30 protein-coding genes and 4 tRNA genes (1 of these 34 cut by a window edge) are annotated in these 40902 nt (G+C 56.9%); 15 read left to right on the top strand and 19 right to left on the bottom strand.

Going from position 1 to position 40902, the window contains the following annotated elements; genetic code table 11:
• Positions 1–45: 45 nt before the first annotated feature.
• From sbmC to DD597_RS15865, 3 genes are all read left to right on the top strand, one after another.
• Entirely contained in the window at positions 46–519 is a 474-nt protein-coding gene (gene sbmC, locus DD597_RS15875) for a DNA gyrase inhibitor SbmC (RefSeq protein ID WP_023314443.1), read from the top strand.
• 91 nt (positions 520–610) lie between these two features.
• Complete coding sequence (locus tag DD597_RS15870) at positions 611–1669, top strand: FUSC family protein (protein ID WP_003859506.1); 1059 nt, start codon at positions 611–613, stop codon at positions 1667–1669.
• A gap of 147 nt (positions 1670–1816) precedes the next feature.
• Positions 1817–2152, top strand: a complete 336-nt coding sequence (locus DD597_RS15865) for a DUF496 family protein (protein WP_000450410.1) — start codon at positions 1817–1819, stop codon at positions 2150–2152.
• Positions 2153–2299: 147 nt separating this feature from the next.
• On the opposite strand, the gene DD597_RS15860 is transcribed toward DD597_RS15865, so the two are convergent.
• Positions 2300–2375 (bottom strand) — tRNA-Asn (locus DD597_RS15860).
• A gap of 226 nt (positions 2376–2601) precedes the next feature.
• Here DD597_RS15860 and emmdR point away from each other — a divergent pair.
• Both emmdR and DD597_RS15850 read left to right on the top strand, forming a co-directional pair.
• Entirely contained in the window at positions 2602–4020 is a 1419-nt protein-coding gene (emmdR, locus tag DD597_RS15855) for a multidrug efflux MATE transporter EmmdR (protein WP_023314442.1), read from the top strand.
• A 103-nt stretch (positions 4021–4123) separates the two neighbouring features.
• A tRNA-Asn gene (locus tag DD597_RS15850) sits at positions 4124–4199 on the top strand.
• A gap of 133 nt (positions 4200–4332) precedes the next feature.
• Here DD597_RS15850 and DD597_RS15845 read toward each other — a convergent pair.
• Together DD597_RS15845 and shiA are read right to left on the bottom strand one after the other, a co-directional pair.
• Entirely contained in the window at positions 4333–5787 is a 1455-nt protein-coding gene (locus DD597_RS15845; RefSeq protein ID WP_023324933.1) for an AMP nucleosidase, read from the bottom strand.
• A gap of 76 nt (positions 5788–5863) precedes the next feature.
• Entirely contained in the window at positions 5864–7180 is a 1317-nt protein-coding gene (shiA, locus tag DD597_RS15840; protein ID WP_032648852.1) for a shikimate transporter, read from the bottom strand.
• A 256-nt stretch (positions 7181–7436) separates the two neighbouring features.
• Between shiA and pagP the strand changes: the two genes are divergently transcribed.
• Complete coding sequence (pagP, locus tag DD597_RS15835; protein ID WP_003859516.1) at positions 7437–8012, top strand: lipid IV(A) palmitoyltransferase PagP; 576 nt, start codon at positions 7437–7439, stop codon at positions 8010–8012.
• Here the strand turns inward: pagP and DD597_RS15830 are convergent.
• Genes DD597_RS15830 through DD597_RS15820 form a run of 3 tightly spaced genes read right to left on the bottom strand, consistent with a single transcriptional unit; the run spans position 8009 to position 13118 of the window.
• Positions 8009–8932 carry an acyltransferase gene (locus DD597_RS15830; RefSeq protein ID WP_162184622.1) on the bottom strand — a complete coding sequence of 308 codons (924 nt, stop codon included), beginning with the start codon at positions 8930–8932 and terminating at the stop codon, positions 8009–8011. The genes pagP and DD597_RS15830 overlap by 4 nt on opposite strands.
• Positions 8933–8970: 38 nt before the next feature.
• Entirely contained in the window at positions 8971–12033 is a 3063-nt protein-coding gene (locus DD597_RS15825) for an efflux RND transporter permease subunit (RefSeq protein ID WP_129256390.1), read from the bottom strand.
• Positions 12033–13118 (bottom strand): efflux RND transporter periplasmic adaptor subunit, encoded by a 1086-nt coding sequence (locus DD597_RS15820; protein WP_045350294.1) that lies wholly within the window; start codon positions 13116–13118, stop codon positions 12033–12035. Before DD597_RS15820 ends, DD597_RS15825 begins: the two co-directional genes overlap by 1 nt.
• A 472-nt stretch (positions 13119–13590) precedes the next feature.
• Between DD597_RS15820 and DD597_RS15815 the strand changes: the two genes are divergently transcribed.
• The 3 genes from DD597_RS15815 to ldtA all read left to right on the top strand — a co-directional run bounded on the left by DD597_RS15815 (position 13591) and on the right by ldtA (position 17749).
• Positions 13591–14022, top strand: a complete 432-nt coding sequence (locus DD597_RS15815) for a universal stress protein (protein WP_003859525.1) — start codon at positions 13591–13593, stop codon at positions 14020–14022.
• 47 nt (positions 14023–14069) lie between these two features.
• Positions 14070–16763, top strand: coding sequence for a cation-transporting P-type ATPase (locus tag DD597_RS15810; RefSeq protein ID WP_129256389.1), 2694 nt, complete (start codon positions 14070–14072; stop codon positions 16761–16763).
• Positions 16764–16825: 62 nt separating this feature from the next.
• Positions 16826–17749, top strand: a complete 924-nt coding sequence (gene ldtA, locus DD597_RS15805; protein ID WP_032659287.1) for a L,D-transpeptidase — start codon at positions 16826–16828, stop codon at positions 17747–17749.
• A 92-nt stretch (positions 17750–17841) separates the two neighbouring features.
• On the opposite strand, the gene DD597_RS15800 is transcribed toward ldtA, so the two are convergent.
• Positions 17842–17917 (bottom strand) — tRNA-Asn (locus DD597_RS15800).
• Between the two features lie 320 nt (positions 17918–18237).
• On the opposite strand from DD597_RS15800, the gene nac reads away from it, so the two are divergent.
• Complete coding sequence (gene nac / locus DD597_RS15795; RefSeq protein ID WP_003859531.1) at positions 18238–19155, top strand: nitrogen assimilation transcriptional regulator NAC; 918 nt, start codon at positions 18238–18240, stop codon at positions 19153–19155.
• A 96-nt stretch (positions 19156–19251) separates the two neighbouring features.
• The gene (gene cbl / locus DD597_RS15790; RefSeq protein WP_003859532.1) at positions 19252–20202 is read left to right on the top strand and encodes an HTH-type transcriptional regulator Cbl; all 951 of its coding nucleotides are present in this window, start codon (positions 19252–19254) and stop codon (positions 20200–20202) included.
• 99 nt (positions 20203–20301) lie between these two features.
• Here the strand turns inward: cbl and DD597_RS15785 are convergent.
• From DD597_RS15785 to DD597_RS15760, 6 genes are all read right to left on the bottom strand, one after another.
• Positions 20302–20377: transfer RNA gene (locus tag DD597_RS15785), tRNA-Asn, on the bottom strand.
• 167 nt (positions 20378–20544) lie between these two features.
• Complete coding sequence (locus tag DD597_RS15780) at positions 20545–22734, bottom strand: TonB-dependent siderophore receptor (RefSeq protein ID WP_023324924.1); 2190 nt, start codon at positions 22732–22734, stop codon at positions 20545–20547.
• A 26-nt stretch (positions 22735–22760) separates the two neighbouring features.
• Positions 22761–24086, bottom strand: a complete 1326-nt coding sequence (locus tag DD597_RS15775) for a lysine N(6)-hydroxylase/L-ornithine N(5)-oxygenase family protein (RefSeq protein ID WP_129256388.1) — start codon at positions 24084–24086, stop codon at positions 22761–22763.
• A complete protein-coding gene (iucC, locus tag DD597_RS15770) occupies positions 24083–25825 on the bottom strand; it encodes an IucA/IucC family siderophore biosynthesis protein (RefSeq protein ID WP_129256387.1) in 1743 nt (580 codons plus the stop codon). Before iucC ends, DD597_RS15775 begins: the two co-directional genes overlap by 4 nt.
• Positions 25822–26769: a GNAT family N-acetyltransferase gene (locus DD597_RS15765; RefSeq protein ID WP_129256386.1), complete on the bottom strand. Its 948-nt coding sequence runs from the start codon at positions 26767–26769 to the stop codon at positions 25822–25824. The genes iucC and DD597_RS15765 overlap by 4 nt, the downstream gene beginning before the upstream one ends.
• A complete protein-coding gene (locus DD597_RS15760) occupies positions 26769–28511 on the bottom strand; it encodes an IucA/IucC family siderophore biosynthesis protein (RefSeq protein ID WP_045350298.1) in 1743 nt (580 codons plus the stop codon). Before DD597_RS15760 ends, DD597_RS15765 begins: the two co-directional genes overlap by 1 nt.
• Positions 28512–28649: 138 nt before the next feature.
• Between DD597_RS15760 and DD597_RS15755 the strand changes: the two genes are divergently transcribed.
• The gene (locus tag DD597_RS15755; RefSeq protein ID WP_045350299.1) at positions 28650–29849 is read left to right on the top strand and encodes an MFS transporter; all 1200 of its coding nucleotides are present in this window, start codon (positions 28650–28652) and stop codon (positions 29847–29849) included.
• Between the two features lie 3 nt (positions 29850–29852).
• Here the strand turns inward: DD597_RS15755 and mtfA are convergent, their stop codons facing one another.
• Entirely contained in the window at positions 29853–30650 is a 798-nt protein-coding gene (mtfA, locus tag DD597_RS15750; RefSeq protein WP_003859539.1) for a DgsA anti-repressor MtfA, read from the bottom strand.
• Between the two features lie 266 nt (positions 30651–30916).
• Between mtfA and DD597_RS15745 the strand changes: the two genes are divergently transcribed.
• Positions 30917–31819, top strand: a complete 903-nt coding sequence (locus DD597_RS15745) for a LysR family transcriptional regulator (RefSeq protein WP_003859540.1) — start codon at positions 30917–30919, stop codon at positions 31817–31819.
• Here DD597_RS15745 and DD597_RS15740 read toward each other — a convergent pair.
• The 3 genes from DD597_RS15740 to DD597_RS15730 all read right to left on the bottom strand — a co-directional run bounded on the left by DD597_RS15740 (position 31791) and on the right by DD597_RS15730 (position 35443).
• Positions 31791–32579, bottom strand: a complete 789-nt coding sequence (locus DD597_RS15740; RefSeq protein ID WP_023324918.1) for a substrate-binding domain-containing protein — start codon at positions 32577–32579, stop codon at positions 31791–31793. The two genes, DD597_RS15745 and DD597_RS15740, sit on opposite strands and share 29 nt — an antisense overlap.
• 6 nt (positions 32580–32585) lie before the next feature.
• Positions 32586–33887, bottom strand: coding sequence for an MFS transporter (locus tag DD597_RS15735; protein WP_003859542.1), 1302 nt, complete (start codon positions 33885–33887; stop codon positions 32586–32588).
• 260 nt (positions 33888–34147) lie between these two features.
• Positions 34148–35443 (bottom strand): serine hydrolase, encoded by a 1296-nt coding sequence (locus DD597_RS15730; RefSeq protein WP_129256385.1) that lies wholly within the window; start codon positions 35441–35443, stop codon positions 34148–34150.
• A 95-nt stretch (positions 35444–35538) separates the two neighbouring features.
• On the opposite strand from DD597_RS15730, the gene DD597_RS15725 reads away from it, so the two are divergent.
• On the top strand, positions 35539–36444 hold the full coding sequence (locus DD597_RS15725; RefSeq protein ID WP_032609605.1) for a LysR family transcriptional regulator: 906 nt from the start codon (positions 35539–35541) through the stop codon (positions 36442–36444).
• Here the strand turns inward: DD597_RS15725 and fumA are convergent.
• Together fumA and DD597_RS15715 are read right to left on the bottom strand one after the other, a co-directional pair.
• Entirely contained in the window at positions 36433–38082 is a 1650-nt protein-coding gene (fumA, locus tag DD597_RS15720; protein WP_045896109.1) for a class I fumarate hydratase FumA, read from the bottom strand. The genes DD597_RS15725 and fumA overlap by 12 nt on opposite strands.
• 52 nt (positions 38083–38134) lie before the next feature.
• Positions 38135–39643: an anion permease gene (locus DD597_RS15715; RefSeq protein WP_003859551.1), complete on the bottom strand. Its 1509-nt coding sequence runs from the start codon at positions 39641–39643 to the stop codon at positions 38135–38137.
• Positions 39644–40252: 609 nt separating this feature from the next.
• Between DD597_RS15715 and DD597_RS15710 the strand changes: the two genes are divergently transcribed.
• Positions 40253–40902 carry the 5' end (the start) of a flavocytochrome c gene (locus DD597_RS15710; RefSeq protein WP_129256384.1) on the top strand. 2131 nt of this gene lie beyond the right edge of the window, so the window shows 650 of its 2781 coding nt (coding positions 1–650); its start codon is at positions 40253–40255; its stop codon lies beyond the right edge, outside the window.

The following is a 40902-nucleotide window of genomic DNA, read 5'->3' as shown; positions in this document are numbered from 1 at the left end:
TGATCGGGGAAGACCCATATATATACAGTAATAAACGGAGGCAGCATGGACTACAGCATCAGGCAGCAACAGAAACGTACGATTGCAGGCTTTCATCTCGTGGGGCCGTGGGAAAAGACGGTCAAGCAGGGATTTGAACAGCTGGTCATGTGGGTAGATGGTCGTCATATTCAGCCGCAGGAGTGGGTGGCCGTTTATTATGACAATCCGGATGACGTGCCGGCAGAAAAGCTCCGCTGCGTTACCGCCGTAACGGTAGTAGACGATTTCACTATTCCTGAAAACAGCGAAGGGGTGATGATGACCGAAATTGCTGCCGGAGAGTATGCTATTGCCGCCGCGCGCGTTGAAAATCATGATTTCGCTACTCCATGGTATCAGTTCTTCAACTCCCTGCTGGAAGACAGCAAATTCCAGATTGCAGCAAAACCCTGCTTCGAACGCTATCTGAACGATGGCAATGCTGACGGCTACTGGGATATTGAGATGTTTGTACCGGTAGAGCACAAAGTGGGATAATCCTGCGAAACGCAGGGTTTTTCAGCCGGGCGCGATCCACCCGGCTGAAAACACAGTACAATTGTGGTTTGCCGTAGAGCTGGAGACGGGTGTGCGCCCCGACAAGTCATTAACCCCTTTTGAAATTCGGTTATACAAACATTATCGCGTGGTGCACGGTTGCCGCATTGCGCTGGCGTTTGTGTTGACCTTCGTACTGGTTCGTTTGCTGGATATCCCGGAAGGGACGTGGCCGCTGATCACGCTGGTGGTGGTGATGGGGCCGATCTCATTCTGGGGGAACGTGGTCCCGCGCGCTTTCGAACGTATAGGCGGTACCGTTTTAGGCTCAGCGCTTGGGCTTATCGCCCTGAAGCTGGAGCTGATTTCATTTCCGTTCATGTTGCTGTGGTGCGCGGTGGCGATGTTTCTTTGCGGATGGCTGGCCCTCGGCAAGAAACCGTATCAGGCGCTGCTGATTGGCATTACGCTCGCGGTTGTGGTCGGCGCACCTGCGGGCGATATGACCACCGCATTGTGGCGAAGCGGGGACGTGATCCTCGGCTCGTTGCTCGCCATGCTGTTTACCGGCATCTGGCCGCAGCGCGCCTTCCTGCACTGGCGCATTCAGATGGCAAACTACGTCACGGCATTTAACCGGGTCTACCAGGCCGGGTTTTCGCCGAATCTGATTGAGCGTCCGCGGCTGGAAAAGCATCTGCAAAAAATCCTCAATGATGTGGTCAAAATGCGCGGGTTAATTACGCCAGCAAGCAAAGAAACCCATATCCAGAAAGCCATCTTTGAAGCTATTCAGACGGTCAGCCGTAATCTGGTCTGTATGCTTGAACTGCAAATCAATGCCCACTGGGCCTCACGCCCCAGCCATCTTCTGATGCTCAACGCGCATACGCTGAAAGAGACGCAGCAGATGACGCAACAAACCCTGCTGACCATCGCTCATGCGCTCTATGAAGGTAACCCGCAGCCAATACGGGCGAACAGCGAGCGGCTGAACGAAATCGTCGCCGAGCTCAAACAGCTGATGAATGAGCGCCAGGGCGACAATGTGGCGGAAACGCCCATCCATGGTTATGTCTGGCTGAGTATGGAGCTGGCGCGGCAGCTGGAGTTGTTATCGCAGCTGATTTGCCGGGCTCTGCGCAAATAAAAAGCGTATGTGATGCCTGCTGCTTCGATTCAGCAACAATTAGGGTTATGATGGTTTTAAACGATATACTCATTGTCATTCGCAGCCGCTGTCTGTTAAAACGGTTGCTTTAACGAATCCGAATCTCACATTATCAGGGGTGTAAAAATGGAAACTACCAAGCCTTCGTTCCAGGATGTTCTGGAGTTCGTCCGCCTGTTCCGCCGCAAAAACAAGCTACAGCGCGAAATCCAGGACGTAGAGAAGAAGATCCGTGACAACCAGAAACGTGTCCTGCTGCTGGACAACCTGAGCGACTACATCAAGCCAGGTATGAGCGTTGAAGCTATTCAGGGCATCATCGCCAGCATGAAGAGCGATTATGAAGATCGCGTTGATGACTACATCATCAAAAACGCTGAGCTGTCCAAAGAGCGTCGCGACATCTCCAAGAAGCTGAAAGTGATGGGCGAAATCAAAAACGTCGACGCGAAAGGCGAGTAATCGCACACTCTGTTGCCCGGTGGCGCTGCGCTTACCGGGCCTACAGGACTGTTATCACGTAGGTCGGGTAAGGCGAAGCCGCCACCCGACAATTTTACCGAACGCAAAAAAGCAAAAAGCCTGCTCTAAAAGCAGGCTTTTTAAATTTGGCTCCTCTGACTGGACTCGAACCAGTGACATACGGATTAACAGTCCGCCGTTCTACCGACTGAACTACAGAGGAATCGTTGTGGAGGCTTATCTTAGCGGCGAAAAAACTTTTGTCAAACCTGATCTCAGGCAAAAGCGTTTGTTTGATGATTCTGTCGTCATTTTGTTGTAAATCCAAACATAATTTTATGGAAAATACTTTGCAGGATACGCATTTCTGCCCCATCATTTGAAATGGAGTTTCAACTTTCTCGCTAAGGTCCATTTTGAACGTCACCGCACCCCTACGCCAGGCGATTATGCGCACGCCCTGGTATGCAAAACGTAAAAGTTATCGAGTTCTCTTCTGGCGTGAAATCACCCCCCTTGCTGTGCCTATTTTCCTGGAGAATACCTGCGTCCTGTTGATGGGCGTGCTGAGCACATTCCTGGTGAGCTGGCTCGGTAAAGAAGCTATGGCCGGGGTAGGGCTGGCGGACAGTTTCAATATGGTGGTGATGTCCTTCTTTGCCGCTATCGATCTCGGTACGACGGTGGTGGTGGCGTTTAGCCTGGGTAAGCTCGATCCGAAGCGTGCCCGCGAAGCGGCCAGACAGTCGCTGATGATCATGACCCTCTTTTCGATCATCCTTGCGGCGGTTATCCATTATTACGGCAAAGAAATTATCGACTTTGTCGCGGGAGAAGCGACCAGTGAGGTGAAGGATCTGGCTCTCACCTACCTGGAAATGACGGTGCTGAGTTATCCGGCGGCTGCCATCGCGCTGATTGGTAGCGGTGCGCTTCGTGGAGCAGGGAATACCAAAATTCCGCTGCTGATCAATGGCGGCATGAACATCCTGAACATCATTATCAGCAGCGTTTTGATTTATGGCGTCTTTTCCTGGGAGGGGCTGGGCTTTGTCGGCGCGGGTTTAGGGCTGACCATTTCCCGTTATATTGGTGCGGCAGCGATAATTGGCGTACTGATGGCGGGAATTACGCCATCGCTGCGCCTGACGCTGAAAAGTTATTTCCGTCCGCTTAACTTCGCCATTATCTGGGAAGTGATGGGGATCGGGATTCCGGCCAGCATCGAATCCGTGTTGTTTAACGGCGGGAAACTGCTGACGCAGATGTTTGTTGCCGGGATGGGAACAGACGTCATCGCCGGCAACTTTATTGCCTTCTCCATTGCCTCACTCATTAACCTGCCGGGAAACGCGCTGGGGTCGGCGTCGACGATCATCACCGGCAGACGTCTCGGAAAGGGGCAGATAGGGCAGGCGGAACGGCAGCTTCGGCATGTCTTCTGGCTTTCAACCATTGGGCTGACGGCGATTGCGTGGGGAACTGCGCCTTTTGCCGGGCTGATGGCCTCGTTCTATACGCATGAAAATGACGTGAAAGAGGTCGTGAAGGTGCTCATTTGGCTCAACGCGGCGTTTATGCCAATCTGGGCCGCGTCCTGGGTACTTCCTGCCGGGCTGAAAGGGGCGCGCGATGCCCGGTTTGCGATGTGGGTCTCCATGCTCGGCATGTGGGGCTGTCGCGTCGTGGCGGGCTACACGCTGGGGGTGATGTTAGGTATGGGCGTTGTCGGCGTCTGGCTGGGGATGTTCCTTGACTGGGCCGTGCGCGGCGCGCTGTTCTACTGGCGCATGGTGAGCGGGCGCTGGCTGTGGAAATATCCGCGAAAAAAACCGGAGCAGGAGGTTTCGGAAACGACAAGTGCCTGACAAATGTGCGAAGTGGAGAATAAATCGGCAAACGATTGAAAATCTGCATTCACCCTTTGACATCCTCAGGGCGCATCGATAATATGCGCCCCGTTCACACGATTCCTCTGTAGTTCAGTCGGTAGAACGGCGGACTGTTAATCCGTATGTCACTGGTTCGAGTCCAGTCAGAGGAGCCAAATTTAAAAAAGCCTGCTTTTAAAGCAGGCTTTTTGCTTTTCTGCGTTCGGTAAGTTTGTCGGATAGCGCTCCGCTTACCCGACCTACGAAATCCCAGGCCGGGTGAGTGGTGTGCGTGATGTGTCCTTGTTATCAGCGGAACGGTGGCTCATTGAAGGTGCGCAGCTTGCGGGAATGCAGTTTGTCGCCCTCTGCACGCAGTAAATCGATGGCGCGAATACCAATCTGAAGGTGCTCTGAGATCGCCCCTTCGTAAAAACGGTTCGCCTGGCCCGGCAGTTTGATCTCGCCGTGCAGCGGTTTATCGGACACGCACAGTAGCGTGCCGTAAGGGACGCGGAAGCGGTAGCCCTGCGCGGCAATGGTGGCGCTTTCCATATCGATTGCGACCGCACGGCTAAGATTGAAACGCAGGGCGGAGGCGGAATAGCGCAGCTCCCAGTTACGATCGTCGGTGGTGACGACCGTACCGGTACGCAGGCGCTGCTTCACCTCTTCACCCGGCATGCCGCTCACCTCTTTGGTGGCGTCGTACAGGGCGCGCTGCACTTCCGCGATACTCGGGATAGGAATATCCGGCGGCAGAACCGCGTCAAGAACATGGTCGTCACGCAGATAAGCGTGGGCGAGGACGTAATCGCCAATCAGCTGGCTTTCACGCAGGCCGCCGCAGTGGCCGATCATCAGCCAGACGTCCGGGCGCAATACCGCCAGATGGTCGCAGATGGTTTTCGCATTCGACGGGCCAACGCCGATGTTAATCAGCGTAATGCCCTGACCGTCGGCGGTGATCAGGTGCCAGGCTGGCATCTGGTGCTTTTTCCACGCCAGGTCGGAGATGGCCTCTTCCGGTGCTTCGGTTTCGGCGGTGATCCAGATCCCGCCCGCGCAGGAGAGGGCGACGTAAGGGCTGTCCGGGTCGAGGATCTGGCTACAGCCCCAGCGGACAAATTCGTCTACATAGCGGGTGTAGTTGGTAAACAGCACGAACGGCTGGAAATGTTCGGCTGGCGTGCCGGTGTAGTGGCGCAGGCGTGCCAGCGAGAAATCGACACGGCGGGCATCAAAGTGCGACAGCGGTGAAAACTCTGCCGGGTGATAGATCCCGTCCGCCGTCTCATCGCCAATCTGCGACAGCTCAGTGGTCGGGAAATGACGGGTCAGCCCTGCGCTCATGGAGCGATCCAGCGTCAGCGCTGAGCCGTCTATCACGTACGGGTAAGGGATCTCGTGCAGGGACGGCTCAACGCTGATATGCGCGCCGTAATCCTGATACAGCAGGGTAAGCTGCTCTTCCAGGTACGGGCGGAACAGCGCAGGTCGCGTGATGGTTGTGCTGTAACAGCCGGAGTGGGTGAAACGCGCATAGGCGCGGGTTTTCGGATTACTGCTGGCGCTGCCGTCCCAGGTGACAGAGAGCGATGGATAAACAAAAAGGCCCTGGGTTCTGGCCTTTTCATCGGGAAGTTTCCCTGTTTCGATATAGTCACTGATGGCGCTGCGCAGTGCATTGACGGACTGTTCATACAGCGCGTCGAGTTTTTCCAGCGCCTGAGCCGGGGTCAGGCTGGAGCCCTTATTATTCATGTCTGTCTCCTTGTTCCACAGGTGTGCGGCTATACCCGATAGTATGTCACACGCCTGTGAAACAAAAGTGAGGAGATCAGCTGTGCGCGGTTTCCTTCATCAACAGGGCGGTGGCAGCAGAAAGCAGGCAACCCGCCAGCAGATAAATCGCCACGCTATGCCAGTTACCGCCGGAGAACGTCACCAGCGCGGCGGCGATAAACGGCGTAAACCCGCCGCCGACCACGCTCGCCACCTGATATCCCACGCCCGCGCCGCTGTAGCGGTAGCTTGCGCCAAACAGCTCGGTAAACATCGGCTGCTGCACGCAGACCACCATATCGTGAGCGATGTTCGCAAGCATGATCGCGAAGAAGACAATCCAGAAGACCGACTGTGCCTCCAGCGCCATAAAGAACGGCCAGGCGCTGAGTGTGCCGATAAGCGCCCCGGTGATATACACCCGTCGACGGCCAAAGCGATCCGCCAGCCAGGCGAAGCAGGGGATGGTCAGGCAGCTGATCCCGCCCACCACCAGGCCAATATTCAGGAACAATTCCCGCGGAAGGCCGAGGTTTTGCGTGGAATAGTTGAGGGCAAAGGCGGTGACGATATACATCGTCAGCAGTTCGCACAGGCGCAGGGCGATAATTTTCAGAAAAGCGCCAGGGTGCTGCACCAGCGCTTCCATCACCGGCAGCCGTTTTTTGGCGACCGGTTTTTCGCGCTGCTGCCGCTCAAACTCAGCCGACTCTTCCATGCCGTTACGGATCCACAGGGCCACCACGACCAGCACAATGCTGAAGATAAACGGAATACGCCAGCCCCAGCTCAGGAACTGCTCGTCTGTCGTGAGCTGGCTTATTAGCGACACCAGACCCGTGGAGAGCAGCAGACCCACGCCATAACCTACCTGCACGCCGCTGCTGTAGAACGCTTTCTTGTTCTTCGGCGCGCTTTCCACGGACAGCAATGCCGCGCCGCCCCATTCGCCGCCAACGGCAAAGCCCTGAATGGCGCGCAGCGTCACCAGCAACACCGGGGCCCACCAGCCAATCGATGCAAAGGAGGGCAAAATACCGATTAGCGCGGTGGCAATACCCATCATCCACACGGTGAGCATCAGCATACGTTTCCGGCCAAGGCGATCGCCGAAGTGGCCGAAAATTACCCCGCCCAGCGGACGAAACAGAAAACCGACGCCGAAGGTGGCAAACGCAGCAAGCGTACCCATGGCGGGGCTGATCTGGGGAAAGAATTCACGGTTAAAGACCAGCGCAGCGGTAATACCGTAGAGCAGAAAGTCATACCAGTCGACGACGGCGCCTGCGAAGCTACCTAAAGCGGCGCGGCGGGCGCGGTTAAGCGAAGGTGTCTCCTCGTTGCGGCGAGCGGAGATAAGGGTGGAGTCCATAGTTGTCCTGTCTGTACTGATTTTTAATTATTGGTATAAGAAAAGGTCACTCACATCACGGCCGTCATATTGGCGGAACGTATGAGACTACCGCGACACGCGGCCTGAGAAAACGTTTTTATCTTTCCTGAAAGCGCAGAATAAATAAATTTCATCTTATCGGGCGACAACATAAATCAGCCTGTTTGGCTCCGGTTAGGGCTGAATGGTTTACAGTAATAATGATCGCTGTATGACGTAAGCTGAGGGAATAACGATGCAACGCCTCTTTCCTGCACTGTGGGTAGTCCTGTTTTTAGTCGTATCTCCGCTGCATGCGGAGCCGAAAGTCTATGGCGAACAGCGTATTCATCGCTGGTGGGATGCAGTAACGGACGATATTGCGCAAACCTGGGAACAGCCGGATCGTTACGATCTCTACCTTCCGTTTTTGAGCTGGCATGCACGCTTCATGTATGACAAAGAGAAAACGGATAATTACAACGAAATGCCGTGGGGCGGGGGGCTGGGCGTGTCTCGCTACAACGACGAGGGCAACTGGAGCGCGCTGTTTGCCATGATGTTTAAAGATTCCCACAACGAGTGGCAGCCCGCGATGGGTTACGGCTGGGAGAAGGGGTGGTATCTGGATAACGCAAAAGATTTCCGTCTGGGGCTCGGGGCCGCCGCGGGGATCACCGCGCGCGACGACTTTGCCAACTATGTCCCGCTGCCTTTTATCTTCCCGCTTTTCTCTGCCGGATATAAGCGCGTCACCGTCCAGTTCACCTATATTCCCGGGACCTACAACAACGGCAACGTGCTGTTTGCCTGGCTGCGCCTGGGCTTTTAGAGGGTGATCACTTTTTTGGCCACTGTGTTGGACAGGATCAGCAGCGAAAACAGGACCGACGTAACAAACGTAAGCACAATCAGAGCAAGTTTGGTGCTCAGGGACGTCACCGGAATGAGCGCGGTCAGCAGGTGAAACACCGAGTAGTGCATGATATAGACCCCGGTCATCGTTTTGCTAATGGTGGCCAGCACGGACTCTTTAAACTCCGCATTGCGGCGAAACCGTACGCCATTTGCCGCAATCACCAGGGCAATAATCAGAATGTAAATTTGCGATCCGGTGAGGATAAAGGCGTTTCTGTCTGCTTTAAATAGCGCAAAAAAGAAGTGCCGTTCGTAAAACCATGTGAAGAGATAGATAAACGGTATCGCAATCACCGCGGCCCTGACCACGTTTTTGCGGCCGATCCACGCCGCGATCTGCGGATCGCAAAAGAGCTGGCCTGTCAGATAAAACAGCAGCCACGTCCACAGGCGATACTGCGGCGACAATGAAAGGACGTGGGCATCAGGATAGAGGGCCGACAGCAAATCGTACCCGTAAGAGAAAAGCAGCAGGGCGGTAATCACCCCGCAAAAGAGCATTCGTCGCTGGCTGAGCCGCTCCACCACCGGGTGAAACGTGTAAATCACGATAAACGCGAACACGAACCAGGGCTGGATCAGATATCCGCGCTGATAGGGTTCCCACAGGTAGTAAATCGTTACCCAGAACAGAAAGACGATCACCAGGCGTTTGATCTTATCCAGCTGCCAGCGCGTGCCGTGTCGGGATTGCCCGTCCAGATACCCTGCAACCACAAAAAACAACGGCGTGGCGATGGTCGAAATGAAGGTTAAAAAACCGAGGATCCAGTGATAGTCATAATCGTAATGATCCCAGGTGTTGTAGATGGTGAAAAAGGTAACCGCCGTCATACAGCCCAGCGTCTTGATGATATTCAGCCCTGTCGCATTCATTGTTGTTCAGCTTTGTCCTTACGATGGAAACACGCGTAAATTACGGGGAGTACCAGCAGCGTCAGGATTGTAGCAAACCCAAGCCCAAACATAATCACAACGGCCATGCTCTGGAAGAACACATCCAGCAGCAGAGGGGCGAGGCCTAGTACGGTCGTAAAGGCGGTGAGGAGGATGGGACGCAGGCGCGACGTGGCGGCGTAAACGATCGCACTGTGCTGATCCTGCTGCGCTTTCTGCTGTTCTATCTCTTCCACCAGCACAATGCCGTTGCGGATCAGCATCCCGCTCAGGCTCAGCAGGCCAATCAACGCCATAAAGCCAAAGGGGATGCCGGTAATTAAAAACCCCGGCGTCACGCCGATCAGCGCCAGCGGCACGGTCAGCCAGATAGCGACGGCGTTTTTCACCGAACTGAACATCAGCACCGTGATCACAAACATCACCAGATACCCGATCGGCAGCGTGGTAAATAGCCCCTGCTGCGCTTCGCTGGAATTCTCCGCGTCCCCGCCCCATTCAATGCTGTAGCCGTGAGGCAGGGGCAGGGCATCTATTTGCGGCTTCACGCGGGCGAGAATATCGCCGGACGTTTGCTGGCTTAGCGGGTCAGGGTCGGTCTGCACGGTCAGCACGCGCGAGCGGTCGCGACGCAGGATCAGCGGATCTTCCCACTCCAGCGCGAAGCCGCTGACGACGTTGCTCAGCGGAATATACTGCTGCCGGGTCTGGCTCCAGACCAGGACGTTGTTCAGGTGGTTGGCGTCCAGCCGCTCGCTTTCCGGCGGGCGCACCACCACGGGTAACAGATCGCTTCCTTCTCTGTACAGGCCTGCCCGGCTGCCGGAGAAATTCATCTCCAGTGCGTTATCGACGTCCTGCTTATCCACGCCAAGCTCACGTCCGAGCGCGGTGACGTACTGCGGGCGGATCACTTTGCTGCGGTTTTGCCAGTCGTTCCTGACGCTGTCCGTCGCCGGATCGCGCGTAAGAATGTTGTCTACCTGGCTGGCGATCAGACGCAGCCTGTCGGGATCGGGGCCTTTAATACGCACTTCAATAGCGCTGTCGCCGGAGGGGCCAAACATCACCCGCTTCGTGCTGGCGTTAACCTGCGGATAGTTCCGGGCGATGTACTCATCAACGTGGCGGGTCAGGGCGGGGATGTTACGCTGGTCGTCCATTCTCACCATGATTTGCGCATAGTTGCTGTACTGCCGCTGTCCGCTGTAGGTCAAAATAAATCGCATACTTCCCTGACCAATCGTCGAGACCGTGGTTTCCACGCCAGGCTGGCCGTTAATGGTTTTCTCGATATCACTGGTCATCTTCTCGGTCCATTTAATGTCGGTACCGTAAGGGAGCCAGAGGTCGACAAAGAAAATCGGCGTGCTGGAGGAGGGGAAGAAGTTCTGCCGCACCGAGCCAAAGCCCCAGATGGCGGCTGCCAGCAGTGCGGCCATCACCACCAGCGTTGGCGCTTTACGCCGTAACAGCGCGTTGAGCACCGCCTGATAGATCCGATAGATGCGTTTGTCATAGGGATCCGTTTCGTCAGCCTCTGGCGGCGCAGCGTCCCGTTTAAACAGCCACCATTTGATCAGCACCGGTGTAATGGTGAGGGCAGAGAACCAGCTCAGCATGAGCGAAATCAGCAGAACCTGAAACAGCGACTTACAGTATTCGCCGGTAGAGTCCTGCGACAGCCCGACGGGCGCAAAGGCCAGGATGGCGATCACCGTCGCACCCAGCAGCGGCAGCGCAGAACGGCGAATAATGTTGCTAATGGCGTTCATCAGGGACGAGCCCTGCTGCCGGGCTATCAGTACCCCTTCGACAATAACAATGGCATTGTCGACCAGCATGCTGAGGGCGATGATCAGCGCGCCCAGTGAAATGCGCTGTAGTTCAATACCCCAGAGATACATGATCAGCAGCGTACCCAGCACATTAAGCGCGAGGGAAAAGGCGATAATGATCCCGCTGCGTAAGCCCATAAAGATCAGCAACACACCGACGACAATCGCCAGCGCCATCAGGAAATTAATGATAAATCCGTTGACGGAATGCCCGACCTCCGCCGCCTGATCGTAAAACAGGTCGATGTGGATACCTGCCGGTTTCTCGGCTGACATCTGCTCAAGCTTCGCCTCCAGGGCATCTCCCACGTCGATCACGTTAACGCCGGGGATAAAGGAGACGCCCATGGTGACGGCTTTTCTGCCGTTGGCATGGTAGATGCTGGCAGGGGAGGCATCCAGCCCGCGTGACAGGGTGGCAATATCCCGTAAGCGGGTAGCCGCCCCAACGCCCGGCGGGGTCACGATGAGATCGGCCAGCTCGTCAATACTTTCGAATTCACCGGTAGGATGCAGACGAATTGACTCAGTACCGGAGGGGATCTCTCCCGCGCTGGAGACCACGTTCAGCCTGCTGAGCTGGGCAGAAAGCTGGTTCAGCGTTATCCCGCGCGCGGCCATTTTGCTCAGAGAAATATCCACGTTAATCTGCTGGGTGAGGGCTCCGCCGATGGCCACTTTGCCCACGCCTGGCACGAGGACCAACTCCCGGCGCAGCTGCTCGGCATACCGGACCAGTTCCGGATTGCTGAATTCATCGCCGGAAATGGCAAAGAAAAAGCCGAACACATCGCCAAAATCGTCATTCACAAACGGGGTCACTACGCCGGGTGGAAACTGTCGGGCGGCATCTCCCACCCGGCGACGCAGTTCATCCCAGATTTGCGGCAGCGCATTTGAGTGGTAGCGCGAGGCTATATTGACCGTGATCTGCGACAGGCCGCTGGAGGAGATGGAGCTGACGTTATCCAGGTAAGGTAATTGCTGAAGCGCGTTTTCCAGCGGCAGGGTGACCTCTTCCTCAACCTGCTGCGCCGACGCGCCCGGATAATGGGTGATCACCACCGCCGTTTTGATGGTAAACGCCGGATCTTCCAGTCTGCCGATGTTCAACAGGGCAATAATGCCACCTACGCCCAGCAGCAAAATCGTCAGCCAGACGCGAACCGGGTTGCTGATAAACTGACGAGAGATATCCATTATAGTCCCCGTTCACGCGTCCAGATACGTACCGGCTGGTTGGGATGTAACTCCCCAACGCCTGCGGCCACCACGCGTTCACCCGCCTTAAGCCCACCGACGATGATGACCCCCTCAGCGCTGACTTGTCCCACGCTGACCTTACGATCTTCAAGGTGCAACGTATCGCCTTCGCCCGTCACCACCCAGACGTGTGGCTCATTGCGCGGGCGGTTATCCGGGTTAAAGACCGCTTCAACCGGCACCACCAGCGCCTCACTGCCGACGCCCGCCGGTAGGTTGGTTAAATTGATGGTGACCGTTCCGCTGACGCCGCCCACGACGGGAAAATCATCCGGGCGGGGCATGGTTAAAATTACCTGCCAGGTCAAAGTGTTGCTGTCACTACTGCCTGAGTGCTCTTTGTACACAGCGGTAAACTCGCGACCGGGCAGGGCGTTGATCTTCACTACCGGTTTGTACTGCGCATTGCGAATATCGAAGGTGTTAAACAGGTTCTCTGGAAGGCTGAACACCACGTCCAGTAGATCGGTACGGGTCAATGTGACGACGGGCTGGCCGGCTGAGACGACCTGATGGTTTCGCACATGTACGCTGGCCGCTGTCCCGCTAAAGGGGGCGACGAGCGTCATCTGACTCAATTCTTCGCGTGCAATCTGAAGCGCGGCGTTTGCAGAATCGCGGTTTGCGCGCTGGACATCCATCTCGGCCTTCGACACGGCCTGGCGTCCTGCCAGGGTCTGGAAGCGGTCGAATTGCCGCTGAGCCAGGGTCGCCGCCGTTTGCCTGTCGTTCAGACGCTGCCGGGCTTCGCGATCGTTAAGACTGGCGAGCCGTTGCCCCTGTTTGACAACGACACCCTGGCGAATGTCCAGGGTCTCAATCTGCCCGGCACGTTTGAACGCAAGATCCGTGGCGTCGCCGGATTCGATACGGGCGGGAAAGACGCGCTGCTGCGCGTTGCCAGCCTTCACCACCTCTGCGACTTTTACCATTTTCGGCAGGGGCGCGGCGCGGTCGGATTTCGGATCGCACGCCGTCAGCAGCAATAAAACAGCAGGCAGAAGAGAGAGGTAGCGCTTCACAGTATTCCCCTGATAATAATTGTTTTATTTATTTCGTCATCAATGCTGGGGTGGCGCTATTCTGCCAGGGCCGAGACGACCACATAGGTAAATAAACCGATTGCTGTGCTGGCGATAATGGCGAGCGCAATAAACAAACCAAGGCGAATCAGGCTTAAACCGTACATGCATTCCTCCATGAGGTTGAAGGTGGCGCGGGATAAAGAGAATGAACGTGTTGCATGCCTGACTATGAGCATAGTCGGTGAATAAATAAATGTTAAATAACCATTATTAGTGGCGTGACATACTCAGGCGAAACAAGCGTTACAATAGCGTATCCCCTTTGAATAACATCCTGATATTCCTGTGCTACGTTTAATAGCATCCATTCCTTTTTTCCGTAAAAGGCATTCACGCCTGTACCCATGGGGTTGATGCGATCTCTCCTGATTCACTCACTGTTGTGTTGGTTATAAAAAGGATGCTTGATATGTATAAAACGATTCTGGTGCCGGTGGATGTATACGAAACAGCGTTGTCTGATAAAGCGCTACAGCATGCCCAATTCCTGGCGCAAAGCGCATCGGGTAATGTCCATCTGCTGTACGTTATGCCAAAGTTCTCCGCGGAACTGACCCGCGGTTTTATTGCAGACGCGAGAAAGATGGATGAATATATGATTAATAATGCTAAAGAAAAACTGGCTGCGCTGGTAAAAAAAATCAACCTGCCGGAAGCAAATGTCCATCTGCATGTTCGCAGCGGGAATATACGTGATGAGGTAATCAAACTGGCGGATGAACTTAACGTCGGTGCGATTATTGTGGGATCGCGTAATCCCAATATTCAAACCCATTTATTAGGGTCAGAGGCGGCGAGTATCGTTCGTTATGCGCATGTTCCTGTTTTCGTTATTCGATAATGACATGAAAGCAAGGTGATTTCTGAAAAGAACCCGAGGAAGGAACGATGATAACAGAAAAGCCTCACCGCCCGTATTATCAACAGACCGTTGATGAAACTCTGACAAATATCCAATCCAGCCTCGACGGACTCAGCAGTACAGAAGCGACCGCCAGGCTGGAAAAATACGGCGAAAACGCCTTACCGCAAAAACCGGGTAAACCCGGCTGGCTGCGCTTTCTGGCCCATTTCAACGATGTCCTTATTTACGTCCTTCTGGCGGCGGCGCTGCTGAAGCTGATAATGGGACACTGGGTGGATATGTTTGTCATTCTTGGGGTAGCTATCATTAACGCCCTGATTGGCCATATTCAGGAGAGCAATGCGGAGAAATCGCTGCAAAGCATTCGTAATATGCTCTCCAGCGAGGCTGTGGTCATCCGGCAGGGCAACCATGAAACTATCCCGACGACAGCGCTGGTGCCCGGAGATATCGTGGTGATACGCGCCGGGGATCGCATTCCTGCCGATCTTCGCGTGATAGAGGCGCACAACCTGCGGGTGGAAGAAGCTATTCTCACCGGCGAATCCACGGTAGTGGAGAAAAGCAGCGATGTGCTCAGCGGCGAACTCCCGTTAGGTGACCGTTACAATCTGCTGTATTCGGGCACCACCGTCAGCTCCGGCGGGGGAAAAGGGCTGGTGGTGGCAACCGGTGGGGAGACCGAACTCGGCCATATCAACCAGATGATGTCAGACATTGAAAAACACCGTACCCCGTTGATGGTGCAAATGGACAAGCTCGGTAAGACCATTTTTATCACCATTCTGGTGATGATGCTGGCGCTGTTCGTTTTCAGCCTCATCTTCCGCGATATGCCCGTTTCAGAGCTGGTGCTGTCGCTGATTAGCCTTGCGGTGGCGGCGGTGCCGGAAGGATTACCGGCCATTATCTCGATCATCCTCTCGCTGGGCGTGCAGGCGATGGCGCGTCGCAAGGCGATTATTCGCAAGCTGCCTACCGTGGAAACGCTGGGGGCGATGACGGTTATCTGCTCGGATAAAACCGGCACCCTGACCATGAATGAGATGACGGTAAAAGCGGTGATTACCGCGGACACCACCTACCGCGTCGAGGGAGACAGTTACGAACCGGTGGGCGCTATTCACCCTGTTGACGATCCAACACCGGTCACCGTGACCCAGGGGTCTGTGCTTGAGCGCTATCTGCGCACCGTCGATCTCTGTAATGACAGCCAGCTGATCAAAGATGAGCAGGGGCTGTGGAAAATCACCGGCGGGCCAACCGAAGGCGCGCTGAAGGTGCTGGCCGCCAAAATCCCGCTTCCGACAATTGACGCCGAATTGCGCAGTAAAATCCCATTCGATTCGCAATATAAATACATGTCCACCCTTTATCGCCTGGGCGACGAAGAGGTGATGTTAATCACCGGTGCGCCGGACGTCCTTTTCCGTCTTTGCCAGCACCAGCAGACCCAAAACGGGCTGGAGCCGTTCAACCTGCACTATTGGGAAGAGAAGATTGAAGAGTATGCGCGCGAGGGATTGCGCATGGTGGCTGCGGCCTGGAAACCGGCCGCCAGCGGGCAGCGCGAGCTGACGCATGCGGATCTGCAAGAGGGGGTCATACTGCTCGGCATTGCGGGCATGATGGATCCCCCGCGCCCGGAAGCCATTTCGGCCATTGCCGACTGCTTGCAGGCGGGCATTCGCGTGAAAATGATTACCGGGGATCATCCACAAACGGCGATGAGCATTGGACAGATGCTGGGTATTGGCAACGCGGCGAGCGCCATTACCGGGCGCGAGCTGGAAGCGATGGACGACCACCAGCTGAGCGAGGCGGCGCAAAAATACGATATCTTTGCCCGAACCAGCCCGGAAGATAAATTCCGCCTGGTGCGGGCGCTGCAAAGTAAGCAGGAAGTGGTCGGAATGACCGGGGACGGGGTGAACGATGCGCCTGCGCTGAAGCGGGCGGATGTCGGCATCGCGATGGGGATCAAAGGTACTGAAGTCACCAAAGAAGCCGCCGATATGGTGTTAACGGATGATAACTTTGCCACCATTGCCCGGGCGGTCCATGAAGGGCGTCGGGTCTACGACAACCTGAAAAAGACCATTTTGTTCGTTATCCCGAGCAACATCGCCCAGGCCCTGCTGATCATTATTGCCCTGCTGGCGGGGAACCTGATCCCGTTAACACCGGTACTGATCCTGTGGATGAACATGGCAACCTCGGCAACGCTGTCGTTTGGCCTGGCGTTTGAAGCGGGTGAGAAGGACATCATGAACCGGCCTCCGCGTAAGTCTAACCTGCATGTGATGGACGGTTATGCCATCTGGCGAGTGGTGTTTGTCGGCCTGATGATTGCCATCAGCGCCTTTGTGCTGGAGGCCTGGCTGCAACCTCGCGGCTACTCGCCGGAGTTCATCCGCACCGTGTTGCTGCAAACGCTGGTCACCGCCCAGTGGTTTTACATGCTCAACTGCCGCGTCACCGACGGTTTCTCCCTGAGTAAAGGTCTGCTGGCTAATAAGGGGATATGGATCGTGAGCGGCGTACTTCTGGCCCTTCAGCTTCTGATCATCTATGCGCCGTTCATGCAAATGCTGTTCGGTACCGAAGCGCTACCGTTCCGCTACTGGATCATTACCTTCCTGATTGGGTTTGCGATGTTCATGATTGTTGAAGCAGAAAAAGTCCTTACCCGGAGATGGCGCACGACGAAAAGATGACTGAATGAGCAGGCTAAGCCTGCCCACCGGCAGGCTTTCTCTTTGACTGAGTACAGAACACTATGATTCGATTTGCCTCGTTCGTTTTTACGCTTGGTATTCTGGTTCCCGCTGCATCTGCTGTAACCTACCCCCTCCCTCCGGAGGGCAGCCGCCTGGTGGGGGCGCCGATCACCATCACCGTGCCTGAGGGCAATACTCTGCCGCTCGAAGCGTTTGCAGCACAGCACGGACAGGGGTTGAGCAATATGCTGGAAGCCAACCCGGGGGTGGATCCGTTTTTACCGCGAGCCGGAACACAGCTTGCGGTGCCGCAGCAGCTTATTCTGCCGCCAACGGTGCGCGAGGGAATTGTGGTGAACGTCGCGGAAATGCGACTTTACTATTATCCACCCGGCAGCAACACGGTTGAGGTGCTGCCTATTGGCATCGGTCAGGCCGGGCGCGAAACGCCGCGTAACTGGGTAACCGCCGTTGAGCGCAAACAGGAAGGCCCAACTTGGTCACCCACGCCAAATACGCGACGCGCTTACGCGAAGGAAGGGAAAACGTTGCCCGCGTTCGTTCCCGCCGGGCCGGATAACCCGATGGGGCTGTATGCCCTTTATATCGGCAGGCTGTACGCGATCCACGGTACCAACTCAAATTTCGGCATTGGTCTGCGCGTCAGCCAGGGCTGCATTCGCCTGCGTAATAACGATATCAAATACCTGTTCGATAACGTTTCGGTGGGGACGCGGGTACAGCTTATCGATCAGCCCGTAAAAGTGACCACGGAGCCGGACGGTAGCCGTTGGGTAGAGGTTCACGAGCCGCTTTCACGCAATCGCGCGGAATTTGAATCGACAAATAAGGTGCCGCTGCCCATTTCAGCCGCACAAAGGACGCAGCTGATAAGTGAAGGGGCGGGCGCTGAACTGGAACGGCGGTCGGGGATGCCGGTGAAGCTTGCTATGACTGGTAGCGCTTCGCTTGCCGGGCCTTGAGTACCGTAGGTCGGGTAAGCGGAGCGCCACCCGACAAACTTACCGAACGCAGAAAAGCAAAAAGCCTGCTTTAAAAGCAGGCTTTTCAAATTTGGCTCCTCTGACTGGACTCGAACCAGTGACATACGGATTAACAGTCCGCCGTTCTACCGACTGAACTACAGAGGAATCGTGTGAACGGGGCGCATATTATCGACCTCCGTACGCCTTGTCAAAGGATGTATCGCCCACTTCAGACTGTTTGCTGACAAAACCAGCAAAGTGACGTTTTTGCCAACGGAATGCACCATTATTGTGCAGATATACCCCGAATGGGGCAGATCGGAAACCGTTGTCCCCGTCTCAAAAAAGGCATCAGTGATTGGCTTTCCTTATTTTCAGCCGCTTAGCAGAGACATACACCCGCTGCAAAAAACTGGCATCCATATTGCAAAACCTGTTTAACAACACAGCCGTTACCGGCACGCTATTTTCGAACAGGGGGCAACATGAACTTAAGACGACTGAAATACTTCGTAAAAATCGTCGATATCGGCAGCCTGACCCAGGCGGCTGAAGTGCTGCATATCGCGCAGCCTGCGCTGAGCCAGCAGGTCGCGACTCTGGAAGGCGAAATGGACCAGCAACTGTTGATCCGCACCAAGCGCGGCGTAACGCCTACCGAAGCGGGAAAAATTTTATATACCCATGCCCGCACGATCCTGCGTCAGTGTGAACAGGCGCAGCTGGCCGTGCACAATGTGGGTCAGACCCTGAGTGGCCATGTCTCCATCGGGCTGGCGCCGGGAACGGCCGCATCGTCGGTAACCATGCCGCTGCTTCAGGCGGTGCGCGCAGAGCTACCGGAAGTGCTGGTTTATCTGCATGAGAACAGTGGTTCCGTGCTCAATGACAAACTGCTCAACGGTCAGCTGGATATGGCGGTGCTGTACGATCGCTCCCCGGTTGCCGGGATCACCAGCCAGCCGCTGCTGAAGGAAGATCTTTATCTGGTCGGTACCCGTGATTGCCCTGGCCAGAGCATTGATTTAACCGCTGTGGCAGAGATGAACCTGTTTCTGCCGCGCGACTACAGTGCCGTGCGCGTGCGCGTTGACGAAGCGTTCTCGCTGCGCCGTCTGACGGCGAAGATCATCGGCGAGATCGACTCCATCTCCACGCTGACTGCCGCCATTGCCAGCGGCATGGGTGTAACGGTTCTGCCCGAGTCTGCCGCACGTTCACTGTGCAGCGCGGCAAACGGCTGGATGGCCCGTATCACCACGCCATCCATGAGCTTACCGCTGTCGTTAAATATGTCCGCGCGCGGCTCCCTGTCACCGCAGGCGCAGGCGGTGAAAGAGATCCTGATGTCTCTGGTCAGTAAGCCGTCGCTGGAAAATCGCGAGCTGCAACTGGTCAGCTGATATTCCAAATAAGCATAAGATGCTGGTTTTTATTATTTGTTCTCCAGCCCGGCTGACTCTAACAATAGCCTTATGTCAGATGCGCCGGAGTGAATTGTGAATTTCCAGCAACTTAAAATTATTCGTGAGGCGGCCAGGCGGGATTACAACCTGACCGAAGTCGCCAATATGCTTTACACCTCTCAGTCGGGCGTCAGCCGGCATATCCGCGAGCTGGAGGAGGAGTTAGGCATTGAGATTTTTATCCGTCGCGGCAAGCGCCTGCTGGGTATGACCGAGCCAGGCAAGGCATTACTGACCATCGCTGAGCGCATTCTCAACGAGGCCAGCAACGTTCGCCGGCTGGCGGATCTCTTTACCAACGACGCTTCCGGTGTGCTGACTATCGCCACCACCCATACACAGGCGCGCTACAGTCTTCCGACGGTTATCAAAGCATTTCGTGAGATCTTCCCGGACGTACGTCTCGAACTGATCCAGGGCACGCCGCAGGAAATCGAAGTGCTGCTGCATAACGGCGGAGCCGATATCGGTATCGCCAGTGAACGGCTGAGCAACGACCCGCTGCTGGTGGCGTTCCCGTGGTTCCGCTGGCACCACAGCCTGCTGTTACCCGCCGATCACCCGCTGAATCAGGTTTCGCCGTTGACGCTGGAAGAGATCGTCAAATGGCCGCTGATTACCTACCGGCAGGGCATTACCGGGCGCTCGCGCATTGATGAAGCGTTCAAGCGTAAAGGGCTCACGCCGGACGTGGTGCTGAGCGCGCAGGATTCCGACGTGATCAAAACCTACGTCGAGTTAGGGCTGGGGATTGGCCTGGTGGCCGAGCAGTCTGGCGGAGAATATGAGGCCGGAAATCTGGTGCGTCTGGATACGCGTCACCTGTTCGATGCGAATACCGTCTGGCTGGGGCTAAAGCGCGGGCAGCTTCAGCGTAACTACGTGTGGCGTTTTATTGAGCTATGCAATGCGGGGCTGTCGGTGGATGAGATCAAACGCCAGGTGATGGAGCCGGAAGAGGTGGCGATTGATTATCAGATTTAGTCGCTAATCAGTAGGCCGGGTAAGGCGCAGCCGCCACCCGGCAAATTTACCGAACCCACAAAAGCAAAAAGCCTGCTTTAAAAGCAGGCTTTTCAAATTTGGCTCCTCTGACTGGACTCGAACCAGTGACATACGGATTAACAGTCCGCCGTTCTACCGACTGAACTACAGAGGAATCGTGTGAACGAGGCGCATATTATCGACCTGCGTGCGCCTTGTCAAAGGGGAAAACACCGTTTTTGTTCGTTTGTCGACAATTTCAGCAAACCGATGATTTAATAGCAAATTTGCTTTCAAATTGCACAGCAAATCGCGCCGCCCGCAGACAGGCGGCGCGCAGGATCAGAACAGAACGGAGTAGTTCAGACCAAACGTACGTCCACGGCCTTTATAAGTATAAAGACCCGGTGCGCCGTAGGTTGGGCTATACAGCCCCGGTGCGCGCTGGCCCCAGGCGGTGGTGTAGTCTTTGTCCAGCAGGTTCTCCACGCTGAAGCTGACTTTGCCCACCGGCAGGGCGTAGCTACCCAGGAAATCAACGGTGTTATAGCCATCAATCTTCTTACCGTCGGCGTCAGACACGTCAAAGGTTTGTGTGCTCTGCACGCGTAGCGTCCAGTCGCCCGGCGCCCAGTTGACCCATGCGCTGGCTTTAGACGGGCTGGCGCTGTCGACCGTCAGCTTCTCCCATTTCCCGTTTTCACGCGTTTCGGACTTGATGGCGTTAAAGTTCGCCCCGGTGCTCCAGTCGCTGTCGGTGAAGAAATAGTCCACCTGGCCTTCAACCCCATAGATACGACGTTTGTCGTCCTCCAGGTTGATGGTCATGTCGCTCTTGTTGATGGTGATGGTTTTATCCGAGAGCGAGTAGTATGCCGCCACCTGGGTACGCAGGTTATCGCCGGTGAAGCGCCAGCCGAGCTCGTAAGCATTGACCTTAATCCCGTCCAGCGTTGAGTCGTTCACATTGACGCTGTTTTGCAGACGATAGTGACCATCGACCAGCTGATAGGTGCCGGAGCCGTAGTACTTCGCCAGGTCCGGGATCTCGAAGCCCTGGGAGAAGTTAAACCACAGCTGTTGCTGTTCGGTCAGACGTCCAAGGATCCCGGCGTTAAACAGGAAGTTGTTGTAGTCGGTTTTCCCGCCCGGCACCGCGTCAGCGGAGGTGGCTTTGCCCGTGGCGATTGCCTGCTGCTGGGCGTAACCGACAAAATCGTCCACCTTGTTTTCGGTGTACTGATAACGCACGCCGCCGCTCAGGGTGATGGCGTCAATGTCATAGCTGGCTTGCAGGAACGGCGCGAGGTTGGTAATGCTGTAACCCGGATAACGGCCCACGTTGTAGGCATTGTCCAGCTCCATGCCGCCGCTCGCCGCCGCTTTGCTTAAGTCGAAGAACTGCTGGTTGGCATCGAACGTTTCATGGTCGGCATCCACGCCCCAGGTGAGGGTCAGGTCGTCCATCGGCTTGCTGTTCAGCGTCAGCTTGCCGCCGTAAAAATCGGTTTTCTGCTGGGACGCGCCAATGCTGGTCACCGCGCCTTTGCTCAGCGTCGGGAACGGGTAGTAGGTCAGACTCTCATCACGGTAGTAAATCTGCGCAACCAGATCCTGACCCCAGAAATCGGTGTTCGAGTATTGCAGGTTGATCAGGTGACGCTCTGTGCCCGGGATACGGTCAGAGTTCAGGTTGTCTTTGTTATAGGCTTTGGCATCGCCCGTGACCGCAGCGAAATTCTCCCCAAGGAACAGGCCGTGCTTGCCGTCAGATTCGCTCTTGTAGTACTGCGTGGTTAACTGGAGCTGCTGATGATCGTCGATGTTGATGGTGCCTGTCCCCATCACGTCGATACGGTCGGAATACTGCAAGCCGGTCTGGGTGTTATCGATAATCACCTCGTCGCCGTTGCCGTCATACCAGCCGCCGTAGCGCTGATAGGAGACCGACAGACGACCAGAGGCGTTGTCATTGCCGCCGCTCACGGCTGCGGAGACGTTCTCATCATGGTCGTTATGGCTGTTAAACCCGCTTTTTGCCCCGGTCTGGAACTCCACTTCGGTCTCCGGCTGGCCTTTTTTGGTGACGATGTTCACCAGCCCGCCGGTACTGCCGCCGCCGTACAGCGAGGTGGCGCCGGAGATCACTTCGATGCGGTCAATGTTGAACGGATCGATAGAGTCGAGCTGGCGGCTGTCGCTGCGGGACGAGTTCAGACGTACGCCGTCCACCATCACCATCATGGAGCGACCGCGCAGGTTCATGCCGTAGTTGGTACGTCCCTGGCTGCTGACGTCCATGCCGGGGATCAGCTGGGCCAGAACGTCTTTAATCTCTTTCCCGCCCTGAACCTGCTGCTCAATTTCCGCCCGCTCAATAACCCAGGTGGTTTGCGCCATCTCTGCCACGCTGCGATGTGCCCGGCTGGCGGAGACCACAATATCTTCTTCCTTTTGTTCTTCCGCCCACGCAGAGGTAGAAAGCATGGCAAGCAAGCACGGATTTAAAACCCAAAGATGAGAACGTTTCATTGTTATGTTGATCCTGAATGTGTGTGTCAGTACTCGGTGGTCTTTATTAATGATTTAATAACCTGGCTGCTCTCCGGGCTGGTGGTGCTCCGCCAGTGGATCACGCCGGGGGTGGTTGCCAGCTCAAACGGCTCGTCATCGTGAGCGCGATTCAAAATTCGCGCCGCGCGCCAGGCCATCAGGCTGAGCTGGGGTTCGGCAATACCGAGACGGTGCATCCCGGCATTCACGGCAAACAGGCGGTTGCTCTGCGGGCCGTCCCATTCAAGGGTAAAATCGTTGTTGATGCAGAAGGCTTCATCCTCATCCAGACGCAGTCGGGAAGAGAGCGGGGCGAGAAAAGCAGGCTGCACGGCGCGGTAGCCGGTGGCGAAAATCACCACGTCGCTTTCAAGCTGTTCGCGCCCGCCGTCCAGGTGATGCTGGATGCTGAGGCGAGGTCCGGTTTCCTGGCGCGTCAGCGCCGTCACCGAGCGGGACGGCATCAGGTGCGCCCAGGGTTTTTCACGCAGCACTTCGAAACGGTGGTACATGGCGCGGTAAATCGCCAGCAGGGACTCGGTGGTGATCCCGTCGGAGGTCATTTTCTGCTCCTGCAACATCTGACGTCGGGCGTCGTCACCGAGGGTCGAGAAGCTGTCCACATACTCTGGCGTGAAATACTCGTTAGCAAACGCGGCTTCATCCAGCGCGTTGTAGTTGTTGCGGCGCGACACCCAGTTGAGGCTCAGCGGCTGGCCCCATTCCCCACGGAAGATATTCAAAAACAGATCCGCACCGCTCTGGCCGCCGCCGACGACGGTGACGCGCTTGCCCGCTAAATCCGGCGTGCGCAGCATCATTTCGCTGGCGTGGAAGCAGGTATCGTCCTGCGCGGTGACGCAGTCTGGCAGATTGATCTGCTTCCCAATCCCCACGCAGACGTGCCGCGCCAGGAAGCGATCCCGCTGGGTCACGATCTCAAACAGGCCGTTTTGCTCATCAAAGCTGACCTGCTGTACCTGCTGGCTGAAGGCCAGGTTGGTGAGGTTATCCGCCGCCCAGCACAGGTAGTCGGCAAACTCCTCGCGCGACACGGTTCGCTGCTCGGTGGTGAGGAAACGGTAGAACTTTTTGCGCTGTACCAGGTAGTTCAGGAAGCTGTGGCGGTTGGTTGGCTCTACGGCGCTGACCAGATCCTTCAGGAAGCTGGTCTGCATATGGCAGTCCGGCACCATCATCCCCGGGTGCCAGGAGAAGTGCGGCTTGCGTTCAAGAAACAGCGAGCTAAAACCGTCCAGCCCCTCCGACAGCGCGGCAATACTGAGGTTGAACGGACCGATACCAATGCCGATGAAATCATAGGTTTTCATTGCGCTGACTCCCGGGAGACCAGAAAAAGAGGGTTATCAAGATCGCAGACGTAGTTCGGCAGCATGCGGCTGCCGCCGTCGTGTTCAGAGAAGGTTAGTTTGACCGGGTTGAGGATCACGCGAATAATCTGCGGCTTAAACAGGTCGAACTTCGCGAAGCGCGCCGCAAGATCCGGATGGGCGGCCATATAACGATGTAACACCAGCGCCAGGATCTGATAGAAGCGGGTTTCATTCACGCCGCATTGCAGGGTGAGGCGGGATATAAAGCGCAGCACCGTGACAAAGTTGCCGGTTTGCAGGTCGTGGATGATGTAATCCGCGCTGAGGCGCGCCGTCACCGCTTTTACCTGCTCCGGCAGGCCCTGCGCCTGCGGGAAATCTTCATCCACCAGGCGCATATCGCCCTGGAAATCCTTCAGCAAAATGCGCTGCGGAACGTAATCTTTCATCACCAGCGTGACGTTCTGGCCGTGGGCGATGAGCGCCACCCCGTAGCGACAGAGCAGGTGATAGAAGGGGATCACCGTCGCCTCAAACAGCTTTTCCAGCCATGCGTCAGCGGTTAACCCCGAGCGTTTGATCCATGCGTCAATCAGCGGGCGCCCCTGATTATCGGTTTCCATCAGCGCCGCCATCAGCACCGCCTGTTCACCATCCTGTAAATAGCAGGATGGGTTCTCGCGCCAGATCACCCCCAGCATCTCCTGATAGCGGTACGGCGCCTCAGGCAATGCGGCATAACCCGGATGCGACAGATATCCGGCAGCGGGTTCGCCAAGCACCTGCGCCCCGGAGCGAATCAGCGTGGCATCGCTGGCAAACTGCTGCTGTAGCCAGCGCGAGGCCAGCGGACCGGCGGCAATATACTTGCCCGGAATACCGCGATAGCAGGAGGTGTTGTAGATGGTCAGCGGCAGCTTGATGTCATACGGCGCGCGACGGCTGGCGTTGGTCAGCGTGCGCAGGGACTGCTGCGCCAGATACTCATCGCCGAACTCACCCAGCTCCACCATTTCACCGCGTGCGAGCTGCGCCAGGAAATGAATGGCAATTTTTTGTTGCCACTGCCACGGGTGCAGCGGCACCGGCAGCCAGCTATCATCCAGATCCAGCTCCTGCCAGCGGGCGTCGAACCGCTCGCGCTCGGCATCGTCCATGGCGCTGGAGAGCAGGGCGTTAATATCGCAATCGGCGTCGCTGCTCCAGACCAGACGATCGCGCTGCACGGCGACCCAGTGCAGACGAAAACGCCCGCGATATTCCGGCGCGTACAGGCGCAGGGCATCCAGCCCCCAGCCGCGGCGTCCCTTGTTGAAAATAAACTTCGGGTGACCGCGCATCAGGCACTGTAGCTCGTCCGGGTCAAGGTGGATCAGCGCATCGGCATCCAGCGTTTCACGCGCCTGCAACAGCTGCATGTCGCCCCGCAGCGTGGCGTAGAGATCTTCCATGTGCTCCGCCGTTTGCGCGTCGCTCATCTCCAGTACGGTGGCCAGTTGCAGCAGCGCGTTTTCCGCTTCGACCGCCGCGCCGCTGGTGGTGGTCAGGGTATCAGGGTCAATATGCAGCCAGCCCCAGATCCCACGCGTGGCGCGAAACTGCCAGCACGCGTTGCCCATACTGATGCGCCAGTAGTCCGCCGAATCCGGCTCGGCGCGCAGGGTGCGTTCATATTCCAGTTCGGCGAGGATCTTCGCCACCATCTCGCGGTTCACTTTCTGCCAGAGCGCGTTCACAGTTCCACCTCGTGGAAGAAGCGATGACGCTCGCTCATGATGAGACGGGAGCGTTTGTGCGGGAAGTCGAACTCTTTCACTGTGTCGAAACCGGCGGACGCCAGATGGCGGAACAGACGCTGGTTGTCGAAGCGCGGTTCCGCCACAATGCGCGCCGTGCGCGGTTCATCGAGATACAGATAGTGGCTCAGGCCGCGCAGCCAGCTGCGGATATACTGCGCTCCGCGCCAGTTCTCTTCGCCCACCAGCATATGCAGCCCGCGGTCAAAGGGCTGCCAGCGATAGTGGCGGCCAATGCGGTCTTCCGCCGCCCAGTAGAGTTCAAAATAGCCGAATGGCTGATCGTCAAAGCAGCCGATCACCGGATAGCAATAGGTCGAGTCGAGCTGGCGACGCAGGTAGTTCTCCTGCTCGGCCTGCGGGCCGGCCATCTCCCAGAAAGCGTTCACGCGTGGGGTGTTCATCCAGCGGGTAAAACGCTCGCCGTCCAGCGCCACGTCCGCCACGCGGAAGCTCAGGGTGCGCTTAATCTGCGGATCGTAACGGCGATACACCTCGCCCTGCGGGCGGTGAGGGCGCAGCGGGAAGTACAGCTGACGGCTTTCATCAAACTGCATTCCGCCGCTCGCCTGCGGACGCTCGCCTTTCAGCCACAGCGGCAGCTGCCAGAAAATTTCACGCGCCAGATAATCTCCGTGAACGAGGCTAAACAGCGCCTGCGCCTGAGGTTCATCCTGCCAGGCTGCCCACGGCAGGGTAATGCCGGTCAGGGCGGGCGCGGCAACAAACAGCTGGTCGAGGGCGTCCACCAGCCAGCCGTCCGGGAGCCCGGTCAGCCGCTCCAGCACCGCGCAGCCGTCGAGACCCAGCGTCAGCGGCAGGTTTTGTTCCGTGGCCGTGCAGCGAAAGCCGTAGCCGGAATGGACGATATTCGCGTTTGCCATCACGCCTTCTCCTTATAAAACGGGTTGCTAAAGTCGAAATAGATCACCGCCGGATCGACGATGGTGTTTTCGTTGCGATCGTGCAGGTAGCAGAAGAAGTTGCCTTTGCAGTTCCAGGTCGGGCTGTCGAGCACATAATCAAGGCAGCGGGTCTGCTTCGCCGTCGTGCGCAGTTCGGCCAGCGCGTCACGCACGCGGGACATCAGGTTCTCTTCGCTGTCGAAACCGGCAGCGGCGAGCGCGGCGGTGACGGCAAGGGTAGAGTTCAGCAGCAGGTAATAAGGGAAGTAGCGCAGCAGCTGGCTCTCACCGAAGCGGTTTTCAACTTCGGTTTCACCTGCCTCATTCAGCCACGCGTCGGCCCCTTCGGTCCAGGCGCTGCCCTGGCAGTCACGGTAGATCAGTCCAACGGGGAAATCCTGCTGCATCTCAACGAGGATATTTTGCTGGTGCGCCAGCAGGACCAGACCGTAGTCCGCCTCGGCGCTGAACAGCGGAAGCAATACGCGGTCGCAGTAGGCATCCAGCCAGCAGCGCGCGGCCTGGGCGAGGGGTAAGTCCAGACGCTGGCTCAGACGACGCACCGCCGCGGCGAGCAGGCTGTCGCCGCCGTCCGGCGCGGCCTGGGTCAGGCTCACCAGCACGTTGGTTTGCGTTTCAGGGGTATCGAACAGCAGATTGACGCGCAGGGCCATCAGGCTCTCTTCCTGAATGACGCCGTGCTCATCGCGCAGCCCCGCCCAGCCGTCCTCCTGCATCACGCGCATGGTCGGGTAGCGAGCCTGGAGCCCTTGCCAGCGTGCCGTTTTCGCCAGCCGCGCCAGGCGCATGCCGCGCTTAACCTCTTTCACCGACAGCGTGCGCACGGAGTTGGTCAGGCGCACGCTCAGGGAAAACTTAATCATGTCGCTGTTGGTTTCACTGTACAGCGAGCGGGAAGAGCTGGTGGGTAGCCATGGCGCACCGGCTTCGCCCAGATCGCGCAGGGCGCCTTTTTCTACCAGACGCTGGCACCAGTCCTGCTCCAGCAGATAGTCGGCCTGCCACGGGTGCATCGGCAGTAGCCAGCAGGTGTCGGTGAAGTGACCGAGAAGAGCCGGCGCGCTCTGCGCTGCAAAGCGCAGCAGACGTTCCCGCAGGGAGACATTCAGGCTGTCGCCGGTAATCAGCTCATGCTCAACCGCAAACCAGCGCAGCGGGAAGCGGGAGGCGAAATCCGGCAGATAGCGACGCGCCTCGGCCTCGTTAAACGGCTCGTGCGACTTTGGGGCAGGATGAAAAGCATGGCCGACCAGCAGCGCCTGTTCCGCTTCGGCAAAGGTCAGCGGCTTATCGCGCAGGTTTGCCCAGTTGTGGCGTAAATCAATGGCCTGCCAGGTGTGTGTATGGCTTTCCAGGACGCGCTGCTTAAAGCGAGCCAGCGTATCGGCATCCAGAGCGCCTTTAACCGTCTCTTTTTCAATAATTAAATCAATCAGTTGATGGAATGTGACCGTGTCACCGCCGTCGCTGTCGGCCTGAATCAGCGTTGCCGGGAAAAGATACTGGTGATGCTGTGTGGGGGAGAAATAGCGTACCGGAACCCGAATGGCCTGGGTTGGGGAGAGCGGGATATGAATCAGTGATAACTCATCCGCACGGGTTGCGGGAAGATAGTGCCAGTCCTTCGTTTCGCGCAGCAGCGCGTTCAAAAAACACTGGGCCGCAACATCTGTACCGGCGGAGCGGAGCAGAGTACGCATAGTTGTACCTCATTCCATGACTGATAATAATTCTCGTTATGATATTCATTCTGTTTACAGTGGCAACTATTTTTGCAATATTTGTTTTCATAAACTTCATAATTTCCACACATTTATTGACATTATCTTCACAATTTTATGCGCACCCGTACCGAGAATCTCACTGACGTTGTGGCCCCCAAAGCTAACTGGTCCCTGGCACTGGGCGCCGGTTTATTAGGTATTGGACAAAACGGTTTGCTGGTCATGCTGCCGCAGCTGGTCTCCCTGACCGGATTGTCGCTCTCCGTCTGGGCCGGGCTGTTGATGTTCGGCTCGATGCTCTTTTTACCCGCATCGCCCTGGTGGGGACGCCAGAGCGAGCGGCACGGCTGTAAGATCGTTATGCTGGCCTCGCTGGGCGGCTACCTGGCGAGCTTCGTCGTGATGGCGCTGGTAGTCTGGGCGATGGCGAACGGCGCGCTGAATGCCCTATGGGGAATGGCGGGCCTGGTTCTGTCGCGCATGCTGTACGGCCTGACGGTATCAGGGCTGGTGCCTGCGGCCCAGACGTGGGCCATTCAACGCGCGGGGTTGGATAAAAGGATGGCGGCGCTGGCGACGATAAGCTCTGGCCTGAGCTGCGGGCGTCTGCTGGGACCGCCTCTTGCCGCGCTGATGCTCGGCGTCAGCCCGGTCGCACCGCTCTGGCTGATGGCGCTGGCGCCGTTGATCGCGCTGCTGCTGGTGCTGCGCGAAGCCGCCGATCCCCCGCTGCCGCCGGTGGCGCACCAGTCGACGCGGTTACAGGCCTCCATGCTGCCTTTCCTGGTGCTGGCGCTGCTGCTGGCAGCGCTGGTCAGCCTGATGCAGCTTGGCTTATCGCCGCATCTTCATCCGTTATTCAATGGCGATGTCGTGCAAATCAGCCATCATGTCGCGCTATTGCTGAGTCTGGCCGCCCTGGCGACCCTGGCGGCGCAGTTTCTGGTGGTACGCCCGCAGCATTTTACCCCGAGAGTTTTACTCTTAATTGCCGCAGTGCTGATGGTGGCGGGTCTTGGGCTGATGTCTCTCGCCAGTTTAGCCCTGTTCTACGTGGGCATTGTCATCACTTCGCTGGGGGCCGCCATGGCAACGCCGGGATACCAGCTTTTGCTCAACGATCGGCTGACGACGGGCAAAGGCGCAGGGGTGATCGCCACCAGCCATACGCTGGGCTACGGGGCCAGCGCGCTGCTGGTACCCGTGGTGACGCGCTTTTACGGTGAGCAGTTTTTGATTACTGCCGCATGGGGAATGGCACTGCTGTTTCTCGCGGTGAGCGTGTGGGTACGATCGACCGATCGTACCCCTTAAACATTAGTGGAACGGATGAGAGGATGTGCTGGCTGCGTCCTCACTTTGCCGCAGACGCTGGAGTGGATCCTGCTGATAAAACTGGCAAAAACGCTGCCACAGCGCCGGGAAGCGCGGGGCAAAAAGCTCAGGTGCGCTAAAGAAATACTCGGACAGCACCGCAAAACACTCGGCGGGATCGGTCGCGGCGTAGGCATCAATGCTGGCCGCGCTTTCACCCACCAGGTCGATCTCATCCTGAATGTTTTCCATCGCCGCGTGCAGGTCGTGCTCCCATCCCGCGACTTCACGCAGCGGGATCAGCGGCACGCCGCTGGCGCGATCGCCGTTACGGGTATCCAGCTTATGCGCCACTTCGTGAATGATCAGGTTGAAGCCCGAGGCATCGAACGAGTCTTGAATATCCAGCCAGTTGAGGATGATTGGCCCTTGCTGCCAGCTCTGCCCGGACTGCACCATACGCTGGTTGTGCACCAGCCCGATGTCATCCTCCCACTCATCATCGACGATGAACGGCGCCGGGTAGATCAGCACTTCGTGGAAGCCATCCAGCCATTCGATACCCAGCTCCAGCACCGGCAAGCAGAAGAGCAGGGCGATGCGCGAATTTTTAAGCGGATCCAGTTCGAAGCCCTGTAGCGGTACCAGCCGTTTTTGCTGTAAAAAACGCTCGGCCAGCTGAATCAGCTTTGATTGCTCTTCAGGCAAGAGATTCGCCAGCACGGGGATCGCCAGAGCCTCATCCCAGGGGAGCGCCATATTTCGACCAGCGTCGTTCGTTTTCCAGGGCCACTTAATCATCGCTTTGCTCGTTACTCGCACGTGAACAAAATGGAAAGGTCAGGGGCTGTTAGCATGCCAACATACTCTGTTAAGCAGTATGACACTCCTCATCGGCTGCATGCAGAGTGGCGGCCTGTTTAAGAGGAATCCAGCCCGCATAAACTATCACTATGTGCCGTCAGGTTGATAGCGCTTTAGGGGTATCCCCTTCATTTTGTGAAGTATGTCGTGCGCGGCTATGATAAATCTCTTCTTACCCTACCATGCTTAAGGATCCCGTCAGTATGCCCGTCAATTTTGACCTCAACGATCTCTATGCCTTCCGCGCTTTACTGGAATACGGCAATTTCCGTCTTGCGGCAGAATCTATCTGCCTTTCCCAGTCGGCGTTGAGTCGCAGAATTGAAAAGCTGGAGGCGGCACTGGGGACAAAACTGTTCGACAGAACCACCCGGCGCGTCACGCTGACCCTGTATGGACAGACCTTTGCCGACCGGTGCGGGCAACTGCTTGCTGACGTGGAGTCCATGCTTTCGGATATCGATAAGGCCAGCGAAGAGCGCACGGGGCTGATCACCGTGGCGACGGTGCCGTCAGCCGCCTGTTACTTTATGCCGGATGTGATCCGCCGCTTTCAGTCCCGTTACCCCCGCGTGCGCATAAAACTGATCGACAGCAGCGCCGGAAATGTTATCGAGGCCGTCACCCGCGGACAGGCGGATTTTGGTATCTGCTTTGCCCGGAGTTTGCAGCCCGACATCGAGTTTGTCCCGCTGGTGGAGGATGTCTACGTGGCCGCCTGCCGACGCGACAGCCCGCTTGCAAAAAGAAAAAGCCTGACGTGGCAGGCTTTTTATCAGCAGGATTATATCGGTCTGGATAAGACCTCCGGCAACCGCAATCTTCTCGACCAGCGGGTCGGGCATATTCGGCCTGAGCGCCCCAGCATCTGCGAAACGCGGCACGTGACGACCATGCTGGGGATGGTTGAAGCCGGGATCGGCATTGCGGCCGTTCCCGCCATGTCAATGCCCCGCGCAGAGCATTCGCTGCTGACGTCGGTACCTTTAACCGAGCCTGAAGTCAGGCGAACCGTGGGGCTGATCCGCCGCCGCGGTCGGATCCAGTCCTATATTGCTGCCGAACTCGAAACGCTGATTACCGAGCAGTATCGCGAGGTGCACTGACGGGCGTTAAGCCCGTTGCCGTAATGACGCTGGCGGCCTGTGGCGAGGCGAGAAAAGTCAGCAGCGCTTTTCCCTGTTCAGGATGGTCGGCCTTCTGCGTTACGGCTCCGGCGAAACGAGTAATGTACTGCATGTCGTCAGGCAACTTACCGACAAACGTCACCCCCGGGACCGGCAGAAGCTCGCTCACCTGCTGAAAGCCGAGGTCGTATTTCCCTTTTGCCACTTCAGACGCCACCGGGATACGCTCAACCCGGTGCGCTTTATCGTGGACCTGGCCGTCTATGCCCAGCTTACGGAACAGCTGGCTCTCAACATACCGGCCGCTGGCGCTGTCGGAATAAGCCATGGAATGCGCCTTCAGCAGCGTTTGCCGCAGGGCAGGCACCGTACTGATATCCGGCACCGGCGCGCCCGCTTTGACGACCATCCCGACGGGCGAATCCGCCAGCTCCACGCGGGAGCCCGCCGCCGTCCTGCGATCCTGTTCCAGTTTCGCCAGCGCATCGCCCACCATAATCACCACGTCCGCTTTTTCGCCCCGGGCGAGCCGGGCCGGAATGGCCTGCGGCGTTTTGCCCATCGACGGGCCGGAGATCACAATGAGCCTGTCGCCGCTTTGCGCTTCGTACTGCGGCGTCAGCTTCTCCAGCGCCGCTTTGAAGCCGCCAGAAATCATCACCGTCACATCCTGCGCAAGCGCGCCCGCGCTGAGGGTGGCGAAGGTCAGGGCGGCAATCACCGTTCTGAATGTAAGCATGAGGGATCACTCCTTAACGGCAGTTTGCAGGATTAACGTGCGACGACGATAGAGATAGAGCGTTGCCAGCAGGGCGCAAACGGCGGCAAAGCTCATCCAGTAGCCCGGGGAGGCTTTGTCGCCGGTGTACTCAATTAAGGCGGTCGAAATCACCGGCGTGAAACCGCCAAAGACCGCCGTTGCCAGGCTGTAAGCCAGCGAGAAGCCCGCCACGCGCACCTCTGCTGGCATGATCTCAGTCAGGGCCGGGATCATCGCGCCGTTATACAGACCGTAGAGGAAAGAGAGCCACAGCAGCACGGTCAGCATCATTGAGAAGCTCGGAGCTGCCGCCAGCATCGTCAGCGCCGGATAGCTGGTTGCCAGCGCCAGCAGCGTCATGGCGATCAGCACCGGTTTACGCCCGAAGCGATCCGACAGCGCGCCGCCCACCGGCAGCCAGATGAAGTTGGACACCGCCACCAGCAGCGTGACCAGAAGACTGTCCGACGCGCTGAGCATCAGGACTTTTTTACCGAAGGTCGGCGCGTAAACGGTGATCAGGTAAAACGCGGTGGTGGTCATCGCCACCATCAGCATGCCCGCGACGACGACCGGCCAGTTGGCGAGCAGCGTTGTGAAGACCTGACGCATCGCCAGATGGTGGCGACGGGCGCTGAATTCCTCGGTCTCTTCGAGCTTGCGGCGCAGGAAAAAGATGAACGGCACAATCAGACAGCCAAACAGGAACGGAATACGCCACCCCCATTCGCGAATGGCACTCTCTTCCAGCACCACATTCAGCGCGAAGCCCATCGCCGCCGCGATCATAATGGCGACCTGCTGGCTACCTGACTGCCAGCTGGTATAGAAACCCTTGCGGCCCGGCGTGGCGATCTCCGCCAGATAAACCGAAACCCCGCCCAGCTCGGCACCTGCCGAAAAACCCTGCAACAGGCGGCCGGTCAGCACCAGCAGCGGTGCCCACAGGCCAATGCTCTGATAAGAAGGGATCAGCACAATCAGAAAGGTTCCGGCGGCCATAATCGACAGGGTGACGATCAGCCCTTTACGGCGGCCCACTTTATCAATGTAAGCCCCCAGCACAATGGCCCCGATCGGACGCATCAGGAAGCCCGCGCCAAAGACGGCGAAGGTCATCATCAGTGACGCAAATTCACTGCTTGCCGGGAAAAAAGTATGGGCGATGTAGGTGGCATAAAAGCCGAACAGAAAGAAGTCGAATTGCTCAAGAAAGTTGCCCGACGTGACGCGGAAAATCGCGCCCGCTTTCGCACGAACCGTTGCAGGTGAGGTTGAGGAAACCATGATTATCTCCAGTTTTATAGCGACGTTATGCTCGTCTGTTTCTGAAAACTGGATCAGGAAGTGGAAATTAATAAGCGCAAATAGCGCATAAACCGATGCGTGTGGTGCATTAATGACAATGCGTTGACCAGTATTTACATATTCAACAATAACTTAACATTTCGATGATCTTTTATACACCACGTTTCGCTAAGTCGCTGATATATCAGTTTTGTGACACCGCGCAGATGAGAAGCCAGGCGGGGCCTGGCTTGGGATTATCAGCGCAGCGCGTTCGCAATCGCGCTAAACATCAGCGACGCTTCCAGCGGCTGGGCGCTGAATGACGGCTCTGCCTGCGGCCAGGTGGACCACTGGACGATAACCAGATTTTCTTTATGATTAACCATGATCATCTGCCCAAAAATACCCAGCGCCCACAGGGAATCCTTCAGCGAATTTTCGACTTTCGGCTCCACATTTGTGGCGGTGGCTGGCACTTCATTGTTCCACCACTGGTAGCCGTACAACCCCTTCGGATGCGCCTCGGACACCGATCCTTTGGCCTGTGTCCAGGCTGAGGACTGTTTCACCCAGCCCTCGGGGAGGATCTGCTTTCCGTCCGGCAGGGTACCGTTATGCAGGATAAACTCCCCGAAACGCCCCCAGTCTTCCAGCGTGGCGTTGAACCCATGCGCACCCACGTCGTGCTGGCCTTTGCTGTAGGCATGCCACACGCCGTCGCTCGCCATACCGTACGGCTGCCAGATGCTTTTCTCCAGATACGCCGCGAGCGTCATGCCGGTGGCGCGCTCAAGCACATCGCCTAACAGCCAGGCACCACCCGAGGAATAGGACCAGTTTTCGCCCGCCGGGTGTTCACGGTGTAACTCCTTCACCAGGGTGCGCACACAGTCGTAGGTGCCCGGTTTCGCTTCGCATTCGGTAAGCCGGGCGAAGTCAGATTGCGCGTTGGTGTAATCTTCAGTCCACGCCACGCCCGAGGTGTGGGTGATGAGCTGTTTCAGCGTTACGCCCTCCCAGGCGGTGCCTTTTAAATCCGGTTCGTATTGGGTGACAAGGTCGTCCAGGGAGTGGATTTTCCCTTCTTTAATCGCAACACCCACCAGCGCGGAGACCACGGATTTGCCCACGGAACGCGACGTCCAGAGCGTAGAGTCGGTATTGCCTTCTCCCAGATATTTATAGGCCACTTTGCCATTTTTCAGCACCAGCATGCCGCTGACGTTCTGGCGTTTCAGGTAATCCTGAAGATTGTAAATCTTACCCTTCACCTGATAGCGGGCATCGGTGAGCGGTTTTTCTGCGGGCAGCAGTGGCGTAGCGTTGCCGTGGCGGAACACATCGCCCGCGTAGTTGCGGTAGTCATTGCGAAAGCCCACCACGCGATCGGCCTGGCTCCAGGTGAGCATGGTATGTGCGTCCGGGAGTCTGGCATCGAAAGGCGCCGGACAGGTCGTGAGGTCGGTACCGTTGCAGGCCGCCATGACGGCGGGCGAGAGCAGGCTGCTGATAACCAGCGCCGCGAGCAGTGTGCGGTTTGTTTTGATTTTCATATTTATCTCGTTTGGCTCAGGAAGGACTTCAGTTTAAGAACCTGAGGCCTATAATAAAAAACGCGTTATGGGGGAAAATCCCCCGGAAAAATCGCGTGGAGAATGACGTGGCATCACTGATCTATTCCTTTGCCCAGCTTGAGGCGTTCACCGCCGTCGCTGAGCACGGCAGCCTGATGAAGGCGGCCAGTAAACTCGGCAAAGATCGTACAACCCTGCGGGATCTGATCGATTTCCTTGAGGATGGGCTGGGCTACGCGCTGTTCCTGCGGGAGGGGCGTAGCCTGCGCCTGACGCCGGAGGGGGAGCAGCTTCAGCGGCAGGCGCACCTGCTGATGCGGCAGGTCAAAGCGTTTGAGGCGTTTGCCCGTACGGTGCCGGACAGCGCGACGCAGGACATTGCCCTCGTTTACGATCCGTTCACCCCCAGAGCCTTTTTGCAGGCGCTGATCGCTACGCTGGCGACGAAAAAGATCCGCCTGAGCCTGACCAGCGCATCGCGCGATGAGGCGGAAGCCATGCTGGCGAACGGTCAGGCCGATCTGGGGATCTGCCAGGCGCGCAACCGCAGCGTGGGCAATGAGATGGAGTGGCGGGCGCTGGGGGCGATCGAAATGGATTTTTACGCCGCAACGGCGCTTTTTGCGGAGGTTGCGTCGCCGGTGTCGCTGCTCGATCTCTCTCTGGTTCCACAGGTGGTTATGCATGCCGCGTCAGACGAGCCGGTTGCCCGTCGCCTGCAAATTTCAGGGCACACGCTTTTCACTAACGAACTGGAGATGCTGCGCGGCCTGCTGGAGCAGGGCTGCGGCTGGGGATTTTTGCCGACCCATCTTCACGCAACGCAGTGGAAAAACGTAAAAAGGCTGCCCACCGAAGTGGGCAGCCAGGGGATAAGCCAGACGATGGTCACCATCTGGAAGCCGGGCAGCGACAAGCGCGGGTTGATCAACGATACGCTCTCGCAGCTTCCGGCGTTATGGAAACGCTCAGCGCTGTGAGCACCCTTTGCACTGTTTATTCTGGATCTGATGGAAGAAGTCGTTGCCTTTGTCATCCACTAGGATAAACGCCGGGAAGTTCTCCACTTCAATTTTCCAGATCGCTTCCATACCCAATTCCGGATAGGCCACGCACTCCAGACTCTTGATGCTGTTTTGCGCCAGTACCGCCGCAGGGCCGCCGATGCTGCCGAGGTAGAAGCCGCCGTGCTTATGACAGGCGTCGGTGACCTGCTGGCTGCGGTTACCTTTGGCCAGCATGATCATGCTCGCACCGTTGGATTGCAGTAAGTCTACGTAGGAGTCCATACGCCCGGCGGTGGTTGGGCCTAAGGAGCCAGACGCGTAACCTTCTGGCGTTTTCGCCGGGCCTGCATAGTAAATCGGGTGATCTTTAACGTACTGCGGCAGTTCTTCCCCGTTGTCGAGCAGCTCTTTCAGCTTCGCATGGGCGATGTCACGCGCCACGATGATGGTGCCGCTCAGCGACAGGCGGGTGGATACCGGGTGCGCGGAAAGCTGCGCCAGAATGTCGGGCATCGGCTTGTTCAGATCAATGCTTACCACGTCGCCTTCTCCCTGCTGGCGCAGGGATTCAGGAATATACTGGCCCGGATTGTGCTCCAGCTTCTCAATCCAGATCCCCTCGCGGTTAATCTTCGCCTTGATGTTGCGGTCAGCTGAGCAGGAGACGCCCATGCCGATCGGGCAGGAGGCGCCGTGGCGCGGCAGACGGATCACGCGAATATCGTGCGCGAAGTATTTCCCGCCAAACTGCGCGCCCAGGCCGAGGTTTTGCGCTTCCTGAAGCAGTTCCTGCTCGAGCTGGACGTCGCGGAACGCCTGGCCGTGCGCGTTGCCTTCGGTTGGCAGGCCATCGTAGTAGCGCGCAGAGGCGAGCTTGACGGTTTTCAGCGTGGCTTCCGCAGAGGTGCCGCCGATAACGAAGGCGATATGGTAAGGCGGGCAGGCCGCGGTGCCCAGGGTCCGCATCTTCTCAACCAGATAATTTTTCAGCTTCGCCGGGGTGATCAGCGCTTTGGTTTCCTGATACAGATAAGTTTTGTTGGCGGAACCGCCGCCTTTCGCCATGCACAGGAATTTATACTCGTCACCATCAACGCTGTAGAGGTCGATCTGCGCGGGCAGGTTGGTGCCGGTATTCACCTCTTTATACATATCCAGCGCCGCGTTCTGCGAGTAGCGCAGGTTGTCTTCAATATAGGTGTTATACACGCCCTGACTCAGCGCCGCTTCGTCGCCGCCGCCGGTCCAGACGCGCTGGCCTTTCTTACCCATAATGATTGCCGTACCGGTATCCTGACAGGTGGGCAGCACGCCTTTCGCCGCAATTTCGGAGTTGCGCAGGAATTGCAGGGCAACGTACTTATCGTTCTGGCTGGCTTCCGGATCGTTAAGAATGGCGGCAACCTGCTTCTGATGAGACGGACGCAGCATAAACGCGGCGTCGTGGAAAGCCTGCTGCGCCAGCAGGGTCAGGGCTTCCGGCTCCACTTTCAGCACTTCCTGACCGTCGAACTCGGCAACGGAGACATGCTCTTTGGTCAGCAGATAGTATTCGGTGTCGTCATGCGCGAGAGGGAAGGGGTTCTGGTAGATAAAGGGTTTGTTTGACATAGCTTGCTCCACAAAAATAAAACCGCCGGAGGATATGTCCGGCGGTCAGGAATCAGAACATCATGGACATCCACGGGTAACCAATCAGCAGCAGGGCCGCCAGGAAGATGGCACCGAAGATGGTGCCGAGGCGCCAGTAGTCTTTGGTTGGCAGGTAACCGCTACCGTAGTAAATCGGGCTTGGACCCGTACCGTAGGGGGTGATGATCCCCATCACGCCCAAAGAGGTCACCATCAGCAGGACGAACACTTCCATATTCATGCCCGGAATGGTGGAGGCGATAGTCAGCATCGCCGGCAGCAGCGCCGTGGTGTGCGCGGTGGTGCTGGCAAACAGGTAGTGCAGCAGGTAGAACGCCAGCAGCAGCACGATGGTGGCGACACCCGGAGAGATACCGCTCATCAGCAGGCCGCCTTCTTTACCCAGCCAGCTGATAAAGCCGGTGGAGGAGAGGCCGTCCGCCAGCGCCACCAGGGTGGCGAACCAGACGAAGGTGTTCCACGCGGCTTTGTTACCGGTGATATCGTTCCACTCCAGCACGCCGGTCCACAGCATCAGGCCAACGATCAGCAGGGCAGCCATGGCCGGTTCAATCCACGCCGCGGCGAAGATCCACATCAGCAGCGCACAGCACACGAACACCAGCAGCAGGATCTCATTGCGCGACAGTTTGCCCAGTTTTTCCAGTTCACGGGTCGCCCACAACGGTACTTCGTTGTTTACCTTCACTTCCGGCGGGTAGAACCAGTAAGCCAGCAGCGGCATGGTCAGGATCAGCAGAATACCCAGCGGCAGGAAGGCGAGGAACCAGGTCCCCCATGAGATATCAATTCCGACCGTGCTTTTTACCAGCGCCAGCGCCAGCAGGTTAGGTGCCAGAGCGGAAAGGAACATCGAGCTGGTGATACAGGCCGCGGTAATTGCCACCCACATCAGATACGAACCGATTTTGCGCGCGCTTGGGTCGTTGGGTTTTGAACCGTACAGCGGCGGCAGGTTGGCGATGATCGGGTAGATGGTCCCACCGCTGCGCGCGGTATTGGACGGGGTAAACGGGGCCAGCAGCAGGTCTGCGAAGGTAATGGCGTAACCGAGCGTCAGGCTGCGACGGCCCAGATATTTCACCAGTATCAGCGCCAGGCGGCGGCCGAAGCGGGTTTTGTCGTAGCCCGCAGCAAACATAAAGGCACCGAAGATCAGCCACACGGTGGAGTTACCAAACCCGCTGACCGCCCATTTAAAGGAGGCGCCCGCCAGCTTGAATTTTGGGTCAGCCAGCTGTTCCGGGCTAAAGAGCACCCACTGGCTGCACAGCGCAATCGCCACGACGCCGGTAAGACCGATCACGGCGCCCGGCAGCGGTTCGAAAATTAACCCGACGATGACGCCGACAAAGATGGCGAAGTAGTGCCACGCATAAGGCGGCAGCCCGTCCGGAACGGGAACAAACAACAGCAGGACGGCAACAATGACGGGCAGGGCCATCATCAGCAGGCGTTTTGCTGTTCCATTTGATGCCAGATTCGCCGCAGGAGGCGTTACAGCAGTTTTTGTTTTCATAGTTTCACGTCTTAAGTTGTCAAAAATTCGTCGTACAGCGAAAACACAAATTCGATTGCTTTATTCGTTTTGCTTTTTTTAGTTATTTAAGGTGCGTTTTTGTGTTTTCAGTAATAGCGATTTAACGCATTTTTGTTTGCGCCAAATAAAAAATGATGATGTTTTTATATTGCTCTTTTGAATGCCATAACTATTGATCACGATCAAAAAAACGGAACTGAATGGCTATTTTTATATTTTTTATAATAACCACTCTGAGTAGTGTGGTTATTCGCTGATTTTACGCATTTTATGTATCAAAACTATAACATTTAAATTTTGGTGCTTTTGCTTGTTGTTGTTTTATTTGGTTTTTTGATAGTTGTGGTGTATTGGTTTGACCTTTTGTGATTTAACTTTTTTTAAATTATTGTGAACGAGTGAAACATTCCCGCTAACACCAATGTGTTATTAATGTTATCGAAGGGATTAAATAGTTTATTAACTAACGTAATGGCTTTAGAAACTAAAAAAAGCTTTATATTACTATCATGACATCGGCAAAAGACACGAAATAAAAAAATCATCCCGATAACGAATTCTTAATTTTTAAAGTTTGGAGTTTCTATTATGAGCACTAACGAACGTATTTTAAGCCCCTTCACATTACCGAATGGTACTGAACTGAAAAACCGTTTGTTAATGGCCCCGATGACAACCTGTACCGGTTATTACGATGGCACCGTGACCAGCGAGCTGGTGGAGTACTACCGCGCCCGCGCGGGCAGCATCGGCACCATCATCGTTGAGTGCTGTTTTGTTGACGATCTCGGCCTGGCGTTCCCGGGCGCAATTGGCATTGATAACGACGAGAAAATCGCCGGGCTGGCAAAAATCGCTGACGTCATCAAGTCAAAAGGCTCCAAAGCCCTGCTGCAAATCTACCACGGCGGCCGTATGGTCGACCCAAAACTGATCGGCGGTCGCACGCCGGTTGGCCCAAGCGCCGTTGCCGCGCCGCGTGACGGTGCCGCCACGCCGGTTGCCCTGACCGCGGAAGAGGTGGAAGGCATGATCGGCAAGTTTGGCGAAGCCGTGCGCCGCGCAATTCAGGCCGGGTTCGACGGCGTCGAAATCCACGGGGCGAATACCTATCTGATCCAGCAGTTCTTCTCCCCGAACTCCAACCAGCGCGACGACGAGTGGGGCGGCAGCCGCGAAAACCGCGCGAAATTCCCGCTGGCGGTGCTGGACATTACCCACAAGATGGTGCGCCAGTA

The organism is Enterobacter cloacae complex sp. 677-3DZ2D5B (assembly GCF_004136695.1).
Classification (GTDB): domain Bacteria; phylum Pseudomonadota; class Gammaproteobacteria; order Enterobacterales; family Enterobacteriaceae; genus Enterobacter; species Enterobacter hormaechei_C.
Note: the sequence above shows the minus strand (reverse complement) of the source record. Positions and strands in the feature narration are given on the sequence as shown.

What these genes read in the sequence shown, in the direction of transcription:
- DD597_RS15825 (WP_129256390.1), bottom strand. Translation starts at nt 12,033, where the DNA reads ATGGATATCTCTCGTCAGTTTATCAGCAACCCGGTTCGCGTCTGGCTG.
- DD597_RS15865 (WP_000450410.1), top strand. Translation starts at nt 1,817, where the DNA reads ATGGAAACTACCAAGCCTTCGTTCCAGGATGTTCTGGAGTTCGTCCGC.
- DD597_RS15780 (WP_023324924.1), bottom strand. Translation starts at nt 22,734, where the DNA reads ATGAAACGTTCTCATCTTTGGGTTTTAAATCCGTGCTTGCTTGCCATG.
- nac (WP_003859531.1), top strand. Translation starts at nt 18,238, where the DNA reads ATGAACTTAAGACGACTGAAATACTTCGTAAAAATCGTCGATATCGGC.
- DD597_RS15765 (WP_129256386.1), bottom strand. Translation starts at nt 26,769, where the DNA reads ATGGCAAACGCGAATATCGTCCATTCCGGCTACGGCTTTCGCTGCACG.
- DD597_RS15775 (WP_129256388.1), bottom strand. Translation starts at nt 24,086, where the DNA reads ATGAAAACCTATGATTTCATCGGCATTGGTATCGGTCCGTTCAACCTC.
- DD597_RS15755 (WP_045350299.1), top strand. Translation starts at nt 28,650, where the DNA reads ATGCGCACCCGTACCGAGAATCTCACTGACGTTGTGGCCCCCAAAGCT.
- DD597_RS15760 (WP_045350298.1), bottom strand. Translation starts at nt 28,511, where the DNA reads ATGCGTACTCTGCTCCGCTCCGCCGGTACAGATGTTGCGGCCCAGTGT.
- sbmC (WP_023314443.1), top strand. Translation starts at nt 46, where the DNA reads ATGGACTACAGCATCAGGCAGCAACAGAAACGTACGATTGCAGGCTTT.
- DD597_RS15740 (WP_023324918.1), bottom strand. Translation starts at nt 32,579, where the DNA reads ATGCTTACATTCAGAACGGTGATTGCCGCCCTGACCTTCGCCACCCTC.
- DD597_RS15735 (WP_003859542.1), bottom strand. Translation starts at nt 33,887, where the DNA reads ATGGTTTCCTCAACCTCACCTGCAACGGTTCGTGCGAAAGCGGGCGCG.
- fumA (WP_045896109.1), bottom strand. Translation starts at nt 38,082, where the DNA reads ATGTCAAACAAACCCTTTATCTACCAGAACCCCTTCCCTCTCGCGCAT.
- pagP (WP_003859516.1), top strand. Translation starts at nt 7,437, where the DNA reads ATGCAACGCCTCTTTCCTGCACTGTGGGTAGTCCTGTTTTTAGTCGTA.
- emmdR (WP_023314442.1), top strand. Translation starts at nt 2,602, where the DNA reads ATGCGCACGCCCTGGTATGCAAAACGTAAAAGTTATCGAGTTCTCTTC.
- DD597_RS15730 (WP_129256385.1), bottom strand. Translation starts at nt 35,443, where the DNA reads ATGAAAATCAAAACAAACCGCACACTGCTCGCGGCGCTGGTTATCAGC.
- DD597_RS15830 (WP_162184622.1), bottom strand. Translation starts at nt 8,932, where the DNA reads ATGACGGCGGTTACCTTTTTCACCATCTACAACACCTGGGATCATTAC.
- DD597_RS15815 (WP_003859525.1), top strand. Translation starts at nt 13,591, where the DNA reads ATGTATAAAACGATTCTGGTGCCGGTGGATGTATACGAAACAGCGTTG.
- DD597_RS15845 (WP_023324933.1), bottom strand. Translation starts at nt 5,787, where the DNA reads ATGAATAATAAGGGCTCCAGCCTGACCCCGGCTCAGGCGCTGGAAAAA.
- DD597_RS15810 (WP_129256389.1), top strand. Translation starts at nt 14,070, where the DNA reads ATGATAACAGAAAAGCCTCACCGCCCGTATTATCAACAGACCGTTGAT.
- mtfA (WP_003859539.1), bottom strand. Translation starts at nt 30,650, where the DNA reads ATGATTAAGTGGCCCTGGAAAACGAACGACGCTGGTCGAAATATGGCG.
- ldtA (WP_032659287.1), top strand. Translation starts at nt 16,826, where the DNA reads ATGATTCGATTTGCCTCGTTCGTTTTTACGCTTGGTATTCTGGTTCCC.
- DD597_RS15715 (WP_003859551.1), bottom strand. Translation starts at nt 39,643, where the DNA reads ATGAAAACAAAAACTGCTGTAACGCCTCCTGCGGCGAATCTGGCATCA.
- shiA (WP_032648852.1), bottom strand. Translation starts at nt 7,180, where the DNA reads ATGGACTCCACCCTTATCTCCGCTCGCCGCAACGAGGAGACACCTTCG.
- DD597_RS15745 (WP_003859540.1), top strand. Translation starts at nt 30,917, where the DNA reads ATGCCCGTCAATTTTGACCTCAACGATCTCTATGCCTTCCGCGCTTTA.